At 72.6% G+C, this 57,671-nt stretch carries 47 protein-coding genes, 1 pseudogene and 1 riboswitch (1 of these 49 running past the window's edge); of the genes and pseudogenes, 21 read left to right on the top strand and 27 right to left on the bottom strand.

Annotated features, from left to right (window positions below; translation table 11 throughout):
* Positions 1 to 780 carry the 5' portion of a tRNA 2-thiouridine(34) synthase MnmA gene (mnmA, locus tag ABT122_RS11285; RefSeq protein WP_351548807.1) on the bottom strand. Its footprint begins 360 nt before the window's first position, so only the first 780 of its 1,140 coding nucleotides appear in the window; its start codon is at positions 778 to 780; its stop codon lies off the left edge, out of view.
* A 60-nt stretch (positions 781 to 840) separates the two neighbouring features.
* Here mnmA and ABT122_RS11280 point away from each other — a divergent pair, with 60 nt between their 5' ends.
* A complete protein-coding gene (locus tag ABT122_RS11280; protein ID WP_351548804.1) occupies positions 841 to 1,572 on the top strand; it encodes an N-acetylmuramoyl-L-alanine amidase in 732 nt (243 codons plus the stop codon).
* A gap of 31 nt (positions 1,573 to 1,603) precedes the next feature.
* Here ABT122_RS11280 and ABT122_RS11275 read toward each other — a convergent pair whose 3' ends face one another.
* The 13 genes from ABT122_RS11275 to ABT122_RS11215 all read right to left on the bottom strand — a co-directional run bounded on the left by ABT122_RS11275 (position 1,604) and on the right by ABT122_RS11215 (position 16,745).
* Positions 1,604 to 2,767 (bottom strand): cysteine desulfurase family protein, encoded by a 1,164-nt coding sequence (locus ABT122_RS11275; protein WP_351548801.1) that lies wholly within the window; start codon positions 2,765 to 2,767, stop codon positions 1,604 to 1,606.
* A 416-nt stretch (positions 2,768 to 3,183) separates the two neighbouring features.
* Entirely contained in the window at positions 3,184 to 4,140 is a 957-nt protein-coding gene (locus tag ABT122_RS11270; RefSeq protein WP_351548798.1) for a helix-turn-helix transcriptional regulator, read from the bottom strand.
* Between the two features lie 160 nt (positions 4,141 to 4,300).
* Positions 4,301 to 5,161, bottom strand: coding sequence for an SRPBCC family protein (locus ABT122_RS11265; RefSeq protein ID WP_351548795.1), 861 nt, complete (start codon positions 5,159 to 5,161; stop codon positions 4,301 to 4,303).
* A 186-nt stretch (positions 5,162 to 5,347) separates the two neighbouring features.
* Positions 5,348 to 6,199, bottom strand: coding sequence for a thioesterase family protein (locus ABT122_RS11260; protein ID WP_351548792.1), 852 nt, complete (start codon positions 6,197 to 6,199; stop codon positions 5,348 to 5,350).
* 60 nt (positions 6,200 to 6,259) lie between these two features.
* Complete coding sequence (locus ABT122_RS11255) at positions 6,260 to 6,922, bottom strand: trimeric intracellular cation channel family protein (RefSeq protein ID WP_351548789.1); 663 nt, start codon at positions 6,920 to 6,922, stop codon at positions 6,260 to 6,262.
* A 132-nt stretch (positions 6,923 to 7,054) separates the two neighbouring features.
* On the bottom strand, positions 7,055 to 8,203 hold the full coding sequence (locus ABT122_RS11250; protein WP_351548787.1) for an ABC transporter ATP-binding protein: 1,149 nt from the start codon (positions 8,201 to 8,203) through the stop codon (positions 7,055 to 7,057).
* The gene (locus ABT122_RS11245) at positions 8,200 to 9,405 is read right to left on the bottom strand and encodes an oligopeptide/dipeptide ABC transporter ATP-binding protein (protein WP_351548785.1); all 1,206 of its coding nucleotides are present in this window, start codon (positions 9,403 to 9,405) and stop codon (positions 8,200 to 8,202) included. The genes ABT122_RS11250 and ABT122_RS11245 overlap by 4 nt, the downstream gene beginning before the upstream one ends.
* A complete protein-coding gene (locus tag ABT122_RS11240) occupies positions 9,402 to 10,400 on the bottom strand; it encodes an ABC transporter permease (RefSeq protein WP_351548783.1) in 999 nt (332 codons plus the stop codon). The genes ABT122_RS11245 and ABT122_RS11240 overlap by 4 nt, the downstream gene beginning before the upstream one ends.
* 159 nt (positions 10,401 to 10,559) lie before the next feature.
* Complete coding sequence (locus ABT122_RS11235; RefSeq protein WP_351548781.1) at positions 10,560 to 12,335, bottom strand: ABC transporter substrate-binding protein; 1,776 nt, start codon at positions 12,333 to 12,335, stop codon at positions 10,560 to 10,562.
* Positions 12,336 to 12,508: 173 nt separating this feature from the next.
* The gene (locus ABT122_RS11230) at positions 12,509 to 13,513 is read right to left on the bottom strand and encodes an ABC transporter permease (RefSeq protein ID WP_351548778.1); all 1,005 of its coding nucleotides are present in this window, start codon (positions 13,511 to 13,513) and stop codon (positions 12,509 to 12,511) included.
* Positions 13,514 to 14,150: 637 nt separating this feature from the next.
* Complete coding sequence (locus tag ABT122_RS11225; protein WP_351548933.1) at positions 14,151 to 14,960, bottom strand: enhanced serine sensitivity protein SseB C-terminal domain-containing protein; 810 nt, start codon at positions 14,958 to 14,960, stop codon at positions 14,151 to 14,153.
* A gap of 77 nt (positions 14,961 to 15,037) precedes the next feature.
* Complete coding sequence (locus tag ABT122_RS11220; protein WP_351548775.1) at positions 15,038 to 15,784, bottom strand: enhanced serine sensitivity protein SseB; 747 nt, start codon at positions 15,782 to 15,784, stop codon at positions 15,038 to 15,040.
* Between the two features lie 274 nt (positions 15,785 to 16,058).
* Positions 16,059 to 16,745 carry an AAA family ATPase gene (locus ABT122_RS11215; protein WP_351548772.1) on the bottom strand — a complete coding sequence of 229 codons (687 nt, stop codon included), beginning with the start codon at positions 16,743 to 16,745 and terminating at the stop codon, positions 16,059 to 16,061.
* Between the two features lie 217 nt (positions 16,746 to 16,962).
* Positions 16,963 to 17,059, top strand: a riboswitch (glycine riboswitch).
* A 149-nt stretch (positions 17,060 to 17,208) separates the two neighbouring features.
* Between ABT122_RS11215 and gcvT the strand changes: the two genes are divergently transcribed.
* The 5 genes from gcvT (at position 17,209) to ABT122_RS11190 (ending at position 22,748) form a co-directional block, all read left to right on the top strand.
* Positions 17,209 to 18,324, top strand: a complete 1,116-nt coding sequence (gcvT, locus tag ABT122_RS11210; protein ID WP_351548769.1) for a glycine cleavage system aminomethyltransferase GcvT — start codon at positions 17,209 to 17,211, stop codon at positions 18,322 to 18,324.
* Between the two features lie 153 nt (positions 18,325 to 18,477).
* Positions 18,478 to 18,855, top strand: a complete 378-nt coding sequence (gcvH, locus tag ABT122_RS11205) for a glycine cleavage system protein GcvH (protein ID WP_351548767.1) — start codon at positions 18,478 to 18,480, stop codon at positions 18,853 to 18,855.
* 24 nt (positions 18,856 to 18,879) lie between these two features.
* A complete protein-coding gene (gene glyA, locus ABT122_RS11200; RefSeq protein ID WP_351548764.1) occupies positions 18,880 to 20,139 on the top strand; it encodes a serine hydroxymethyltransferase in 1,260 nt (419 codons plus the stop codon).
* A gap of 177 nt (positions 20,140 to 20,316) precedes the next feature.
* A complete protein-coding gene (locus ABT122_RS11195; protein WP_351548762.1) occupies positions 20,317 to 21,684 on the top strand; it encodes an L-serine ammonia-lyase in 1,368 nt (455 codons plus the stop codon).
* A gap of 437 nt (positions 21,685 to 22,121) precedes the next feature.
* Complete coding sequence (locus ABT122_RS11190) at positions 22,122 to 22,748, top strand: LysE family translocator (protein WP_351548759.1); 627 nt, start codon at positions 22,122 to 22,124, stop codon at positions 22,746 to 22,748.
* Between the two features lie 9 nt (positions 22,749 to 22,757).
* Here ABT122_RS11190 and ABT122_RS11185 read toward each other — a convergent pair whose 3' ends face one another.
* Positions 22,758 to 23,204 (bottom strand): ATP-binding protein, encoded by a 447-nt coding sequence (locus ABT122_RS11185; protein WP_351548756.1) that lies wholly within the window; start codon positions 23,202 to 23,204, stop codon positions 22,758 to 22,760.
* Between the two features lie 345 nt (positions 23,205 to 23,549).
* On the opposite strand from ABT122_RS11185, the gene ABT122_RS11180 reads away from it, so the two are divergent.
* From ABT122_RS11180 to ABT122_RS11170, 3 genes are read left to right on the top strand one after another with little or no spacing between them, the layout of a single operon-like run.
* A complete protein-coding gene (locus ABT122_RS11180; protein ID WP_351548754.1) occupies positions 23,550 to 24,398 on the top strand; it encodes a helix-turn-helix domain-containing protein in 849 nt (282 codons plus the stop codon).
* The gene (locus ABT122_RS11175) at positions 24,398 to 24,586 is read left to right on the top strand and encodes a DUF397 domain-containing protein (RefSeq protein ID WP_351548751.1); all 189 of its coding nucleotides are present in this window, start codon (positions 24,398 to 24,400) and stop codon (positions 24,584 to 24,586) included. Before ABT122_RS11180 ends, ABT122_RS11175 begins: the two co-directional genes overlap by 1 nt.
* Entirely contained in the window at positions 24,583 to 24,822 is a 240-nt protein-coding gene (locus ABT122_RS11170) for a DUF397 domain-containing protein (RefSeq protein WP_351548748.1), read from the top strand. The genes ABT122_RS11175 and ABT122_RS11170 overlap by 4 nt, the downstream gene beginning before the upstream one ends.
* On the opposite strand, the gene ABT122_RS11165 is transcribed toward ABT122_RS11170, so the two are convergent.
* From ABT122_RS11165 to ABT122_RS11155, 3 genes are all read right to left on the bottom strand, one after another.
* Positions 24,791 to 25,534: a TetR/AcrR family transcriptional regulator gene (locus ABT122_RS11165; protein WP_351548745.1), complete on the bottom strand. Its 744-nt coding sequence runs from the start codon at positions 25,532 to 25,534 to the stop codon at positions 24,791 to 24,793. The genes ABT122_RS11170 and ABT122_RS11165 overlap by 32 nt on opposite strands.
* A 41-nt stretch (positions 25,535 to 25,575) precedes the next feature.
* Positions 25,576 to 26,589, bottom strand: a complete 1,014-nt coding sequence (locus ABT122_RS11160) for a CopD family protein (protein ID WP_351548742.1) — start codon at positions 26,587 to 26,589, stop codon at positions 25,576 to 25,578.
* An 82-nt stretch (positions 26,590 to 26,671) separates the two neighbouring features.
* Positions 26,672 to 26,893 carry an EF-hand domain-containing protein gene (locus ABT122_RS11155; protein ID WP_351548739.1) on the bottom strand — a complete coding sequence of 74 codons (222 nt, stop codon included), beginning with the start codon at positions 26,891 to 26,893 and terminating at the stop codon, positions 26,672 to 26,674.
* Positions 26,894 to 26,995: 102 nt separating this feature from the next.
* On the opposite strand from ABT122_RS11155, the gene ABT122_RS11150 reads away from it, so the two are divergent.
* Positions 26,996 to 27,634, top strand: a complete 639-nt coding sequence (locus tag ABT122_RS11150; protein ID WP_351548736.1) for a GNAT family N-acetyltransferase — start codon at positions 26,996 to 26,998, stop codon at positions 27,632 to 27,634.
* Between the two features lie 178 nt (positions 27,635 to 27,812).
* Here ABT122_RS11150 and ABT122_RS11145 read toward each other — a convergent pair whose 3' ends face one another.
* The 6 genes and pseudogenes from ABT122_RS11145 to ABT122_RS11120 all read right to left on the bottom strand — a co-directional run bounded on the left by ABT122_RS11145 (position 27,813) and on the right by ABT122_RS11120 (position 34,843).
* Positions 27,813 to 29,021, bottom strand: a complete 1,209-nt coding sequence (locus ABT122_RS11145; RefSeq protein ID WP_351548733.1) for a YVTN family beta-propeller repeat protein — start codon at positions 29,019 to 29,021, stop codon at positions 27,813 to 27,815.
* Positions 29,021 to 29,845 (bottom strand): polysaccharide deacetylase family protein, encoded by an 825-nt coding sequence (locus tag ABT122_RS11140; RefSeq protein ID WP_351548730.1) that lies wholly within the window; start codon positions 29,843 to 29,845, stop codon positions 29,021 to 29,023. Before ABT122_RS11140 ends, ABT122_RS11145 begins: the two co-directional genes overlap by 1 nt.
* Positions 29,846 to 30,388: 543 nt before the next feature.
* Positions 30,389 to 30,901, bottom strand: a pseudogene (locus tag ABT122_RS11135) (ATP-binding protein); the annotation flags it as partial.
* A gap of 262 nt (positions 30,902 to 31,163) precedes the next feature.
* Positions 31,164 to 31,940, bottom strand: a complete 777-nt coding sequence (locus tag ABT122_RS11130; RefSeq protein ID WP_351548727.1) for an enoyl-CoA hydratase/isomerase family protein — start codon at positions 31,938 to 31,940, stop codon at positions 31,164 to 31,166.
* 136 nt (positions 31,941 to 32,076) lie between these two features.
* Positions 32,077 to 33,321, bottom strand: a complete 1,245-nt coding sequence (locus tag ABT122_RS11125) for a L,D-transpeptidase (protein WP_451067042.1) — start codon at positions 33,319 to 33,321, stop codon at positions 32,077 to 32,079.
* A 310-nt stretch (positions 33,322 to 33,631) separates the two neighbouring features.
* Positions 33,632 to 34,843 (bottom strand): L,D-transpeptidase, encoded by a 1,212-nt coding sequence (locus ABT122_RS11120; RefSeq protein ID WP_351548721.1) that lies wholly within the window; start codon positions 34,841 to 34,843, stop codon positions 33,632 to 33,634.
* Between the two features lie 297 nt (positions 34,844 to 35,140).
* Here ABT122_RS11120 and glgX point away from each other — a divergent pair, with 297 nt between their 5' ends.
* The 5 genes from glgX to ABT122_RS11095 all read left to right on the top strand — a co-directional run bounded on the left by glgX (position 35,141) and on the right by ABT122_RS11095 (position 45,659).
* Entirely contained in the window at positions 35,141 to 37,441 is a 2,301-nt protein-coding gene (gene glgX / locus ABT122_RS11115) for a glycogen debranching protein GlgX (protein ID WP_351548932.1), read from the top strand.
* Between the two features lie 43 nt (positions 37,442 to 37,484).
* Complete coding sequence (locus ABT122_RS11110; RefSeq protein ID WP_351548719.1) at positions 37,485 to 39,386, top strand: ABC transporter ATP-binding protein; 1,902 nt, start codon at positions 37,485 to 37,487, stop codon at positions 39,384 to 39,386.
* On the top strand, positions 39,383 to 41,248 hold the full coding sequence (locus ABT122_RS11105) for an ABC transporter ATP-binding protein (protein WP_351548717.1): 1,866 nt from the start codon (positions 39,383 to 39,385) through the stop codon (positions 41,246 to 41,248). Before ABT122_RS11110 ends, ABT122_RS11105 begins: the two co-directional genes overlap by 4 nt.
* A 421-nt stretch (positions 41,249 to 41,669) precedes the next feature.
* Positions 41,670 to 42,935 (top strand): serine/threonine-protein kinase, encoded by a 1,266-nt coding sequence (locus tag ABT122_RS11100; RefSeq protein WP_351548714.1) that lies wholly within the window; start codon positions 41,670 to 41,672, stop codon positions 42,933 to 42,935.
* A gap of 687 nt (positions 42,936 to 43,622) precedes the next feature.
* Positions 43,623 to 45,659 carry a M4 family metallopeptidase gene (locus tag ABT122_RS11095; RefSeq protein WP_351548710.1) on the top strand — a complete coding sequence of 679 codons (2,037 nt, stop codon included), beginning with the start codon at positions 43,623 to 43,625 and terminating at the stop codon, positions 45,657 to 45,659.
* Between the two features lie 98 nt (positions 45,660 to 45,757).
* Here ABT122_RS11095 and cynR read toward each other — a convergent pair whose 3' ends face one another.
* Entirely contained in the window at positions 45,758 to 46,663 is a 906-nt protein-coding gene (gene cynR, locus ABT122_RS11090; protein WP_351548707.1) for a transcriptional regulator CynR, read from the bottom strand.
* 125 nt (positions 46,664 to 46,788) lie between these two features.
* On the opposite strand from cynR, the gene ABT122_RS11085 reads away from it, so the two are divergent.
* From ABT122_RS11085 to ABT122_RS11065, 5 genes are all read left to right on the top strand, one after another.
* Positions 46,789 to 47,409 (top strand): carbonic anhydrase, encoded by a 621-nt coding sequence (locus tag ABT122_RS11085; RefSeq protein WP_351548704.1) that lies wholly within the window; start codon positions 46,789 to 46,791, stop codon positions 47,407 to 47,409.
* Between the two features lie 88 nt (positions 47,410 to 47,497).
* Positions 47,498 to 47,968 carry a cyanase gene (cynS, locus tag ABT122_RS11080; protein WP_351548701.1) on the top strand — a complete coding sequence of 157 codons (471 nt, stop codon included), beginning with the start codon at positions 47,498 to 47,500 and terminating at the stop codon, positions 47,966 to 47,968.
* A gap of 100 nt (positions 47,969 to 48,068) precedes the next feature.
* Complete coding sequence (locus ABT122_RS11075; RefSeq protein WP_351548698.1) at positions 48,069 to 49,880, top strand: NlpC/P60 family protein; 1,812 nt, start codon at positions 48,069 to 48,071, stop codon at positions 49,878 to 49,880.
* 62 nt (positions 49,881 to 49,942) lie between these two features.
* Entirely contained in the window at positions 49,943 to 50,677 is a 735-nt protein-coding gene (locus ABT122_RS11070) for a response regulator (protein WP_351548695.1), read from the top strand.
* 4 nt (positions 50,678 to 50,681) lie between these two features.
* The gene (locus tag ABT122_RS11065; RefSeq protein ID WP_351548692.1) at positions 50,682 to 52,244 is read left to right on the top strand and encodes a sensor histidine kinase; all 1,563 of its coding nucleotides are present in this window, start codon (positions 50,682 to 50,684) and stop codon (positions 52,242 to 52,244) included.
* 15 nt (positions 52,245 to 52,259) lie between these two features.
* Here ABT122_RS11065 and glgP read toward each other — a convergent pair whose 3' ends face one another.
* Positions 52,260 to 54,908 carry an alpha-glucan family phosphorylase gene (gene glgP / locus ABT122_RS11060; protein ID WP_351548689.1) on the bottom strand — a complete coding sequence of 883 codons (2,649 nt, stop codon included), beginning with the start codon at positions 54,906 to 54,908 and terminating at the stop codon, positions 52,260 to 52,262.
* A 441-nt stretch (positions 54,909 to 55,349) separates the two neighbouring features.
* On the bottom strand, positions 55,350 to 56,354 hold the full coding sequence (locus ABT122_RS11055; RefSeq protein WP_351548686.1) for an AraC family transcriptional regulator: 1,005 nt from the start codon (positions 56,352 to 56,354) through the stop codon (positions 55,350 to 55,352).
* Positions 56,355 to 56,553: 199 nt separating this feature from the next.
* Between ABT122_RS11055 and ABT122_RS11050 the strand changes: the two genes are divergently transcribed.
* Positions 56,554 to 57,483: an SDR family oxidoreductase gene (locus ABT122_RS11050; RefSeq protein ID WP_351548683.1), complete on the top strand. Its 930-nt coding sequence runs from the start codon at positions 56,554 to 56,556 to the stop codon at positions 57,481 to 57,483.
* Positions 57,484 to 57,671 lie beyond the last annotated feature (188 nt).

Genomic DNA, 57,671 nt, shown 5'->3' with positions numbered 1-57,671 from the left:
GGGCCGGCCGATGCGCAGCCCCTTGCGCTGGCCGATGGTGAAGCCGAAGGCGCCCTCGTGGGTGCCGACCTTCGCCCCCGACTCGTCGAGGATGTCGCCCTCGGCCGCGCCGAGGCGGTTGGCGAGGAACCCCTGGGTGTCGCCGTCGGCGATGAAGCAGATGTCGTGGCTGTCCGGCTTCTTGGCGACTGCCAGACCGCGCCGCTCGGCCTCCGCGCGGATCTCGTCCTTGGTGGTGAGGGTGTCGCCGAGGGGGAACATCGCGTGGGCGAGCTGGCGCTCGTCCAGCACACCGAGGACGTACGACTGGTCCTTGGCCATGTCCTCGGCGCGGTGCAGCTCCCGGCCGCCGTCCTCGCGGAGCACGACCGTGGCGTAGTGGCCGGTGCAGACCGCGTCGAAGCCGAGGGCGAGGGCCTTGTCGAGCAGCGCGGCGAACTTGATCTTCTCGTTGCAGCGCAGACAGGGGTTGGGGGTGCGCCCGGCCTCGTACTCCGCGACGAAGTCGTCGACCACGTCCTCGCGGAAGCGTTCGGCGAGGTCCCACACATAGAAGGGGATGCCGATCACGTCGGCGGCCCGGCGGGCGTCGCGCGAGTCCTCGATGGTGCAGCAGCCGCGCGCACCCGTGCGGAAGGACTGCGGGTTCGCGGAGAGCGCGAGGTGCACACCGGTCACATCGTGTCCGGCCTCGGCGGCGCGGGCGGCGGCGACGGCGGAGTCCACTCCGCCCGACATGGCGGCGAGCACGCGCAGGGGGCGCGGGGAAGTCTGAGTCATAGCTCTACCAGGGTAAGGGCCCGGGGAACCAGGAGCTCGCGCGTATGCGTTGAAGACGGCATGGGAAGCGATGCGAGAAGCAGTGCCGCCGGAGGCAGCGGCGGCGGCGGCCGGGCGAAGGGGGGCGGGCGGGGCAAGGGCGGGAGACCGCGGCTGGGCAGACGGGGTGTGCTGATCGGGGGCGCGGCCGTGGTGGCGGGCGCCGGGGCGCTCGCGTGGGATGAGCTGGAGCGGCTGTGGTGGCGGGTGCCGGGGATGGCGAAGCCGCGCAAGGAGGGTGAGCTGGACCACGCGGACGCGGAGTGGACGGCGGCGTCGACGGCGAACTGGCGGCTGGCGGACCGCCCCGACGACTTCACGATCGACCGGGTGATCATCCATGTGGTGCAGGGGAGCTACCCCACGGCGCTGCGGGTCTTCAAGAACCCGGGGCACGGCGCGGCGACCCACTACGTGGTGCGCAAGGACGGGCATGTGGCACAGATGATCCGTGAGCTGGATGTGGCCTTCCACGCGGGGAACCGCTCGTTCAACGAGCGCAGTATCGGGATAGAGCACGAGGGGTTCGTGGACCGGCCGCGGGATTTCACGGCCGCGATGTACGAGGGGTCGGCGCGGCTCACCGCGGGGATATGCGTGCGGTACGGGCTGCCGGTGGACCGGGAGCACATCATCGGGCATGTGGAGGTGCCGGGGACGGACCACACGGACCCCGGGCCGCACTGGGACTGGGACCGCTACATGAAGCTGGTCCGGGCGGCGATGCCGTCGGCGCGGGCCGCCGCCGGGTAGCCCGCCGGGTGGCCGGCCCGGGCGGGGCCGGTCAGCTCAGTCCGGCGGTGCGGGCGCGGGCCACGGCCGGTCCGATCGCCTCGGCGACCGCCGCGACATCCGCCTTGGTGGAGGTGTGGCCGAGGCTGAAGCGGAGGGTGCCGCGCGCGAGGTCCGGGGGGGTGCCGGTGGCGAGGAGTACGTGGCTGGGCTGGGCGACCCCGGCCGTGCAGGCCGAGCCGGTGGAGCACTCGATGCCCTGGGCGTCCAGGAGGAGGAGCAGGGAGTCGCCCTCGCAGCCGGGGAAGGTGAAGTGGGCGTTGGCGGGGAGGCGGTCGTCGGGGTCGCCGCCGAGGATCGCGTCGGGGACGGCCGCGCGGACGGCGCGGATCAGTTCGTCGCGGAGGGAGCCGACGTCGTGGGCGTACCGCGCGCGGCGCTCGGCGGCGAGCCTGCCGGCGACCGCGAAGGCGGCGATGGCGGGGGCGTCGAGGGTGCCGGAGCGCACATGGCGCTCCTGGCCGCCGCCGTGCAGCACCGGTACGGGGGTGTACTCCCGGCCCAGCAGCAGGGCGCCGGTGCCGTAGGGGCCGCCGATCTTGTGGCCGGAGACGGTCATGGCGGCGAGGCCGGAGGCGGCGAAGCCGAGTTCGAGCTGGCCGAAGGCCTGGACGGCGTCGGAGTGCAGGGGGATGTGGAACTCGTGGGCGACGGCGGCGAGTTCGGTGATCGGCATGACCGTGCCGATCTCGTTGTTGGCCCACATCACGGTGGCGAGCGCCACATCGTCCGGGTTGCGCTCGATCGCCTCGCGGAGGGCTTCGGGGTGGACCCGGCCGTAGGGGTCGACCGGCAGGTACTCGACGGTCGCGCCCTCGTGCTCGCCGAGCCACTCGACGGCGTCGAGGACGGCGTGGTGCTCGACGGGGCTGGAGAGGACGCGGGTTCTGGCGGGGTCGGCGTCGCGGCGCTGCCAGTAGAGGCCCTTGACGGCGAGGTTGTCGGCCTCGGTGCCGCCGGAGGTGAAGACCACCTCGCTGGGCCGGGCGCCGAGGGCCTCGGCGAGGGTTTCCCGGGCCTCCTCGACGGTCCGCCGGGCGCGCCGCCCGGCGGCGTGCAGGGCGGAGGCGTTGCCGGTGGTGGTGAGCTGCGCGGTCATTGCCTCGACGGCCTCCGGCAGCATGGGAGTGGTCGCAGCGTGGTCGAGGTAAGCCATGGTGCCCCAATCCTAACGAGCCCCTCGGCCCCGGGGGCCCGTGCGGTGCGGCCGCCGGCCGCGGGGGGTCGTCCTCAATCGCCGGACGGGCTGGAAATGCCCGGGGCGCCCGTCGCACGAGGGTTGTCCTCGCCGGACCGGCCGGAATTGCTCGGGTGACCCGTGGCACAGGGTCCGTCCTCAAACGCCGGACGGGCTGGAAATGCCCGGGGCGCCCGCCACACGAGGCTTGTCCTCGCCCGACCGGCCGGAATTGCTCGGGCCACCCGTGGCACAGGGTCCGTCCTCAAACGCCGGACGGGCTGGAGATGCCCCGGCCGTCCTCGTCCGCCGGACGGAAATGTTCGGGCCGTCCTCGTCCGGCCGGGCGGAAATGTTCGGGCCGTCCTCGTCCGGCCGGGCGGGGGGCGCTTGGGCTACTCGTAGAGAGCCGATATCGCTGCCGCCTCGCGGGCGAGGTCCTCGCGGGCCGCGGGCGGGGTGAGGACCTCGACACTCGCGCCGAAGGCGAGCAGCGAGCGCACCGCCCTCAGCGGTGAGAACCCCAGCTCCACCCGGAACCACTCCCCGCCCTCCTCCACCGGCCCACCCCTCAGCCGCCCGAGATGCAGCCGCAGAAAGAGATCCAGGCGGTCCGCCCTGACCCGGGCGGTCACCGGGGACTCCTCCGGAGGGTCCTCGATCCGGCTGCGCAGGGTCCGCCAGATGTCCGCGAGTTCCAGCCCGGCCCGCCGGCGCGCCGGCTCGTCCACGACATGCGCGGCGTCCACCCGGTCCGCCCGGAAGAGCCGGGGCTCGCCCTCCTTGTCGGCGACCAGGTACCAGACCCCGGCCTTCACCACGAGGCCGTACGGGTCGACCAGATACTCCCGCGGCTCGCCCGCCCCGCCCCTGCGGTACCGCAGCCACAGCCTGCGGTCGGTGAAGACCGCGCTGTTGAGGGCGTCCAGGTCGACGGCCGCCCCGGGCCGCCGGGTGAGCCAGCGCTCGGGGTCGACCAGAATCCGCCGGCTCGTCAGCTCGGCCGCCGGCCGGTGCGGCTCGGGCAGCGCCGCCATGACCTTGCGGAGCGCGGACCCGAGCGCCCGGTCCAGGCCGAGCGCCGAGTGCGCGCCCCGGGACGCGAGGACGAACAGGGCCCGGGACTCGTCCTCGGTGAGCCCGGTGACATCGGTCCGGAACCCGGGCAGCAGGGTGATCCCGCCGTACCGCCCGCGCTCGGCGTAGACCGGGACCCCGGCGGCGGAGAGCGCCTCGACATCGCGGTAGATGGTGCGCACGGAGACCTCCAGGCGCTCCGCGAGTTCGGCGGCGCGCACCAGCCCCCGGGTCTGGAGGAGGAGCAGGATCGACAGGAGCCGGTCGGATTTCACGGGCTCGATCCTCCCGCCCCGAGGTGACGGGCGGTGGCGGGTTTCCCGTGGAGAGTGCGGATCGTCACAGCGCGGACGGCCACCGGGAGACGGACTGGACGAACGCGGCGCCGCCCGCTTCCCGGAGCCGGTGAGGACCGTGTGGCCGGGGCCCGTGCCCTCAGCCCGGCAGCCGTCCCAGCCGGGCCGCCAGCTCCGCGATCCTGGCCCGCCAGGCGTCGAGGGCGGCCTCGGGGGCGGCCGTGGGCGGCCCGGTCTGGGTGAGGATCAGCCGGGCGCCGTGGCCCGTGCCGCCGGTGAGCCGCCAGCGGACCTCGCCCGGCGGGGTTCGGGCGTAGGCGAGCAGCCCGGGCGGGCGCAGTGCGGTGATCCGGCCGGGCGGGCTCGCGGGGGTGGTGAATCCGCGCGGGACGGGCCCGCCGAGCAGCGGGGTCGAGCCCGCCGCCAGCTCGGCCCAGACCGTCCGGGCCGGGCGCACGAGCTGGCGCTCGAAGCGGATGCGCCAGCCGTCGCCGGTGGTCTCGACGGTGCCCTGGTCGAGGCCGAAGCGGGCGATGTACTCCTCGTGCAGGGTGCCGCCGGTGTCCCGCTCGGCGCTGATCTCCGCCCCGTCGAGCAGCTGTCCCAGGGCGGTGACGCAGAGCTGCCACCCGGCGGCGAAGCTCGCCGCGCCGAACCGGTCGCCGAAGGTGTGCGCCAGGGTGAGGAGGGAGCCGTCGCCGTCGGGGGCGATCTCCCAGCGCAGCCGGTCCTCGCCCCAGGTGTACGCGAAGAGGCGCGGCTCCTCGGCGTCGGTGACCGTACCGGTGGTCTCGGGCTCTCCCCCGCCGGGGAAGAGGAAGCCGATCCTGCCGCCGGGGTGCGGCTCCACCCGCACCTCGGCGGGGAACCAGCGGGCGAGCAGCCCGGGCCGGGTGACCGCCTCCCAGACCCGCTGGGGCGGGTGCGCGAGACGGCGCTCCATCCGCAGGGTGGTCCGGCCGTCGACGGTGGTGAGGGTGTCGGGGTGGTGGGTGGTCATGGGGCAGCCGTCCTCCGTCGAGGCCCCCCGGTCGCGGGTCCTCCCGGTCGCGGGTCGCCGGCCGTCGCGGGTCGCCGGCCTGTCACGGGCCCCCGGTCGCAGTCTGCGGCAGTCCCGGGACCCCTGCACCCCGGCCCGGCCCGGCCACCCGGGCCCGCGGGCGGACGGTGACCGGCCCTCGCGGCCTCATTGCCCGCCCGGCACCTTCGCGAGCTGGCGCGACTGCGCCACCAGCCGGTCGCGGCTGTCCCAGACCTCCGCGTCCTCCTCCAGGAAGCCGCCCGCCACGTTCCGGGTGGTGATCGCGACCCGGAGCGGGCCCGGAGCGGGCCGGCAGCGGATGTGGGTGGTCAGCTCGATGGTCGGGGTCCAGCCCTGGATGCCCAGCTCGAAGGCGGTCGGCGGGAGGGCGTCCACGGTGAGCAGCAGGGAGAGCGGATCGGCGTCCCGCCCGTCGGCGAGCCCGAACCAGCCGCGCATCTCCCCCTTGCCGGAGGGCGCGCCGAGGGCCCAGCCGACGGTCGCGGGGTCCAGCCGGAGGCTCAGCCGGTCCAGGATGGCGGTGCTGCCGGGGAGCACCGGCTGCGGCGCGTCGTCGGTGCCGGGGCACTGCTCGTACGGCGGGATGGGCGGCGGGGTCGCCGATGTGCCCACGTCCGGGGTGAGCAGCTCCAGGTCGCCGTAGGTGGCGAGCACCCGGATGCGCTCGACCTCGGTGCCGTCCTCCTCGTACTGGACGAGGGAGGCCTGTCCGGTGGAGAGGGTGCGGCCGGTCCGGACGGTCTCGGTGCGGATCACGGCGGGGCCGGGCCGGGAGGCGCTCAGATAGTGCGCCGAGACGGTGAAGGGGTCGGGGTGCGGGAGGGTGTCGCTCAGCGCCCGGCCGAGGAGGGCGAGCAGATAGCCGCCGTTGACGGCGCGGAGGATCGTCCAGCCCGCCGAGAGCTCGGCGTCGTAGACGCCGGGTGCGCGCCGGGTGACGGCGGTGTCGCGGTCGAACTCGCTGTCCCCGATGGATGCCTGAACTGCCTGTGCCATGGCAGCACCGTACAAGAATGACCCTACTGAGCGGTAGCTTTTTCCGGGAGGATCTCCCCCTCACTGACCGTCGTCCGCCATCGCCGAGCGGCGGTTCCAGGCGCGCGGCGCCCGCCAGTGGTACCGGATCGCGAGCAGCCGCAGGGTGAGCGCGGTCATCACGGCGAGCCCGCTGGTCAGCGCGTTCAGGGCGTCGAAGCGGATACAGAGCGCGGTGATCACCGCGCCGACGATCGCGGGTACGGCGTAGAGGTCGCGGTCCCAGCGCAGCAGCGAGGGGACCTCATTGGCCAGGACATCGCGGAGCACCCCGCCGCCGACCGCCGTCGCGAGCCCCAGCACCGCCGAGAAGGTCAGGCCGAGGCCGTACTCGTACGCCTTGACCGTCCCCGTCACACAGAACAGCCCGAGCCCGGCCGCGTCGAAGACATTGACGCCCGTCTGGATGCGCTCCACATGGGGGTGGAGGAAGAAGACGAGGGCGGTGGCCACCAGGGGCATCAGAAAGTACCCGAGGTCGGTGAAGGCGGCCGGGGGCACGGCCCCGATGATCAGGTCGCGGAAGAGCCCTCCGCCCAGCGCGGTCACCTCGGCGAGCACCGCGATGCCGAAGACATCGAAGTTCTTGCGTACGGCGAGGAGCGCGCCGGAGATCGCGAAGACGAAGATCCCGGCGAGGTCGAGCGCGTGCTGGACGGAGGGGGTGAAGAATTCTTGGAGCACCGCACGATTGTGCCGGGTGCCGGGAGCGCTTCCGGCCCACCCGCTCCCGACCCGCCCGGCAGCCCGCAGGTCCCGGCCCGGTGGCTCCCGGCGACTCCCGGTGACTTCTGGTGACCGCCCGGCCCGGTGGCTCTACTCCGCCGCCGTGCCCGGCTCCCCGGCTCCGCCCTTCACACCCTCCGTGATCTGCGCGCCCTCCGCGCCTTCTGTGTTCTCAGCGGTCGCGGCGTTCGCCGCGTTCGCGGTGCTCTCAGCGTTCTCCGGGTGGTGGCAGGCCACCTGCCGGTCCGGCCCCAGCGCGATCAGCGGCGGCTCCTTCTCCTCGCAGACCGCGGTCGCCTTCCAGCAGCGGGTGTGGAACCGGCACCCGGGCGGCGGCGCGATCGGTGACGGCACATCGCCCTTCAGCAGAATCCGCTCGCTCCGCACCCCGCGCCGCCGGGGGTCGGGCACGGGCACGGCGGAGAGCAGGGCCTTGGTGTAGGGGTGCATCGGCGACTCGTACAGCGAGGCCCGGTCCGCCAGCTCCACGATCTTGCCGAGGTACATCACCGCGATCCGGTCCGAGACATGGCGGATCACCGAGAGGTCATGGGCGATGATCACATAGGTGAGCCCCAGCTCGTCCTGGAGGTCGTCCAGCAGATTGACCACCTGCGCCTGGATGGAGACATCGAGCGCCGAGACCGGCTCGTCCGCCACCACCAGCTTCGGCTTGAGGGCGAGCGCGCGGGCGATGCCGATGCGCTGGCGCTGGCCGCCGGAGAACTCGTGCGGATAGCGGTTGAAGTGCTCGGGGTTGAGACCGACCAGCTCCAGCAGCCGCTGGACCTCCTTCTTGATCCCGCCCTCGGGCCTGATGCCCTGGAGCCGGAACGGCGCCGAGACGATGGTGCCGATGGTGTGCCGGGGGTTCAGCGAGGAGTACGGGTCCTGGAAGATCATCTGGACGTCGCGGCGCAGCGGGCGCATCGCCCCCACCCCGAGATGGGTGATGTCGTGGCCCTGGAACTCGATCTTCCCGGCGGAGGGTTCGAGGAGCCGGGTGATCAGCCGGCCCATGGTCGACTTCCCGCAGCCGGACTCGCCCACCACGCCGAGGGTCTCCCCGGGCCGGACGTCGAAGGTCAGCCCGTCGACCGCCTGGACGGCGCCGGTCTGCCGCCGCAGCATCCCCTTGCGGATGGGGAAGTGCTTGACCAGCCCCTCGACCTTCAGCAGCGCGTCGGGAGCCGCCGCCGGGACGCCGGCCTGTCCGGGAATCTTCACAGTCTCACTCACAGCTTGGGCGCAATCTCTTCGGTCCAGATCCGCGTCCGCGTCTCCGGTGCCATGTGGCAGGCGGAGAAGTGCGCGCCGCCGACCGTCCGGAGGTCCGGGCGGACGGTACGGGTCACATCCTTCTCCGGCACGTCGGCGTACGGGCACCGCGGATTGAAGGCACAGCCGTCGGGGATGTTGATCAGGCTGGGCGGGGAGCCCTTGACCGGGATGAGCCGCTCGGTCTGGTCGCGGTCGATACGGGGCATCGAGCCGAGCAGACCCCAGGTGTAGGGGTGCTGCGGCTCGTAGAAGACCTTCTCGGCCGGGCCGCGCTCCACGCACCGGCCGCCGTACATCACCAGGATGTCGTCGGCGAGTTCGGCGACCACCCCCAGATCGTGGGTGATGACGATGACGGCGGAGCCGAACTCCTTCTGGAGGTCGCGGATCAGATCGAGGATCTGGGCCTGGACGGTGACGTCCAGGGCGGTCGTCGGCTCGTCGGCGATCAGCAGCTCGGGGTTGTTCACCAGCGCCATCGCGATCATCGCGCGCTGGCGCATCCCGCCGGAGAACTCGTGCGGATAGTTGTCCACCCGCTTGTCCGGCTGGGGGATGCCCACCCGGTCGAGCATCTCGACGGCCCGCTTGCGCGCGGTCTTCTTGTCGACGTCGTGGTGGACCCGGTACGCCTCCACGATCTGCCGGCCGATCGTGTAGTACGGATGGAGCGCGGAGAGCGGGTCCTGGAAGATCATCGCCATGTCCCGGCCCCGGAGCCTGCGCACCCGGTCGGGGTCGGCGCCGAGCAGCTCCTGCCCGTCGAGCCAGACCTCACCGGAGATCCGCGCCTTGCGGCGGCCGTACTGCCCGGCGGTGTGCAGGCCCATGATGCCCAGCGAGGTGACGGATTTGCCGGAGCCGGACTCGCCGACGATGCCGAGGGTCCTGCCCTTCTCCAGCTGGAAGCTGAGCCCGTCGACGGACTTCACCAGACCGTCGTCGGTCGGGAAGTGCACCCGCAGATCGCGGACTTCGAGGAAGGCGGTCGGGGCGGCCGAGCCCGCGAGGGCGACCTCGCCGGCGGCCAGTCCGGACGGACCCGGTGCGCCGGCCGGGCCGGACGCGCCGGGGTCGGCGGACGCGCCGGGGTCGGTGGGGTCGGCGGACGCACCGGGCTCGGTGGGGTCGGTGGGGTCGGTGGTGCCGAGGTTGGTCATCCGAGCCTCACTCGCGGGTCGACAACGGCGTACAGCAGGTCCACGAGGAGGTTCGCGACACAGATGAAGAGCGCCGCGAAGAGGGTCACGCCGAGGATCAGCGGAAGGTCCTTGGTGTTGATGGACTCGATCGCGAGCCGTCCGAGGCCGGGAAGGTTGTAGGTGGACTCGGTGAGCACGGCGCCTCCGAGCAGGGCCCCGAGGTCCAGTCCCAGCAGGGTCAGCACCGGCGTCCAGGTGGAGCGCATCGCGTGCCGGCCGATGACGACCCGTTCGGTGAGGCCCTTGGCGCGGGCGGTGCGGATGTAGTCCTCACCCATGATCTCCAGCATGGTGGCGCGGGTGAGCCGCGCGTACATCGCCGCGTACAGGAAGGCGAGGGTGATCCACGGCAGCACCAGCGTCTGGAACCACTGGGCGAAGTCCTCCTCCAGCGGCGCGTACTCACCGCTGACCCAGTCGAGCTGGTAGCTGAAGACCGCCAGCGAGAGCAGGCCGGTGAAGTAGATGGGGAGCGAGACGCCGGCCAGGGCGACGGTCATGGCGGCCCGGTCCCACACCGTGCCCCGGCGGAGCGCCGAGACCACTCCGGCCGCGACTCCGCCGCCCACCCAGAGGAGACAGGCCCCCGCGGCGAGCGACAGGGTGACCGGGATCGCCTCGGTGAGCTGGGGCCACACATCCTGCTCGGTGCGGAAGGAGTAGCCGAAGCAGGGGGCCGGGCACTTGGTGACATCGGCGCCGTTGGCGTACTCCCGGCCGGCGAACAGGCCCTGGACGAAGTTCCAGAACTGCACCAGCACCGGATCGGCGAGGCCGAGCTTCTGCCGGATGCCCTCGATCGCGGCCTCGTCGGTCTGCTTCCCGGCGAAGAGATACGCCGGATCGGTGCCGGCCCACTTGGGCAGCACGAAGAAGATGCAGAAGGTCGTCAGGGTCACGACCAACAACATCATGGCGACGGCGAACAAGCGCCGGATGACATAAGCAAGCACTGTGCGCGGCCCGGCGGTGGCCCGGGGAACCCCTCATCGGGGTTCCCCGGGCCACCGCCCGAGGCCATCACCTGCCCTTCGGGACTGGCGGGGTGGGCGATGGTGGGAGGTGACTCGTCACCAGGGGCGGTCGGCCCGCCGGCTGGCAGCCGGTGACTTCTACTTGACGACGCCGAGCGAGACGTAGTCGTACCGGCCGTTGTACGCCGCCGAGGAGTAGGCGTTCGTCAGCCGCGAGCTGCGCCAGGTGAAGTTCTTCTCGTAGATGAACGGCATCATCACGGCGAGGTCCGCGACGGCGTGGTTCATCTCCTTGTAGATCTCACCGGCCTTGTCCGGGTCGGTCTCCTTGAGCGCGTCGTCGAAGAGCTTGTTGATCTTCGGGTCGTTGGTCTCGGAGATGTTGTAGTTGCCGTTGGGGACGATGAAGCGGCCGTCCACGATCGGCTGCGAGAAGCCCTGGCCGGTCGGGAAGTCGGGACCCCAGCCGATCATGACCAGACCCAGACCGCGCTTCTTGACCACCGCGGGCGAGCCGGTGATGCTGGCGGACTCGGCGCCGTCCAACGTCTCGACCTGGGCGTTGATGCCGACGGCCTTCAGCGACTCCTGGAGCGCCTCGGCGGTCTGGACCTCGCCCGGGTTGTTGGTGCGGGCGGTGATGTTGGTGGAGAAGCCGTCGGGCTTGCCACAGGCCTTCAGCGCGGCCTTCGCCTTGGCGATGTCCGGCTTGCCCTCACGGGCGAGGATGCCGAAGGGGTCGTAGTCGGAGGAGCCCTTGATGGACTTCGGCAGCATATTGGTGGCGATGTCGCCACCCGCGTCCGGGCCGCCGCGCACGGTCTGCATCGACTTGTAGTCGGCCGCGTAGATCACGGCCTTGCGGCACTCGATGTTGTCGAACGGCGCCACCTTGCTGGCGATGTTGACGTACCGGATGAAGCTGGTCTCGATGTTGTCGACGTTGTCCTTGTGCTGCTTGAGCGCCTTGGTGCGACCCGCCTGCGACATTCCGGTGGCGTTGAGGTCGATGTCGTACTCGCCCTTGATCAGCAGCTCGTCGATCGCCTCGATGTTGGAGTTGATCGTGACGGTGACCTTGTCGGGCAGCGCGGCCCGGATGGGGTCGGACGCCTTCTGCCACTTGTCGTTGCGGACGAGGACGGCACCCTTCTTCGGGGTGTACGACTCGAACTTGTACGGGCCCGAGGAGAACGGCTTGAGCTGGTACTTGCCGCCCGTGTCCTTCTCCTTCTTCACCGGGGAGCCGGTCGGCATGGCGAGCATCTGCTCGAAGTCGCCGTTGGCGGTGGCGAGGTTGAAGACGATCGTCTTGTCGTTCGGGGTCTGGATCGCCTTCAGACCGAGCTTGTCGGCGCTCTTGTCCTTGTAGGGGCCCTTGTACTCGCCCTTGGGGTCCAGGACCTGGCGCAGATAGGCGGGGCCGCCGGTGATGACATCGGTGGCCCAGCTGCGCTGGATGCCGTACTTGATGTCCTGGGCGGTGATCGGCGTGCCGTCCTCCCAGGTGATGCCGTCGCGCAGCTCGTAGGTGTAGGTCTTGCCGTCGTTGGAGACGACACCCTTGGCCTTGGCGAGGTCGGGCACCAGCTCGGCGCCCGCCGGGCCCGGCTTGGGGGCGTACGAGATCAGCTGGCGGGCGTAGAAGCGGGAGAAGTCCCAGGACATGCCGTAGTACTGGCGCTGCGGGTCGGTGGAGTCGAAGTCCTGCTTGCCGATGAACTTCAGCGTGCCGCCCTTCTTGGCGGACTGGTTGGCGACGCCCTTCACCGCGGCGTTGTAGCCGGCGCCCTTGCCGTCGCCCCCCTCCTTGCCGCCGCCACCGCCGCCGCACGCCGCGGTGGCCGTGAGGGCGGCCACGACGAGCGCCGCTCCGGCGATGCGCCTGGTCCTCGACGAACGTTGGGGTGTCATTGTTCCTGCAACCTCCGGGGTAGCGCGGTTCCCGTGGAGCCGGGGACCATCGGGTGCCGCCTGGCCTGCTGTGGCAGGGGCGCGTTCAGTTGTGGGTCGGTCGGTGGTGCTCGGGCGCGGATCGGCGGTGCTCGGGCGCGGCCCGGGGGTCCTCGGGCGCGGCCCGGGGGTTCTCACCGGGTGCCCTTGGGGTCGAGCGCGTCGCGCACGCCGTCGCCGAAGAGGTTGAAGGCCAGCACCGTCACGAAGATCGCGAGCCCGGGGACGACCATGAAGGTCGGATTGGACTCATAGGTGTCCACCGCGGTGGAGAGCATCTGGCCCCAGGAGGCGGTGGGCGGCCGGACCCCCGCGCCGAGGAAGCTGAGCGCGGCCTCGGTGAGGATGTTGGTGGGGATCATCAGCGTGGTGTAGACGGTGATCGGGGCGACCAGGTTGGGCAGCAGCTCCTTGAAGAGCACATAGCGCTGGCCGGCGCCGAGGCTGCGGGCGGCCTCGACGTATTCCTTCTCGCGCAGGGAGAGGGTCTGACCCCGGACGATGCGTCCGACGTAGGGCCAGCCGAAGAAGCCGATCACCAGGACCAGGATGGTGATGCGGACATTGCTGCCGGTCATGCCCAGCAGGTCGTTGGGGAGGACCGAGACCAGCGAGATGATGAAGAGAAGCTGCGGGAAGGCCAGCAGCATGTCCATCACCCGGCTGATGGCGGAGTCGACCCAGCCGCCGAAGTAGCCGGCGATGATCCCGAGGACGGTGCCCAGCACCACGGCCACCACGGCCGCGAGGAAGGCGACCAGCAGCGAGATCCGCGCCCCGTAGACGACCCGGCTGAAGACATCGCGCCCGTTGTTGGGTTCGACGCCCAGCAGGTGCTCGGAGCTGATGCCGCCGTAGGAGCCGATGGGGGTGCCGAAGAGCGGGTCGATCTTGTCCTGGTGGAACTGGTTGGGCGGATGGCCCAGCAGGCTGACGATCAGGGGGGCGAAGACCGCGACGACGACGAGGAGGAGCACGACGACACCGCCGGCGAGCGCGAGCTTGTCCCGCTTGAGGCGGGCCCAGGCGATCTGCCGCAGCGACCGTCCCTCGACCGACGTGCCGGCTGCGGTCGCCGCGGCATCGACGGTCGCGGACTTCTCCGCGTCCACGCTGGTGTCGTGCAATGGTGCCGTCATCGTGGTGGGGACCCCTCTCGGCCGGAGGTATCCGGCCCGTACCCGCCGCTGAAGCGGCTTCTCTCACAACATCGGGTGCACCAAGGCCACTTGATACGAGTACGTACCGGTGCGGCGCTCCGTACACGGGGGGAATCTTCCCTTGCTGCGGGAGTCTTCAATGGTCGTGCGACCAGCCGCCAGCCCCCTCGGTGAATGGTTGCTCAAACGTGATGCGCGTAGAGGGATTCCGTTATCCGGACGGCGCCGTTGGCTGAGCGGGACGCCATCTTCCGTCTACTGATGGGTAGTTGACGGAATCGGAGGGAGGGGACCGACGGAACCGCCCTGGGATTCCATGGTGTTGAGCGGGACCGGGTGGTGAATTCACCGGAGGATGGGGGTGGGTACCGTGGAACGAAGGCGGGGTGGGGTGGGTGGCGTCCGCTGAAACGAGCGAGCCCCGAACGCGTTTGCGTTCGGGGCGGGTTGGGTATCCGGCGGCCCCCGGAGTTCCGCGCGGGTGCCGCGATCGCGGGTGCCCCGGCGGCTGCCGGCCCCCGCGGTGATCACGGTGATTCCGGTGATTCCTGAGTGATCACGTGTGATCGAGGGGCCGGGCGGGGCCGGTGGGGCGGTGGGCCGGAGGGGCGGTGGATCAGCGGGGTGGGATCGGCGGAACGGGCGGGGCCGGCGGGTAGCCGTAGCCGGCGGCGGGGCGGTCGGGGGCGCCGTGCGCCTCCCGGTCGTAGAACGGACGGGCGTGGGCCCGCAGCCACATCGTCACCGGGTCGTACTCGTCCGACATCGCGACCGTCGACACCGGCAGCCCCTCGGGGACCGCCGCGATCGACTGCTGCATCATCGCCCGGGCCGCGTCCACCGATGGCCGGCCGGTGTCGTAGAGATCCAGCCCGATGACGAGATACGGGGCACCCAGCGCGGGCTGCACCCAGGCCCGGCGCAGCGATCTGACGGCCGGGGTGCGGTGGGCGTTCTGCGAGAGCAGGGCGTAGAAGTGCGGGATCTCGATGGCCGGCTCGGAGAGCCGCAGCGGACCGGCGGGCATCCGCTCCAGGCCCGTGGCGATCCGGCGCAGATCCGGCCAGGGGATGCCGACTCCACCGCCGGGAGCGTGCGGATTCAGCCAGATCCCCCAGCGCTCGGGGAAGAGGGTGCGGGCGATGTCGGCGCCCGAGACCCTCTCATGGGCCCGGTTCCAGCCGGAGACGGCCAGCTCCTGCGCGGAGGTGACACAGGGGGCGTACCCGGCGCCGTCGATCTCCATATTGCCGTACTGGGCGTCAGGAGAACCGGGCATACCGTGCCAGAGCAGCATCCAGACCTGGCCGGTGGCCGGGTCGGCGAGCGCCTTGAGCAGTGCCTCGTACGCGTCGTAGCGCCCGGGCGACACCTGGCGCAGCATGTGCTCGACCTGCCCGGCCGCAGCGGTGCCTGACGCGCTCACCCTGGTTCCGCCCCTCTCCGACTCCATGGGAACCAGCTTAATCGGCCGCCTTGACGCCGACTTGACGACCTTCGGGACTACGCGTGATCGCGCTGATAGAAGGGGCGCATCCGCGCCAGCATCCAGTCGGCGACGGGGTCCTGGGCCACATCGAGAAGGATGAGATTGACCGGCCAGGGCGTCTGGACCCGGCCGAGCGCCCGGCCGAGGGCGTCGAGCGCGGGGGTGCCGTCCGGGGAGTCGAGCTGGACGCCGACGAAGAGGGAGGGCGGACCGGCCTCCACGGAGGCGAGGGCGCGGCGCGCGGTGCGGACGGTCCCCGCCTCCTGGAACTCGCCGGCCGCCGCCGCCAGGAAGTCGACCGGCTCCTCCTGCCAGTCCGGCTCGAAGAGCCGCACCCGCCCGCCGGCGGGCGGGCCCTCCGGGTGCCGGCACAGCTCGGCGACGGCGGGCGGGGGCAGCGGGGCGCCGACCGCGCCGCCCGGGTTCACGGCGATGCCGAGCTGCGGGGGCAGGCCCCGGGCAAACTCGCGGGCGGGGGCGACGGTGAAGGACATATGGGGGCCGACGCAGCTCATGAACTGCTGCTCGGAGCTGAAGACGGGGACATAGGCGGCGCCGTCGATCTCCAGGGTGGGGAGGTCGAGGTCGCGGCTCTCCGGGGAGCCGCCGTTGGGGAGGGGGACCCAGAGGGGGCTGCGGCCGAGGACCTCCAGGAGGCGGGGGGTGGCGGAGGGGGTGTCGAGGGAGGCGGTGAGGGCCTCCTCCAGCTCGTTGGCCGGCCAGCCGGCGGTGTGCGGCTGTGCCTGATCCGGAATGGTCATGTCGCTGGCCCTCTCCCCCGGCTGCGCCGGTCGTCCCCACGGCTTTCCCCATGACCCTAATGCCGCCGGGCCCTCCCCTCGAACCCGCCGGGGCACGACATCCAGCCCCTCCGGCGGTGGAGAGCGGGAGTTCGGGGGCCGGCCCCCGACGGAGGCCCGCACCGTGCGGCCACCTGTCGCACAGGGTCCGTCCTCAAACTCCCCAGAGCTGCCTCTGGGAGGCACCCCGGACCGGCTGAGTCCGCTCGGGCACTCCGTGGCACAGGGCGGGCCGCTACGGTGAGGGCTCGAAGGTCAAGTGGGTCAGGGCCGTCGTCGCGTCGCGGTCCAGCAGAACCGCCGACGCGCACCCGGCGGGCAGCCTCCCCGCCTCCGCGTCGGCGATCAGACGCCCCACCCCCCTGCGGTGCCGCGCGAACGCGTACCCGGAGACCCCCCGCCCCCGCTCCCGCTGCCCCTGCCGCGCCACCTGCGGCGGCACATCCAGCAGCACCAGATGGAGTGCCGTCCCCCGGCTCCGGGCCCGCCGGGCCAGCCAGCGCCGCACCCACGCCTGCGTACCGCAGTCGTGCACCACCACACTCTCCCCGGAGCGCAGCGCCCGCCGCAGCCCGGCGTAGTGCGCGATACGGACGAGCGGGCGGTAGACCGCGTACGGCAGAAACCCCGGCGCACGCGCGTCCCACCGGTCCCGCGCGTCCTGCGAATCGATCCCCCGGCCCCGCGCGGCACGCCTGATCAGGGTGGATTTTCCGCTCCCCGGCAGCCCGGACACCACCACCACATCCCCGGCGGCGAACATCAGCCGCCGAGGGCTGCGCCCGGCGCGCCCCCGCAGATCCCGCAGGACCGGGACCGGCGCCCCCAGCCCGCCCCGGAGCCGCCGGGCCGCTACCGGCTGTGGCTGCGCGGGCACGCCCGCGGTCGCGGCGCAGGCACCACCGGAGTGCTGCAACGTCATCACACCCTCCCCCTCGTCAGGTCACCCACACACTTGCCCAAGAAGCGTAAAGAAATGGTAATGGGACACAACTGATTTGCTGTTGAGGCGCGTCCGTGAAGTGGCGCGCCTCCCCCTCGCGCCGTTCCCCGCGCCCGGCGCGGAACGAGCCCCGCCCCACCCCCCATCCGACCCCGATGCGTGCAATGATGTGGCCCCAAACTGCATACCGGCCGCTTGAATCCGCGCGGGAGAGTCCCGGTCACCTCGGTGCCGGGCGCCGAAGGAGCAAGTTCCTCCCTTGAATCTCTCAGGCCCCGTACCGCGTGCGATGAGGCAGATCTGAAAAGCGGGCCGCCGCCGTGCGGCTCCACCCAAGGTGCAAGTCACGACCATCCGTACGCGGGGTCGCGACGAACCTCTCAGGTTCCGATGACAGATGGGGAGGATTGTCCTCGTCCGCCATGCCTTGGGAGCTTTATCCATGAGTAATGCCCCCCGCCACACCGCGCTCGACGCCCTCCATCGCTCACTGGGCGCGACCATGACCGACTTCGCGGGCTGGGACATGCCCCTGCGGTACGGCAGTGAGCGCGACGAGCACCTGGCGGTCCGCACGCGGGCCGGTCTCTTCGACCTCTCCCACATGGGCGAGATCACCGTCACCGGCCCGGGCGCGGCCGCGCTGCTGGACTACGCCCTGGTGGGGAACATCGGCTCGGTGGGCGCCGGCCGCGCCCGCTACACCATGATCTGCCGCGAGGACGGCGGCATCCTGGACGACCTGATCGTCTACCGGCTCGGCGAGACCGAGTACATGGTCGTGGCCAACGCCGGCAACGCCCAGACCGTCCTGGACGCGATCACCGAACGCTCGGCCGGCTTCGACGCCGAGGTGCGCGACGACCGGGACGCCTACGCGCTGATCGCGGTGCAGGGCCCCGAGTCCCCCGGCATCCTGAAGTCGGTCACCGACGCCGATCTGGACGGACTGAAGTACTACGCGGGCCTGCCGGGCACCGTCGCCGGGGTTCCCGCGCTGATCGCCCGTACCGGCTACACCGGCGAGGACGGCTTCGAGCTGTTCGTCGAGCCCCGGTACGCGGAGCGGCTCTGGCAGGCGCTGACCGAGGCCGGCGCCCCCGCCGGACTGGTCCCCTGCGGACTCTCCTGCCGCGACACCCTGCGCCTGGAGGCGGGCATGCCGCTGTACGGGCATGAGCTGACCACCGCGCTCACCCCCTTCGACGCGGGTCTCGGCCGGGTCGTGAAGTTCGAGAAGGAAGGCGACTTCATCGGGCGGAAGGCTCTGACGGCCGCCGCCGAGCGCGCCGCGACCAGCCCGCCGCGCAAGCTGGTCGGGCTGATCGCCCAGGGCCGGCGGGTCCCCCGCGCGGGGTACGGAGTGGTGGCCGGCGGATCGGTGATCGGCGAGGTCACCTCCGGCGCGCCCTCCCCGACGCTGGGGAAGCCGATCGCCATCGCCTATGTGGACGCGGAGCACGCCGGGCCCGGCACCGAGGGCGTCGGGGTCGACATCCGCGGCACACACGAGCCGTACGAGGTCGTCGCGCTGCCCTTCTACAAGCGCGCGAAGTAGCGCCTTCCCCGCTCTTCCCCTCTTTCCCGCGCTTCGGCGGTGGCCCCGGCGTCACGCACCGTGACACGAGGCGGCGCCCGACGTGACCAGCGGCACTCCCCATCACCCCCCGTCCGTTCATCCCCCCTTCCCGCGTACAGGAGAATTCAGGTCATGAGCAACCCCCAGCAGCTGCGCTACAGCAAGGAGCACGAGTGGCTGTCGGACGCCGAGGACGGCGTGTCGACGGTCGGGATCACCGAGTTCGCGGCAGGCGCGCTCGGAGATGTCGTCTTCGCCCAGCTCCCCGAGGTGGGCGACACCGTGACCGCGGGCGAGACCTGCGGTGAGCTGGAGTCGACCAAGTCCGTCAGCGATCTGTACTCGCCCGTGTCCGGTGAGATCACCGAGGCGAACCAGAACGTGGTGGACGACCCCTCGCTGGTGAACAGTGCCCCCTTCGAGGGCGGCTGGCTGTTCAAGGTGCGCGTGAGCGAGGAGCCGAAGGATCTGCTCTCCGCCGACGAGTACACCGCCTTCTCCAGCAACTGACCACGACCACGACAGGGACCCGAGATGTCGCTTCTCAACACCCCTCTCCATGAGCTGGACCCCGATGTCGCCGCCGCCGTCGACGCCGAGCTCCACCGTCAGCAGTCCACCCTGGAAATGATCGCCTCGGAGAACTTCGCTCCGGTCGCGGTCATGGAGGCCCAGGGCTCGGTCCTCACCAACAAGTACGCCGAGGGCTACCCCGGGCGCCGCTACTACGGCGGCTGTGAGCACGTCGACGTGGTCGAGCAGATCGCGATCGACCGGGTGAAGGCGCTCTTCGGCGCCGAGCACGCCAATGTGCAGCCCCACTCGGGTGCCCAGGCGAACGCGGCGGCGATGTTCGCCCTGCTCAAGCCCGGCGACACCATCATGGGTCTGAACCTCGCGCACGGCGGGCACCTCACCCATGGCATGAAGATCAACTTCTCGGGCAAGCTCTACGACGTCGTCGCGTACCACGTGGACGAGGCCACCGGCCAGGTCGACATGGCCGAGGTCGAGAAGCTCGCCAAGGAGTCCCGTCCGAAGCTGATCGTGGCCGGCTGGTCCGCCTACCCGCGCCGGCTGGACTTCGCCGCCTTCCGCCGGATCGCGGACGAGGTCGGCGCCTATCTGATGGTCGACATGGCCCACTTCGCGGGCCTGGTCGCGGCGGGTCTGCACCCCAACCCGGTGCCGCACGCCCATGTCGTGACCACGACCACCCACAAGACGCTGGGCGGCCCCCGGGGCGGAGTGATCCTCTCGACCCAGGAGCTGGCCAAGAAGATCAACTCCGCGGTCTTCCCCGGTCAGCAGGGCGGCCCGCTGGAGCATGTCATCGCGGGCAAGGCGGTCTCCTTCAAGATCGCCGCGACCGAGGACTTCAAGGAGCGCCAGCAGCGCACCCTGGACGGCGCCCGTATCCTCGCCGAGCGCCTGGTGCGGGACGATGTCACGGAGCACGGTGTCTCCGTGCTCTCCGGCGGTACGGATGTCCACCTGGTCCTCGTCGACCTGCGCGAGTCCGAGCTGGACGGCCAGCAGGCCGAGGACCGCCTCCACGAGGTGGGCATCACGGTCAACCGCAACGCCGTCCCGAACGACCCGAGGCCCCCGATGGTCACCTCGGGCCTGCGGATCGGCACCCCGGCGCTGGCCACCCGCGGCTTCGGTGAGGACGACTTCCGCGAGGTCGCCGACATCATCGCCGAGGCGCTGAAGCCGTCGTACGACACCGAGGCGCTGAGCGCCCGCGTGTCCGCGCTGGCCGCGAAGCACCCGCTGTACCCGGGGCTGTAGGACCGAGGGGGCCGGCCCGCGACCCGGGCCGGCCCTCCACGGCGATTCCGGGGGCACCACGCACACTGGAAGGTGAGCGCGGTGCCCCCGCCCGTCCCCCCGCCCCACCCCGTCCGTCCCGCTCGATCTGCACCACCCCGGCAGACAACGGCGTCTACCAACCCCTAGGAGTCCCCCGTGGCCATCTCGGTCTTCGACCTGTTCTCGATCGGCATCGGCCCCTCCAGCTCGCACACGGTCGGCCCGATGCGCGCCGCCCGGATGTTCGCCCGCCGGCTGAAGAACGAAGGACTGCTGGAGCGGACCGCCTCCGTCCGGGCCGAGCTGTACGGCTCCCTCGGCGCGACCGGCCACGGCCACGGCACCCCCAAGGCCGTACTCCTCGGTCTGGAGGGCAGCTCGCCCCGGACGGTCGACGTGGAGGGCGCCGACGACCAGGTGGAGAAGATCAAGTCCTCGGGGCGCCTCAGCCTCCTCGGCACCCATGAGATCGACTTCGACTTCGACAGCGATCTGATCCTGCACCGCCGCGAGACACTGCCGTACCACGCCAACGGCATGACCGTCCTCGCGTACGACACCGAGGGCGCCACGGTCCTGGAGAAGACGTACTACTCGGTCGGCGGCGGCTTCGTCGTCGACGAGGACGCGGTGGGCGAGGACCGGATCAAGCTCGACGACACCGTCCTGAAGTATCCTTTCCGCACCGGTGACGAGCTGCTCCGGCTGACCCGTGAGACCGGGCTCTCGATCTCCGCGCTGATGCTGGAGAACGAGCGCGCCTGGCGCACCGAGGACGAGATCCGCACCGGTCTGCTGGAGATCTGGCGGGTCATGCAGGCGTGTGTCTCCCGGGGCATGTCCCGCGAGGGCATCCTCCCCGGCGGCCTCAAGGTCCGCCGCCGCGCCGCCAACTCCGCCCGCCAGCTCCGCGCCGAGGGCGATCCGCTGGCCCGCGCGATGGAGTGGATCACCCTCTACGCCATGGCCGTGAACGAGGAGAACGCGGCGGGCGGCCGGGTCGTGACCGCCCCCACCAACGGCGCCGCGGGCATCATCCCGGCGGTGCTGCACTACTACATGAACTTCGTCCCCGGCGCGGACGACGAGGGCGTGGTCCGCTTCATGCTCTCGGCCGGCGCGATCGGCATGCTCTTCAAGGAGAACGCCTCCATCTCCGGCGCCGAGGTCGGCTGCCAGGGCGAGGTCGGCTCCGCCTGCTCCATGGCGGCCGGCGCCCTCGCCGAGGTCCTGGGCGGCACCCCCGAGCAGGTCGAGAACGCGGCCGAGATCGGCATGGAACACAACCTCGGCCTGACCTGCGACCCGGTCGGCGGCCTGGTCCAGATCCCGTGCATCGAGCGCAACGGAATGGCGGCGGTGAAGGCCGTCACGGCGGCGAAGATGGCGATGCGCGGCGACGGCAGCCACAAGGTCTCCCTCGACAAGGTCATCAAGACCATGAAGGAGACTGGGGCGGACATGTCGGTGAAGTACAAGGAGACGGCGCGGGGCGGGCTCGCGGTGAACATCATCGAGTGCTGAGCGTGTCGTGACGGGTGGGCCCTGACCAGCGCTTTTGTTCTTTCGGCGCGGTCAGGGCCCTTCCCTGCCCGCACGGCGGAATCCCTGAAAAGTCCCTGCCGACGCAGCCACGCACGGCTGCGCGAGGAGTCAGCCGCCCGAGCGGCCTTTGAGGAAGCCGGGGTGCTGTGCGCGCAGGGCCGTGGGGAAGACGATCCGGACTGGCTGTACTGGATCAAGGCGAACGCTGCCCGATCACCGGACCGAATCCGGTCATTCAATGGCGAGTCCACACCGACAAGTGTCCGCAGGGGCAGGCCGGTTCCATGGCTCGACGAAAGAGTTTCCGCCGACTGCGGCGGAGTCCCCTCCCCACGCCCCGGTCCGGCCCAGGGGAGCGCCCATCACCCGCGGCGGCGGGCTGCCCCTTTCCCGCCCCATTGCCTAGGCTCACGCGTGTGCAGTGGCAGCAGTTGCTCGGCTTCGTCGTCGCGGTCGTCCCTCTCACCCTGATCCCGGGCGCCAGCTTCACCCTCGTCACCCAGCGGGTGATCGCCGGCTCCCGGGCCGATGGAGTGCTCGTCACCCTTGGTACGGCGACCGGGCTCCTGGTGCACGCGGCCTTCGCCGCCGTCGGGGTGTCGGCGCTGGTCATGTCGTCGGCTCAGGCACTGACGGTGGTGAAGCTGCTGGGCGCCCTCTATCTCGTCTGGCTGGGCGTGACCACCTGGCGTTCCGCGCGCCGGAGTGAGACGCCGAACACGCGGGGGCGGCCGCGGCTGCCGTGGGGACGGCTCGGGGGATACGGGCAGGGGTTCTGGTCCGATGTGCTCAACCCGAAGGCCGCCTCGGTCTATCTGACGCTGGTGCCGCAGTTCCTGACCTCCAGCCACCCCGTCGCACCGCAGATCGCCGTGCTCGCGGTCGCGCATGTGGGTGTCGTCGTCACCTGGCTCCTCTTCTGGACGTCGGTGGTCTCCGCCGCGCGGACCGTCATCGACACACCCCGGTTCCGGCGTGCGATGGCCCGCGCGGCGGGCGCGGTGCTGGTTGCCCTGGGGGTGCGTACCGCGGTGGTGCGGTGAGCGGAGGGTTCAGTCACGGGGAGCGGGCCGGTGGGCGCACTCCGCCCAGACCGTCTTTCCCGGGCCCACCCGGTCCGCCACACCCCAGCGGGTGGCGAGGGCGTCGACCAGGACCATGCCGCGGCCGTGGGCGTCGTCCGAGCGGGGGGTGACGCGGGCCGGCTGGGCGGGGTGGGCGTCGGAGACCTCGACGCGGACGACGCCGCGTCCGTCGTCGCAGGAGAGGTGGAGCGCGAAGTCCCGTCCGGGTACGTGGCCGTGCAGCACCGCGTTCGAGGCCAGCTCGGCGACCACCAGCGTGACCGCGTCGGAGAACTCCGTCCCGCGCGGGTGGCCCCACTCGATGAGCTGATGGGTGGCGAGCAGCCGCGCCAGACGGGCGCCGCGCCGGGTCGCGGAGAAACGCTGGGTGAAGGTGCGGGCGGGGGTCAGCGCGGAGGTGTGAGGGGAGGTCATGAGAGCAGATTCCGGGAACGTCCCCCCGGTGAACAGGGACGTTCCCGATACAGGCGGCGGTGTCCCGGTGGCGGGTCGGGAGGCCGTACGGAGCCTCCGGAGCGAGGAATTCCGCGCGGTGTGACGTACATCCGTGCGGGAGTGGTCCCCTGAGGGTGACAGCTGGGCGGCGGCGGGCCGGGGGGCCCGAAGAGCCGCAGGTCGGTGGGGGCGCAACCCATACAGATTTCCTTGTACTGGTTGACTCCCTGGACTGGGTGGGTCACTGCCCGTGACCATGGTGGCCGTCGGCGTTGTACCGAGCGGCACAAGTCGGGTACGGGTACGAAAGGCGGGCGGGCTGCTATGGCGGCGGAGAACGGAGCCGGGACAGGGAGCGTCGGCGAAGCCGAACTGTCGGACAGTCTCAGAACCTTCGGCGCGGTGCTGAAGGCCCTGCGGGACGAAGCCCGGCTGACCCAGGAGCAGTTCGCTCCCCGGGTGCGGTACTCGGTGGCGTACATCGCCAAGATCGAGCAGGGCAAACGTTTCCCGCCGAGGGCTCTTCTGGACCGGTCGGAAGCGGTGTTGGGCCCGGTGGCGGCACGGGTGCTGGTGGCGGCGGCACGGAGCCTGACACGGAAGGCGGGGCTGGCGTCCTGGTTTCAGCAGTGGGCGGGGATCGAGGAAGAGGCGATCTCGCTGTACGCGTACGAGTGCAGTGTCATTCCGGGGTTGCTCCAGCCGGAGGCGTACATCCGGGCGGTGTTCGAGCGACGGCTTCCGCACCTGACGGAGGAGCAGTTCGAACAGCAGGTGGCAGGGCGGTTGGCCAGGCAACAGCTGATGACCGAGTTGCCGAACACCGCCTTCAGCTTCATCATCGAGCAAGCCCTGCTGGAACGTGGTCTGGGTGGTGCCGAGATCACCAAGGCTCTTCTGGACAATCTGCTCGCCATGGGCGGTCTCCGCAATGTGGAGATCCAGGTGATGCCCCTGCGCCAGGCGGATCATTCGGGATTCGAGGGGCCGATGCGACTTGCCGAGACGGACGAGCACCGCTGGATCGGCTACGTCGAAGCCCATGACAGCAGCATGCTGATCACCGATCCCAAAGCTGCCAGCGCCATGCTCCAGCGCTATGGCAAGATGCGCTCACAGGCTCTGAGCCGTCAGGCCACCACGAGCCTGCTGGAGCAGATGCGAGGAGCATGATGAGCACCACGGAACTGGTCTGGTTCAAGAGCAGCTACAGCGGCGGCGGGGGCGGCGACTGCGTCGAAATCGCCCTGAGAGCCGATGCCGTCCTGATCCGGGACTCCAAGGACACACGGCGGACACCTCTCGTCGTATCCCCCCACGCCTGGGCCGACTTCACCACACTCGCGGCGGAGGTGCGGTGACACTGATCTGGCGCAAGAGCAGCTACAGCGGCGGAGGCGGCGGCAACTGCGTCGAGGTCGCCGCCTGGTTCAAGAGCAGCCACAGCGATGGCGGCGGCGGCGACTGCGTCGAAATCTCGGTGAGAACCGAAGCCGTTCTGGTCCGGGACTCCAAGGACACCGAGCGCACCCCGCTCACCGTGTCCCCGAGTGCCTGGGCCGACTTCACCACACTGGCGGCCGGCTCTCGGCTCTGAGAGCCGTCGGCGCGGGCGGGTCCGGGATTCCGGGTCCGCCCGTGCGTGGGGCTCCCGCCGGGCGCGGGTCGTCGTCCGTCAGGGACGCCAGGCAGCCGCGTACCAGGCCCCGCATCGTCCAGAGGAACACCGCATCGTCACCCAGCTCCCGGGCGTGGACGTGCTTGATGGGGAAGACCGAGAACTCCGGCGTCATCTGGGCCAGCACCTCCGTCCGCTGGGTGCGGGAGGCCGGGGTGCCGAAGACCGCCGTCGCGGCGATCGCCTGCTGGGCCACCGTGGACGCCATCCACGACGCCTGCCACGGTTCGAGTCCCAGCCGCACCAGACGCAGATGGGTCTGTTCGAAGCGGGCCATGCTCACCCGCGAGCCCGACTGGAGCTGGGAGAGATAGCCCGCGATCCCCGGGTGGTCCGTCACCAGCGCGCGCAGCGACACCGCGAGCGCCAGCAGGAAGTCCTCGACCGATTCGCCGTCGGTGTCCGGGGGGCTCCAGCGTTCCAGGATGCCCTCCGCGACCAGGAGTCGCAGTGATGCCTGGGACGGCACGTGTTTGTAGAGGGCGACCCGGGTGACGCCTAAGCTCTCGGCCACCGCCTGCACGGTGACCTCGTCCAGGGTCAGGGCGATACCGGCCTCGATGACCGCCTTGCGCGTGACCGTCCGTGGGCGCCCCCTCGGCGGTCGCCCGCCGATCGCTTCGGTTGTCATCCGCACAACAGTAGTCGCCGTAACGGGCTCACCAGGGCCGATCAGCGAATGCCCAGTCGTGCGCTCACCCAGTGCGGGTCCGGCACCACCGTCATGACCGCCGAGACGGCGACGATCACGGCCAGTACGGCGAGTTCGGCGCGGGCCGGGTTCCGGGCGTCCGGCCGGCCTCGGAGCATCCGGCGGCGGGCGGCCAGGGCCAGCGCGCAGGCGAGGGCGACCAGCAGCAGCTTGACGATCAGCACCCTGCCGTACGCCGAGGTGAGGACCACATCGGCGGGGAGCTTGCGCAGCGTGGAGGCGGTGCCGGTGAGGGCGAGGGCGGCCAGCAGCCAGGCGGCGGGGCGGGCGTAGCGGGCCAGGGCGGCGAGGGCCGCCGGGCGGTCGGCGCGGTGGAGCCACATCAGGCGCAGGGCGTAGAGGAGTCCGCCCGCCCACAGGGACGCGGCCGGCAGATGGACGGCGGTCAGCGCGGTGCCGATCTCGGGGGTGTACTGCTCCGGGTGGGCGCGCACCGACTCCGCCGCGACGACGGCGGTCAGCGGGAGGAGCGCGAGCCCGGGGCGGCGCAGGGCGGCACAGCCGGCGGCGGCGAGGAAGCCGTTGGCGGTGATGAGGAGGAGCCGGCCGTCCCGGGTGCCGTACGCGGTGGTCATGTCGATGGCGCTGACCTCGGCCAGGACGGCGATCTGGCCGGCCGAACCGGCCGCTCCGGCGAGTGCGGCGTACAGCGACCAGCCGCGCGGCAGGGCGCCGGGGGGTGCCAGCCGGGCACCGGCGAGTTCGCCGAGGTGGACCGCGAGGGCGGCGAGGACGGCCGTGCGCAGGACGGTGGTGGCTCCGGCGGCGGGGACCTTCAGCTCGCCGGTGCCCCGGGCGGCGAGATCGCCGCCGAAGAGGGCGGCGAGAAGGGCGATGAGCCCGCTCGTGAGGACGAGGGCGGCGGTCCGGCGGGCCGACCGGCGCGCGGCTCTGCGGCGGGCGGCCCGGCCGGGGGCCGGGGCCGGGCTCTGCTGGGGGGTGACGGCGGGGCCGTCACCGGGTGTCGCTGCCATGGCGCGGGTGACCGCTCCGGACCACCCCCCGGCGGCCGGGGCGAACGCCCCGGCCGGGTGCCGGGGAGCCGCTCCGGCAGGGTCAGGCCTTGTTCTTGTTGAGCGCGTCCCAGAACTCCTCGAAGGTCAGCCGACCGTCGCCGTTGGCGTCCTTGGTCTTGATGATGGCCTCGGCGACGGTCTCGGTGACATTGAAGTCGCCCAGCTGCGCCATGACGCTCTTGTACTCCGCGGCCGTGATGAGGCCGTCGCCGTCCAGGTCGTACCGCTCGAACGCCTTGCGCGCCGCTTCGATGTCCGCCACTGCTTACGCCCCTCCTAGGTGCACTGCGCACTACTGATGGAGATCAGATTATCGGCCCGCCCCGGTCGCTCCGTGCCAGGGGCCGTGGGCGACGATGGCGGCATGAGCGATGAACTGGCCCGTATCCTGCACGCCGCCGCCCGGGGGGAGTTCCCTCCGCCGGACGGCGGTACGACGGTGATCGGGCAGCCGAACGCCCGGGACGCGGGGGTGCTGGCGCTGACGGCGCACTCGGTGGTCTTCACGGACGAGGACCCGGAGTGGGTACGGGACCGGCTGGCGGCCACCCCGTCGGACTGGCTCGCCGCCTCGGTGCACCCGGTCTTCCTGGCCGCGATGCTGGCGCGGACGGGCCGGGTGATGGACACCGTCGACCTGGTGACGGCCGCCACGAGACTGCCGGGTCTGCCGGAGCCGGAGCTGCGGGAGATCGAGGACCCGGAGCACCCCCGGGTGGCGCGCGCCATGAAGCACCGGGACGGGGTGCGGGTGTGGGCGGCGGACGGCGGGCTGCTGGTACTCGGCCGGGGACTCGCGGGCCGCTGGGAGGCGGCGATCGAGGTGGACGAGGAGGCGCGCGGCCGGGGGCTCGGGCGGAGCCTCGCGGTGGCGGCCCGTCAGCTCGTGCCGGACGAGGTGGTGTGGGCGCAGCAGGCGCCGGGGAACGCCCGCAGTGTGCGGACGTTCCAGGCGGCGGGCTTCCGGCCGGTCGGCTCGGAAGCCCTCTTCTCGGCGCCCTAGGCCGTCTCTTCCGGATCTTGCCGGGCTCGCGAGCCCTGGTGCCGCGCCTCGCCGGTCCGGCCTGATCCGGGAGAAACTCCCCGGAGCCGCACTGGAGGTGGCCCGGAGACGTCTCGGGGAGGCGCCTCGGGGAGGGGCCGGGCGGGCACGAGGAGCCCGGCCCGGCCCGTGGCGGGCGTCAGCGGAAGACCCCCGTGTGGCCGAGCGAGTAGCGGCCCGGCTGCGGATAGACCGCGAGGCCGTGGGGGCCGTCGCCGACCGGGATGCGGGCCAGCTGCTTCCCGGTGCGGGTGTCGATGGCGTACACCTCGGCGTCGTACCGGCCGGAGAGCCAGAGGACCTTCCCGTCCGCCGAGACTCCGCCCATGTCGGGGCTGCCGCCGTCCGGCAGCCACCACTTCTTCGCGAGCTTGTTCTTGGCGAAGTCGAAGACGGAGACGGAGCCCTCACCCCGGTTGGGGATGTACATCTCCCGGGAGTCCCGGGAGATGTAGAGGCCGTGGGCGCCCTCGCCGGTGGGCATCAGCCGGGGGGTGGTGAACTTCTCGCCGTCGAGCACCCACACGCCGTGGGCCATCATGTCGGCGATGTAGAAGGTCTTGCCGTCCGGGGAGATCTTCACATCCTGCGGCATCGCGCCCTCGAACGGCAGCTTCTGCTGGCCGACGACCTCCATTCTCTCGGTGTCGACCTTCAGCAGCTCGCCGGAGAACTCGCAGGAGACGACGAAGTAGCGGCCGTCGGCGGAGAAGTCGGCGTGGTTGACCCCGAAGCAGGTCACCGGGGTGGTCTTCACCCGGTCCATGGTGTGCGGGTCGCGGAAGACCAGTTCGCGGTCGAGGGAGGCCATGACGACGGCGTGCTTGCCGTTGGGGGTGAAGTAGAGGTTGTACGGGTCGTGGACCTCGACCGGTTCGCCCGCCTCGCCGTTGGCGGGGTTGATGGGGGTGAGGGTGTGGCCCCGGTTGTTGTTGACCCAGAGCGTCTTGAGGTCCCAGGACGGGACGACGTGCTGCGGCTGGATGCCGACCGGGATGGTCTCCAGGATCTCGTAGGTCTTGGGGTCGATGACCGTGACGGTGTTGTCGTTGGTGTTGGGGACGTACACCCGGGAGGGGAACTTCCGCACCACCGGGGAGAGCATCCCCGGCCGGTCGGCGGCGTAGATGTCCTTCGGGTCGAGCACCGGCGGCATGCCGGGCAGCCCGGCCGGGGCGGCCGGCTCGGGCCTGGGGGGCGGGGCCGCCGCCTTCGACCTCTCGCGCTCGGTGCCGCCGGGCTGTTGCGGGATCTCCGCGCCACAGCCCGCGAGGAGGGCGATCAGGGCCCCGGCCGCCAGCGCGCCGGCCCGCCGGGTGAGTCTCAGTGGTGTGGTTCCTGGGTGCATCAGCTCAGCAGCTCCGTGGTGGTCACCGCACGCAGTCCGCGGCGGTCGAGATCGTCGAGGAGGGCGGGCAGCGCGGCGACCGTGTCCGCGTAGCCGAAGTGCAGGCTCACCACCGATCCGCGCTGGATCTGCCCGGTGACCGTGCGGGTCACGGCCGCGGCCCCGGGGGAGGTGAAGTCGAGGGAGTCGAGGTCGTACGAGAGGACGTGCGGGTAGCCGGCCCGGTGGGCGAGGCGGGTGATCCTGGGGGTGGCGCGCTGGGTGCGGGAGGGGCGGAACCAGGTGCCGATGGAGCCGGTGAGTCTGCGGAGCCGGTCGGCGCAGCCGGTGATCTCGGCGTAGGCGTCGGCGTCGGACATCTCGGTGATGGTGAGATGGCGCTGGGTGTGGTTGCCGAGGTCGTGGCCGCCGTCGAGGATGCGGCGGGCGAGATCCGGGTGGTCGTCGAGCCAGCCGCCGACGGCGAGGACGGTGACGCGGGCGTCCGCGCGGGCGGCTTCGGCGAGGACGGCCCGGGCGGTGGCCGGGTCGCCGCCGCCGTGGAAGGTGAGTGCCACCCGGTCGCGGTCGCGGGGGCCGTGGACGATCTGCGCGGGCTGTCCGGGGAAGCGGCGGGCGGCGGGGGCCGGCCGGTGCGCGGGCCGGTGGGCCGGGCGCGGCGGGGCGGTGGAGGCGGGGGGCGCGGGCAGGTCCGGGGGCGGGAGGTCGGCGCGGGCCGGCGCCCGGTCGCGGGCGCGGCCCTCACCCGCGCAGCTCGTGGCCAGGCCCGCGGCGGTGGCCAGGGCCGCGGTCCGCAGGGCGCGGCGGCGGTCGATCGGGGTCACGGAGAGGGAGCGTAGGCCCGATTTGCGCAAAAAATGATGATTGCCCGCACGGGTGGCGTCTGCGGGTCGCGCCGGGCGGGGGCGGACCCACGGTCCATCTGATGCGGACAGATCAAGGAAACATTCGCCGCAAGCGAACTTCACGCACTATTTACCAGGCGAGTGGCTCAGCTCACCTGGGATTCACAAAAGATCTATCACCATTCGCCCCTTATGTCGGAGTAGAGGATTTTGATCCGGCGGCCCCCGTCTGCCATAGTCGCTGACACGACCCCCCTTGACCCGGGCCAGGTCGGCATCAGCGGCCGTGGAGACACCCCCCCTGCTCCACGGCGCTCCACAGAGGCCCCCGGCACCGACACCCTCGGTCCACGGGGGCTTCTGTGCGTCCGGGCCCGGCGATCAGACCGCGGTGGCGGTCGCGGCGGCGGTAGCGGTCGCGGGCGCGGCGGCGGTCGCGGGCGCGGTGGCGGTCGCGGGCGCGGTCGCGCTGGTGGTCGCGGTCGTGGTGGTGGTCACCGCGACGGTGACGGGCGCGGTGCCGCGGTCGGCGATCCGCATCTCGAACCAGGTGGTCTTGCCGCGCGGCAGCAGATCCACGCCCCACCGGTCGGAGAGCTTGTCCACCAGGAAGAGCCCCCGGCCGCTGATGTCCATCGGCTGGACCGGCAGCAGACAGGGCAGCCCGCGCGAGGGGTCGCGCACCTCGATCCTGATCCAGCCCCGGCGGCGCAGCATCCGCAGCCCGAAGACCCGGGCCCCGGTGTGCCGTACGGCATTGCCCACCAGCTCCGAGACGAGTAACACCGCGTACTCGGCGGTCTGGGCGGAGAGCGCCCACTGGCGGAGCACCACACAGTGGGTCAGCCGGCGGGCGGTCGCGGCGGATTCCGGGCGGGAGGGCAACCGGACCTCGGCCTCGGTGGGGTTGCCGTACAACTCCAGCGCCCTCAGGGTCTGTTCGTCCTCGATGGCGGTCATCCACCGGGTGGCGACAGCACCGCCACGCTGCCGCGGTTGTTCCACACCTTCGAGGCCCGCCATGTCCCCCATCATCGCCGCACCGGGGGACTTCTGTGGCCGTTCCCGTGGAAGAGGGACGGGTGGGCACCCCCGTCCGGGGGTGCCGGTCCGCATATGACACCGGTGCGGGACTCGCGCCCCCGCCCGAGCCCACCTGCGCTGACTCCTTGTCAACAGGGGGCTCGGGGCCGGGTCGCGGGCCCCTTTCCCACAGCTGGATCGATTCTCTTCCGGGGCGCCCGCCGGGTTGACGGCGCCCGGTCCCGCGACCGCCGGGGCGCCGGACCGCGCCATGTCAGAGGAATTCGGCCTTCCCGGGGCCGTCCTCGACGAAGCTGCGCATCCCGCGCTCGCGGTCCTCGGTGGCGAAGAGCCCGGCGAACCAGTTCCGCTCGATCGCGAGTCCGGTCCCGATGTCGGTCTCCAGACCCGCGTCGACGCTCTCCTTCGCGGCGCGCAGCGCGAGGGCGGGCCCCTGGGCGAGCTTCGCGGCCCAGGCGTGCGCCTGCTCGTAGACCTCGGCGGCCGGCACCACCCGGTCCACCAGGCCGAGGGCGAGCGCCTCCTCGGCGCGCACCTGGCGGCCGGTGAAGATCAGGTCCTTGGCCCTGGACGGACCGATCAGCCGGGCGAGCCGCTGGGTGCCGCCCGCGCCGGGGATCAGCCCGAGGAGGATCTCGGGCTGGCCGAGCCTGGCGTTGTCCGCCGCGATCCGGTAGTCGGCGCAGAGCGCCAGTTCGCAGCCGCCGCCCAGGGCGTAGCCGGTGACGGCCGCGACGACGGGCTTGGGGATGCGGGCGATGGCGGTGAACGACTCCTGGAGCGCGCGGGAGCGGACCACCATCCCGGCGTGGTCCATCTCCCGCATCTCCTTGATGTCCGCACCGGCGGCGAACACCTTCTCACCGCCGTACAGGATCACCGCCCGCACGTCATCGCGGCGGCCCGCCTCGGCGGCCAGTTCCAGCAGCCGGTCCTGGACGGCGATGTCCAGCGCGTTCATCGGAGGGCGGTCCAGCCGGATGGTGCCGACACCGTTCCGGACCTCGAAGTGCACAGTCGCAGTCGTCATGGAGGCAGGTTAACCGCCGCTAACGGGGCTGTGCCGGTGTGGTGGCTCACACCGCGGGGCCGGGGCGGGGGGAGAGGGTCCCGGGGGCGGAGGAGGGTCCCGGCGGGTGCTGGGGGGGCTTCCGGGAGGGGTGGGGCTACTTCTTCCACTCCTCCCAGGACATGTTCCAGCCGTTGAGGCCGTTCCCGGGCGCTATCCGCTTGTCCTTGGAGTTCTTGACGATCACCACATCGCCGAGGAGCGAGCGGTCGTAGAACCAGGCGGCCGGGGACTTCTTGTCGTATCCGCCGCGCACATCGCGCAGCCCCACACAGCCATGGCTGACATTCGACGATCCGAAGGTGCCGGACGAGGCCCAGTAGTTGCCGTGGATAAACGTGCCGGAATCGGAGAGCCGCATCGCGTGCGGCACGTCCTTGATGTCGTACTCCCCGCCGAATCCGACGGTGGCGCCGTTCATCCGGGTCACCTTGTGCTTTTCGCTGATCACCATCTGGCCGTTGTAGGTGGTGGTCGCGGGCGCCCCGGCGGTGATCGGAATGTTCTTGATCTCCTTGCCGTCCCGGACCACCCTCATCCGCTTGCTCTTGGCGTCCACCGTGGATATCTGGCTGCGGCCCACGGTGAACGAGACCGACTTGGCCTGCTTTCCATAGACACCGGGGCGGCCCTGCACCCCGTCCAGATTGAGTGTGAGGGTCACCTCGGTGCCGGGGGCCCAGTACTTCTCCGGGCGGAAGTCCAGCCGGTCGTTGCCGAACCAGTGGCTCTCGATCGGCACGGACGGCTCGGCCGTCACCCTGATGGCCCTCTCGACGGCGGCGGGGTCGGTGATGCCCCGGGTGAAGCGGAGGGAGACCGGCATGCCGACGCCGACCGTGGTCCGGTCCTCGGGGGTGTAGTGCCCGATGAAGGTGTTCTTCGGTACGAGGGTGGTGAAGACGGAGTCCCTGGCGGACTCGCGGCCGTCCTTGTCCCGGGCGACGGCGTGCACCCTGTACCGGGTGGAGCCCGCCAGATGGTGCAGCGGCTCCCACGCCGTGCCGTCCGCCGCGATCCGGCCCTCGACCTGCCGCCCCTTGTCGTCCCGCACGGTGACGGCGGTCAGCCTGCCGCCGGCGGCGGTGACCTTCAGGGCGCCGCTGGTGGCCACCGACTTCGCGCCGTCCCCGGGCAGCACGGTGACCACCGCGCGCGAGGCCTCGGCGACCGCCCGGCCGCCGTCCCCGCCCTTCCCGTCGTCGGCGGCGTCCGTGCCCCCGCCGCCCCCGCAGGCGGTCACCAGCACCAGCAGCGCCGCCGTGGCACCCGCCCGCAGAACGGAACCCCGGGCCCCGCCCGCCACACGGGCCGATTCCCTCGCTGTCGGACGCCCTTCCACCATGGTCTCTCCCCTCGCACGGCCTGGCCCCGGCCCGGCCCGCACACCCCCGCACGCCATCCGTACGCGCTCGAACAGACAACCACACGAGGGGGATTGGGCGCCTTCCGCTGTATGTCACCGTTCAGTCCCAAGTTGTCCGGTGAGGCGAGCCCCAAGCGGGGAAGAGGGGAATGCCCGGCAAAAGGATCGGAAAGAGCCGGGGAAAGGCCGGAAGGGAACGGGCGCGGGCCGAAAAGAGCCGGGGAGGGGAACAGGGAAGGGCACGGGAAGGGAACAGGGAGGGGAAAGGAGACCCCGGGCGCGCGGGTCAGTCCCGGGCGGGCTCCTGCTTCCACCGCTGCCATGTCATGTTCCACCCGCTCAGCCCATTGTCGGGCGGCACCACCTTCTCCGGGGAATTGACCACCTCCACCACATCCCCGATCAGGGTCCGGTCGAAGAACCAGCCCGCCGGGGTGTCCCCGCCGCCGCCCTTCACATCGCGCAGCCCCACACAGCCATGGCTGACATTGGCCCGGCCGAAGGTCTCCGGCGGCGCCCAGTAGTTGCCGTGGAGGAAGGTGCCCGTCCGGGTCAGCCGCATGGCGTGCGGCACGTCCTTGATGTCGTACTCCCCGCCGAAGCCGACCGACCCGCCGTCCATCCGGGTCACGTCGTGCATCTCGCTGACCACCATCTTCCCGTTGTACGTGGTCGACTTCGGCGCCCCGGCCGTGATCGGCAGGGTCGCCAGCAGGGCGCCGTCGCGCCGGACCTCCATCGTCTTGGCCTCGGCGTCGACGAGGGAGGTCTGCGAGCGGCCCACCGTGAAGGTGACGGTCCGGTCCTGGACGCCGTAGGCGCCGGGCGCCGCCTCCACGTCCCGCAGCCGCACATCGACGGTGACCTCGGTGCCCGGCTCCCAGTACTCCTCGGGCCGGAAGTCCAGCCGGTTCCTCCCGAACCAGTGCCCCTCGATCTCCACCGGCGGATCGGCCGTGACCTCGATGGCCCGCCGCACGGCGGCCCGGTCGGCGATGTCCTGGTTGAAGCTGAAGGAGACGATCATCCCGGTGCCGACGGTCGCCCGGTGCTCCGGCTTGAAGTAGCCGATGAAGCGCTGCTCGGGGACCTCGGTGGTGAAGGTGGTGTGGCGCGCCGAGCGGCGGCCGTGGCCGTCCAGGGCGACCACGTCGACGCTGTACTTGGCCGCGATGTCCAGCTTCCCCGGCGGGTCCGGGCGCCAGCGCAGACCGTCCTCGGAGATGGCCCCCGGGACATCGGCCGGCTTCTCGTTCTCGATCCGCCTCACCCTGACCCGCTCCAGCCGGCCGCTGGGCAGCCGCACTTCGAGGCGCCCGTCCGGGTCCACGTCCCGCGCGCCGTCCCCGGGGATCACCCGGATCGCCTCCTCGGGGGCCCGGGGCTTGCTCGCGATGTCGAGCGCGCCGCCGGTGCAGCCGAAGAGGCCGGTCACCAGCCCTGCCGATGCCAGGGCTGCTGCTGAGCCCCGGCCTGCCCGTCTCAGTACATGTCTCACGACCACCCCAACGACGGGGGCCCGGGAGGGAAACGTGGACCGCGTCCAGGAGTGGGAGGAGGGGCCCGGTGGGCACAACAGCGGAAGAGGACCGCGCGCGGGCCCCGGCCTCCCGGGGCCGGCGGCCGGGTCCCGCCGACCCCGGGAGGCCATCAGGTGTCGAGCACGGCGGAGCGGGAGCGGGAGTCGGGGGCGGGGGCGGGGGCGGATTTGGTGCCGGTGCGGGAGCCGGAGCCCGTGCCGGAGCCGGAGTCGGTGCGGGAGCCGGTGCGGGAGCCGGTGTCGGAGTCGGAGCCGGTGTCGGAGTCGGAATCGGTGCGGGAGGCGGTCCCGGTGGCGGAGGTGTGGCCGGGGGTGCCCGCGCCGCTCGGAGCGCGGTGCGGGACCGGGCCCGGCGGGACCCACGGCACCAACTTCGCGCTCTGGGCGGGCGGGGCCGAGGGCGTCGACCTCTGCCTCTTCGACGAGTCGGGCGCCGAGACCCGGCTGCCGCTGGCGGCCCCCACCGAGGGGATCTGGCACGGCTTCGTCCCCGGGGCCCGCCCCGGCCTGCGGTACGGCTACCGGGTGCACGGCCGCTGGGACCCCTGGACCGGGGCCCGCTGGAACCCGGCGAAGCTGCTGCTCGACCCGTACGCCCGCGCGGTGGACGGCGAGTACGCGCTGCCGCCCGAGGTCTACGGACATGTCCGCGACCGGGCCGGGCCATGGGCCGCCGACACCGTGCGCGACGACCGGGACTCGGCCCCGTACGTCCCCAAGGGGGTCGTGGTCCGGGACCACTCCCCCGCGACCGGGCCGCGCCCGGGGACCCCCTGGGCCGAGACGGTCCTCTACGAACTGCACGTCCGGGGCTTCACCCGGCTCCACCCGGACATCCCCGACCGGCTGCGCGGCACCTACGCGGGCCTGGCGCACCCGGCGGCGATCGGCCATCTCACCCGGCTGGGGGTGACCGCCGTGGAGCTGCTCCCCGTCCATCAGTACGCCCACGAGGACCATCTGCTGAAGCGGAACCTCCGCAACTACTGGGGGTACAACTCCATCGGGTACTTCGCCCCGCACGCCGGATACGCGGCCGGCGGGACCCGGGGCGAGCAGGTCGGCGAGTTCCGGTCGATGGTGGCGGCGCTGCACTCCGCCGGGATCGAGGTCATCCTCGACGTGGTCTACAACCACACGGCGGAGGGAGGCCGGCCGGGCCCGACGCTCTCCCTGCGCGGGATCGACAACCCGGGCTACTACCGGCTCCAGCCCGACGCCCGCGCGTACGCCGACCACACCGGGTGCGGCAACACCCTCCGTACCGCGCACCCGCCGGTGCTGCGGCTGATCACCGACTCGCTGCGGTACTGGGTGACCGAGATGGGCGTGGACGGCTTCCGCTTCGATCTGGCGTCCGCGCTGGCCCGTACGGCGGACGGGGTCGACATGGAGTCCCCGTTTCTCGCGGCGCTCGCCCAGGACCCCGTACTGCGGGGGGTGAAACTGATCGCGGAGCCCTGGGACCTGGGTCCCGGCGGCTACCGGCTGGGCGCCTTCCCCGCCGAGTGGAGCGAGTGGAACGACCGCTACCGGGATGCCGTACGGGACTTCTGGCGCGGCGCGCTGCCCGATGTGCGGGAGCTGGGGTACCGGCTCTCGGGGTCCAGCGATCTCTACGCCCCCGGCGGGCGCCGGCCGCGCGCCTCCGTCAACCACGTCACCGCGCACGACGGATTCACCCTGCGGGACCTGGTGAGCCACGAGCGGAAGCACAACGAGGCCAACGGCGAGTCCAACCGCGACGGCGCGGACGACAACCGCTCCTGGAACTGCGGCGCGGAGGGCGAGACCGACGACCCGGGGATCAACGCCCTGCGGCGGCGCCAGGCGCGCAATCTGCTGACCACGCTGCTGCTGTCGACGGGGGTCCCGATGCTGGTCGCGGGGGACGAGATGGGGCGGACCCAGGGCGGCAACAACAACGCGTACTGCCAGGACAACGAGGTGGGGTGGGTGGACTGGTCGCCGGTCACCCGCGCGGGGGCGGGCGGTCTCTCCGGGGAGCGGGAGCGGTCGGGGGCGCTGGAGCGGGAGCGGGAGCGGTCGGGGGCGCGCGGGCTGCTGGATCTCACCACCCGGCTGCTCGCCCTGCGCCGGGACCATCCGGCACTGCGCCGCGCCGACTTCTTCTCCGGGCGGGCCGGGGCGGCGGACGGGCTGCCGGACCTCGCCTGGTTCACCGCGCGCGGCACCGAGATGACCGAGCGGGACTGGTACGCGCCCGCCGCGACGCTCGCTCTGCGGCTCTCCGGCCGGGACATCCCCGGCCGGGACGCGCGGGGGCGGCGGATCACCGGCGACAGCTTTCTGCTGATCCTCCACGCGGGGGACGCCCCGGTGGACTTCACCCTGCCGGGCCCGCCGTGGGCGTCGGCGTACGAGGTGCTGGTGGACACGGAGCCCGAGGACCAGTCGGGCGCGCCGGGGGCGGTGCGCGCGGGAGGGGAGGCGGTGGCGGTCGGGCCGAGGGCGGCGCTGCTGCTGCGGGTGGTGCCGGGGAGCGGGGCGGAGGGCGGGGCGAAGGGCGGGGCGAAGGGCGGGCCCGGTGGATAAATCGGATGAGGGCTGTCAGGGATGAACCGTAGGCTCACTCCTGATGTCCACTTCACACATAGCTCCCGAGGGCCGGTCCGCCGTACGCTCACTGCTGCGGCTCTGGCCCTATGTACGGCCGGTCCGGGCCCGGCTGTTCATCGCGGCCCTCATCGCCATCGTGGCCTCCTGTCTGAGCCTCGTCATCCCGCTGGTGCTGAAGTGGATGGTGGACGGTCCGATCGCCGACCGCGACCCCGGCGGAGTGTGGCTGGGGGCGCTCGCGCTGCTGCTGCTCGGCTTCGCCGAGGCGGTGCTCTTCGGTATCCGCCGCTGGCTGGTGGCCCGCCCGCTGGCGGGGGTGGAGGCGGCCATGCGGGCCGGGCTCTACGCCCATCTCCAGCGGCTGCCGGTGGCCTTCCACGACCGGTGGGCGTCGGGGCAGCTGCTGTCGCGCGGCACCACGGATCTGGCGCTGATCCGGATGTTCCTCGGGTTCCCGCTGACCTTCCTGCTGGTCAACGGCACCACCATCCTGGTGGGCTTTGTGATCCTGTTCGCGCAGGAGTGGCTGCTCGCGCTGGTGCTGCTGGTTCCGGTCGTACCGCTGATGATCCTGATCTCCTGGTTCGAGTCGCGGTACGCGTTCGCCGCGCGCCGCGCCCAGGACCAGGTGGGCGATCTGACGACACTGATCGAGGAGAGCGTCCTCGGCATCCGGGTCGTCAAGGGCTTCGGCCGCCACCGCAGCCAGGCCCGTGCCTTCACGGCGATGTCGCACGAGCTGCGCGGCACGGAGCTGGCCAAGGCCAGGCTGCTGGCCTGGATCTGGTCGGCCGTCACGGTGATCCCGGAGATGGCGATCGGCTCCGCGCTGGTGCTGGGCACGGTCCAGGTCGCGGACGGGGATCTGTCGGCGGGCACGCTGGTGGCGTTTCTGTCGATCGCCCTGGCGCTGCGGTGGCCGGTGGAGTCGCTCGGCTTCCTGCTGGCGATGTGCCAGGAGGCGGCCACGGCGGCGGACCGGTACTTCGAGGTGATGGACGAGAAGCGGGAGCCGGACACCTCGGAGGCGGCTTCGGCTTCGGCTTCGGCTTCGGCTTCGGCTTCGGCTTCGGCTTCGATGTCGGGCTCGGCTCCGGCTCCGGCGGCGGCTCCTGCGGCGGGGCTGCGGTTCGAGGGGGTCCGGTTCCGCTATCCCGACACGGCCGACGACACCCCGCCCCTGCTCGACCGGATCGATCTGCACATCCGGCCCGGCGAGACCATGGCCCTGGTCGGCGCCACCGGCAGCGGGAAGACCACCCTCACCGCGCTCGTACCCCGGCTGCACGAGGCGACCTCCGGCCGGATCACCCTGGACGGCGAGGACATCGCGGCCATGCCCAGGGAGCGGCTGCGCGGGCTGGTGTCGGTGGCGTTCGAGGAGCCGACGCTCTTCTCCGCCACGGTCGGCGAGAACGTCCTCATGGGCGCGGGGGACGGCGACGCGGCGGAGAGGGCCGAGGATCTGGAGCGGGCGCTCCGGGTGGCGCAGGCACAGTTCGTGCACGGCCTCCCGGACGGAGTGCGCACCGAGGTCGGTGAGCAGGGGCTGAGCCTCTCCGGCGGGCAGCGCCAGCGGCTCGCGCTGGCACGGGCGGTGGTCGGCAGACCCCGCTTCCTGGTGCTGGACGATCCGCTGTCGGCGCTCGACGTGCACACGGAGGCGCTGGTGGAGGCGGCCCTGCGGGAGGTCCTGGAGGACACCACGGCGCTGGTGGTGGCCCACCGGCCGTCCACGGTGCTGCTCGCGGACCGTGTGGCGCTGCTCTCCGAGGGGCGGATCGCGGCCGTGGGGACGCATCAGGAACTGCTGCGGACGAGCGCGGAGTACGCCTGGCTGATGTCGGGTGCGGAAAGCACAGAGGGCGCAGAGGCCACTGAGGGCACAGAGGGCGCAGAGGGAGAAGGGGACCCACGATGACCACCACCGCCTCCGGGCCGGAGGCCGCCCAGGCGCCCCCGCCGCCCGCCGCGCCGCCGGCCGAGCAGCCCGCCGATCACTTCGACCGGGACGATCTGCCCACCGTCAAGGGCGCGACCGGCACGCTGCTGCGGTCGCTGCTCCGGCCGCACCGCCCCCGGCTGATCCGGCTCGTCCTGATCCTGCTCGTCCAGCAGGCCACCATCCAGGCGGGCCCGCTGCTGGTCGCCTACGCCATCGACCGGGGCGTACCCGCCTTCCGGGAGCAGAACCACGGGCCGCTGATCGCGGTCGCGACCGGTTACGCCCTCTGCTCGCTGGGCGCGGGGCTGTTCCAGTATCTGTTCATCCGGGTCTCCGGGGTGCTCAACCAGGATGTGCTGCTGGATCTGCGCGGCCGGATCTTCCGCCACTCGCAGGCCCTGAGCCTGGACTTCCACGAGCGCTACACCTCCGGCCGGCTGATCTCGCGCTCCACCTCGGACGTGGAGTCCCTGCGCGAGCTGCTGGAGGAGGGGCTCCAGGAACTGATCGACGTGGTGCTGGCCTTCGTCTACATCTCGGTGATGCTGCTCTGGCTGGACCTGGGGCTCGGCGGGGTCGCGATCGCGTCCTTCGTACCGCTGTTCCTGCTGGTGCGGATCTACCGGCGGCGCGCGGGGGTCATCTACAGCACCCGGTCGACCGCCATAGCCGGGGTGATCGTGAAGTTCACCGAGACGCTGAACGGCATCCGGCCGGTGCGGGCGTTCCGCCGGGAGCGGGCCAACGATGAGGCGTTCCGGGTCCTCAACGACCACCACGGCCGCAGCAACGGGGACACGCTGATCGAGATGGCGCGGTATGTCGTCGGCTCGCGGCTGGTGGCCAACACGGCGGTCGCCGGGATCGTGCTGTGGGGCGCCTACCGGGTCGCCGACGGGACGCTGGCGCTGGGGGTGCTGGCGGCGTGTGTGCTCTATCTGCGGCGGCTGTACGACCCGATCGACCGGCTCGGGATGTTCCTCAACTCCTACGAGAGCGCCGTCGCGTCGCTGACGAAGATCGCGGGACTGCTGGCCCAGACGCCGAGCGTGCCCGAGCCCGAGCGCCCCGGGGAGCTGCCGCCGAGGCGCGGCGGGGAGCCGGGCAGGGCGGTCGTCTTCGACCGGGTGCGGTTCGCCTACCGTACGGGCGGTGAGGTGCTGCCCACCTTCGGTCTGACCGTCCCGGCGGGCCAGACGATCGCGGTCGTCGGCTCCACGGGCGCGGGGAAGTCGACGCTGGCGAAGCTGCTGGCCCGGTTCTACGACCCGACGGAGGGGCGGGTGCTGCTGGACGGGGTGGATCTCCGGGAGCTGGCGCTGCCGGAGCTGCGGCGCGGGGTGGTGATGGTGACGCAGGAGGCGTTTCTGTTCTCCGGGACGGTCGCCGAGAACATCGCCATCGGGCGTCCGGACGCGAGCCGCGCGGAGATCGAGGCGGCGGCGAAGGCGATCGGCGCGCACGATTTCATCAGCGCGCTGCCGGAGGGGTACGACACGGACGTACGGAAACGCGGTGGCCGGATCTCGGCCGGCCAGCGGCAACTGGTGGCGTTCGCCCGAGCGCTGCTGGCCGACCCGGCGGTGCTGATCCTGGACGAGGCGACCAGCTCGCTGGATGTTCCGGGGGAGCGGGCGGTGCAGCGGGCGATGGACACGGTGCTGAGGGGGCGGACGGCGGTGGTGATCGCGCACCGGCTGTCGACGGTGGAGGTGGCGGACCGGGTGCTGGTGATGGAAGGGGGGAGGGTGGTGGAGGACGGTTCGCCGGGGGAGCTGATCGCCGCGAAGGGGCACTTCGCCAACCTCCACCAGGCTTGGCGGACGAGCCTGGCCTGAGGCTGTGGTGGGGGCTCCCCGCGGTGCGGGGTCTGTGGCACAGGGGGCGTCCTCAATCTCCCCCGGAGCTGCCCCCAGACGGGCTGGGATTGCCCGGGCCACCCGTCGCGCGAGGGCCGGCCACCGGCGCCGGACGCACACCAACCCAGCTGGTACCCGCGCCGAGCGCTCACGGTGCATCCCGCTCGGGGCGCGGTCAGCTCGGTCCTCGCGGAGCAGCCCGCCGCCACCGCGGCCGGGGCCCGCACCATCGGGGGATCTCGGCGGCCCGGGAGGCGGTCGGCGACTGCCGGGGGCGGGGCGTACGCCGCGCTGTGGCGGTCCTGGCATGGAGGGAGCGGCCCGGAACCGGTCCGTGACCGACGCTCGTCTGAGACGATGCCCCCCGGTCCGGGGGTTGGGTCGCGCGGGAGGAGTACCGGTGGAAGCTCTGCGACCGGGTGATCCGGAGCGGGTGGGTGGCTACCGGCTGGTGGGCCGGCTGGGCTCCGGCGGGATGGGGGACGTCTTTCTGGGGCGTTCGGCGGGTGGCAGGCCCGTGGCGGTGAAGGTGGTCCGCGCGGAGTACGGGGCCGATGCGGGGTTCCGGCGGAGCTTCGCGCGGGAGGTGGCGGCGGCCCGGAGGGTCGGCGGGTTCTTCACGGCGCAGGTGGTGGACTCCGATCCGTACGCGGAACGGCCCTGGCTGGTCAGCGCCTATGTGCCCGGGCCCTCCCTGCGGGAGGCGGTGGACGGGCACGGCGCGCTGCCGGCCGGCGCGGTCCGGGTGCTGGTGGCCGGGCTGGCGGAGGGGCTGGACGCGATCCACGACCGCGGGCTGGTGCACCGCGATCTGAAGCCCGGGAATGTGATCCTCGCGGGGGACGGGCCGCGTGTCATCGACTTCGGGATCGCCCGCGCCCTGGAGGCGACCTCGCAGACGACGACCGGGGTGATCCGGGGGACCCCGGCGTACATGTCCCCGGAGCAGGCGCGCGGTGACCGGGAGGTGGGGCCCGCGAGCGATGTCTTCTCGCTGGGGTCCGTGCTGGCCTTCGCGTCGGGGGGCGCGGCGCCGTTCGGGGAGGGCCATCCGGCGGCGGTGCTGTACCGGATCGTCCACGAGGAGCCGGATCTGTCGCGCGTCGATGGCGCCTTCCGTTCGCTGGTGGCGTCCTGTCTGGCCAGGAATCCGGCGGACCGTCCGTCGATGGCGGAGATCGTGGACACCTGCGGCGGCGGGGAGCCGGTGAGCGGGGAGTGGCTGCCGCCGGCCGTCTCCGCGTCGGTGGGGGGCGTACCGGCGGGCGGGGTGGGGGACGGCGGGCTCTCCGGGCCCGGGGAGCCCGAGGGTGTGGAGTCCGGGTGGAGCGGGGTGGCCTGGGGGGCGACGGTCGCGGAGTTCCGTGAGCGGTTTCCGGGGACCGCGCGGCGGAACGGTGACTGGTGGGTGACGGGGCTGGACCCCGAGCCGTTCTGCGGGATCGCGATGTCCACGCAGTACGCCTTCAACGGGCGCGGCCGGCTGTATCTGGTGGCGTTCTACCCGTCGGTGGAGGACCGCGAGCGGCTCGCGGGGGCGGTGCTGGCGGAGCTGGGGGCGCCCGATGACGAGACCACGCGGTGGACGCGGGGGGAGGTCGTGGTGGAGGTGAAGGTGGCGGGGGTGGTGGCCAGCATCACCCACCGGGGGTTCGCCACGGCCTGACCCCGGCCCCGCGGCCCGGGTGGCCGAATCCCCCACCCATGACCGGTGGCTCCGTGTCGCGGGGCGCGGGCCCTGCGACACGGGGTCCGTTCACATGCCGGACAGGCTGAGCGTGCGCCCGCCTCCCGTGGCGCGGGTCGGTTCCGGAACTCCCCCGGAGCCGCCTCGGGGAGTTGATCCCGGACGGGCTGGACTGCCCCCGTCACCGACAGATCAGAGCCCCCAGCCCCCCAGCCCCTCCGGCGATTGATTGAGGAGCGCGGGGGTTCGGCTCCACCGGCGATCGAGACACACGCAGCCGGCCTCCCCGGCCCTTCAGGAGCACGACCTCAGCCCCTCCGCGATCGAGCAGCACCACCCCGGCCCCACCGGCAGCCCAAGCACCCCAACCCCACCGGCGGCCCGAGCCCCCCCCCCAGCCCCTCCGGCGATTGAGGAGCGGGGGTTCGGGGGCAGGCCCCCGACCCGGGCCCGCGCCGGGCGGGGGGCAGGCAACATGGGCGCAACGTTCGGTTAACGAACACCCCCCCTCGCTCAACGGACGAATTCCGGCCAATTCTTGACGCGCCCCTGACAGAAACTGGTTACTCCTGCCACTCTTCCCCCGTTCCTCGAACACTCGCTCGGCATGCTCTGCCCGGACGGCCCGCCCTGCCGTCCGGTACCGCCTTCGCAGAAGGAGTACGCGTGAGATCCACCTCCCGCCGTCGCACCACCGCGACCGGAGCCCTCATCGCCACCGCCGCGCTCGTGGCCGTCGGCTTCCAGGCCGGCCCCTCCTCCGCCGCCGGCGCGGCGGCCTCCCCCGCCGCCGCCAAGGCGGGGAAGGCCGACCCGGGCGCCCTGCCCGTCGCGCTGACCCCCGCCCAGCGGGCGGAGCTGATACGCGAGCAGAGCGCCGGCACCGCCGCCACCGCCCGGGAACTCGGGCTCGGCGCCCAGGAGAAGCTGGTCGTCCGGGATGTGGCCCGGGACCGCGACGGCACCGTCCACACCCGCTACGAGCGCACCTTCGGCGGCCTCCCGGTGCTCGGCGGCGACCTTGTCGTCGCCGAGACCGGGGCCGGTGTCACCGAGTCCGTCACCAGGGCCTCGCGCACCGCCCTCAAGGGCGTCGCCACCAAGGCGCTGATCGCCCCGGCGGCGGCCGAGAAGCAGGCCCTGGCCCGCGCGAAGGCGGAGGGCTCCACCCGCACCGACGCGGACCGCGCGCCGCGCAAGGTGGTCTGGCTGGCGCAGGGCGGCAAACCGGTGCTGGCGTACGAGACGGTCGTCGGCGGCCTCCAGCACGACGGCACCCCCAACGAGCTGCACGTCGTCACCGACGCCGCCACCGGCGAGAAGCTCTACGAGTGGCAGGCGGTGCACAACGGCACCGGCAACACCCAGTACAGCGGGCAGGTGACGCTCGGCTCCACCCAGTCGGGGTCCACGTACAACCTCACCGACCCCGGGCGCGGCAACCACCGCACCACCAATCTGAACCGGGGCACCTCCGGCGCCGGCACCCTCTTCTCCGGGCCGGACGACATCTGGGGCAACGGCCTGCCCGCCAACACCGAGACCGCCGGCGCGGACGCCGCCTACGGCGCCGGGGTGACCTGGGACTACTTCAAGAACGTGCACGGCCGCAGCGGGATCAGGGGCGACGGGGTCGGCGCCTCCTCCCGGGTCCACTACGGCAACAACTACTCCAACGCCTTCTGGACCGATAGCTGCTTCTGCATGACCTACGGCGACGGCGCGGGCAACGCCAAGCCGCTGACCTCCATCGATGTCGCCGCGCACGAGATGACGCACGGCATCACCTCGTCGACGGCCAACCTCGTCTACAGCGGGGAGTCCGGCGGGCTGAACGAGGCGACCTCCGACATCTTCGCGGCGGCGGTGGAGTTCCACGCCAACAACCCGCAGGACCTCGGCGACTACCTCGTCGGCGAGAAGATCGACATCCGGGGCAACGGCACCCCGCTGCGGTACATGGACCGGCCGAGCCGGGACGGCTCGTCCAAGGACTACTGGTACTCGGGCATCGGCGGAGTCGACGTCCACTACTCCTCGGGCCCGGCGAACCACTGGTTCTACCTCGCCTCCGAGGGCAGCGGCGCCAAGACGCTCAACGGCGTGAGCTACGACTCGCCGACCTCCGACGGGCTGCCGGTCACGGCCATCGGCCGCGAGAAGGCCGCGCTGATCTGGTACAAGGCGCTCACCACCAAGTTCACCTCGACCACCAACTACGCCGCCGCGCGCACCGGCACGATCGCGGTGGCGACGGAGCTGTACGGGGCGAACAGCGCCGAGGTCGCCGGTGTGACCAACGCCTGGGCCGCCATCAACGTCGGCGCCCGCCCCGGCGGCGGCAACCCCGACCCGGGCACCAGCTTCGAGAACACCGCGGATGTCTCCATCCCGGACAACGGTGCCGCCGTGACGTCCGCGGTGACCGTCTCCGGCGTGGCGGGCAACGCCCCGGCGACGCTGAAGGCCGCGGTGGACATCGTCCACACCTGGCGCGGCGACCTGGTGGTGGACCTGGTCGCCCCCGACGGGTCGGTGTACTCGCTGAAGCCGTACAGCTCCTCCGACTCGGCGGACAACGTCCAGGAGACCTACACGGTCAACGCGTCCTCCGAGGTCGCGAACGGCGTCTGGAGGCTGCGGGTGCAGGACCGCGCCGCGCAGGACACCGGGTACATCAACAACTTCAAGCTCACCTTCTGACCCGGGACCGCACGGACCGGCGATGACCCGTTCGCCCGGGGGAGGAGCCACGGCTCCCTCCCGGGCGACACCCGTTTCCGGCCCGTTCCCGTTCCCGTTCAGGCGGGGAGGTATCCACGCGCGGCCACCAGTTCCCCGGTGAGACGGGTGAACGCGCGCGCGGCGGCGCTGCGGTAGCCGCTCTCCCGGCGGAGCAGCGACACCGTGCGGGCCGGCAGGGCCGGTTCGAGGGGGATGGGGCTCAGATGGGGGTGGTCGTGGGCGATGGCGTCGGGCAGCACCGTGGCGAGGGGGGTGCGGCGGACGATCTCCGTCAGGGCCTGGATGGAGTTGGCCTCCACGACGATCCGGGGGCTGACGCGGTGCCGGGCGAAGTAGGCATCGGTGTGGCCCCGGGTGGCGAAGTTCCCGCTGAGGAGCGCGAGCCGGTGACCGGCCAGCTCCGCCACGGGGAGCGGACGCCCGCGTCCCGCCTCCGGCCGGTGCGCCCCCACGACCAGGCTGAGGGTCTCGGTGAACAGCGGGGTGGCGGCGATCCCGGGCAGATGGGGCCCGGCGAAGGCGATCCCGATGTCGAGTTCGTCGGCGAGCAGCCCGGCCTCGATGCGGTCCTGGGTCATCTCCTCCACGTCGAGCGTGATGCCGGGGTGGCGGGAGTGCACCTCGGCGACGAGCGGGCCGATGAGATACGCGGTGAAGGTCGGGGTCACCGCGAGCCGCAGGCTGCCCCGGGAGAGGTCGGCCACGTCGAGCACCGCCCGCTCGGCGGCGGCCAGGTCCCGCAGCGCGCGCCGGGCGTAGTGCACATAGGTCTCCCCCGCGTCGGTGAGACGCACGGTGCGGCCCGTGCGGTCGAGGAGCTGTACGCCCACGGCGCGCTCCAGCTGCTTGATCTGCTGGGAGAGGGTGGGCTGGGAGATCCGCAGGTCCTCGGCCGCGCGGGTGAAGTTGCCGTGCTCGGCGACGGCGAGCAGATAGCGCAGATGACGCAGTTCCATGGCCATGAGACCAATCATAGATCAGATCAATAGCAATCATGCCTACTACGTCTTGGACACTATAGATACAGGTCATGCAGGGTGGATTCCGTCAGCCCGATCGGGCCGACGCCCACCGAAGGGAGTGACCCGTGCACGATCTCGTCCAGGGCCTCACGCGTTTCCAGCGGGAGGTCTTCCCCGGCAAGGCGGAGCTGTTCGGCAGGCTCGCCGGCACCCACCGGCCGGGAACCCTGTTCATCGGCTGCTCCGACGCCCGGGTGGTGCCGGAGCTGATCACCCAGAGCGAGCCGGGTGAGCTGTTCGTCATCCGTACCGCCGGAAATCTCGTCCCGGCCCACACCCCGGGCGGCGACGGCATCGCGGCCAGCGTCGAGTACGCCGTGGCGGTGCTCGGCGTCCGTGACGTCGTGGTGTGCGGGCACTCCGCCTGTGGCGCGATGACCGCGCTGGCCGAGGGCCACGACCTCAGCGGAGCGCCGGCCGTCGCCGGCTGGCTGCGGCACGCGGACGCCTCCCCGGCCCGCACCGCGACCGGCGGCACCGCGGCGGAGTCGGTCGCCGCCCTCGTACGCCGGAATGTGCTGGCGCAGCTCACGAATCTGGCCACCCATCCCCCGGTGGCCCGTGCGCTGGCGCGGGGAACGGTCACACTGCACGGCTGGGTCTTCGACATCGCCACCGGCGCCGTCGAGGAACTCGACCCGGGCGCCCACCCGAACGGCCACCGCCCGGCGGCCCTCGCGGCCTGACCCCCGCGCGTCCGCCACACCCTCCCGCGACCCGCCGTCCCCGCCACCCCGGCGGCGTACGGCCCCACCCCGAAAGGACACCCCTCCCATGGCGCACTCCCAGTTCGACCCCACCGCCCGCCAGGCCCTCGCCAACGCCGCCGTCGACGCCAAGACGCGCAAGGACCTGACCTGGCAGCAGATCGCCGATGTCACCGACTTCTCGGTGGCCTTCGTGACCGCCGCCGTGCTCGGCCAGCACCCGCTGCCGGAGGCCGCGGCGCAGGCCGTCGCCGAACTGCTGGGCCTGGACGACGACGCGGCGCTGCTGCTCCAGACCATCCCCACCCGGGGCTCGATCCCCGGCTCCGTCCCCACCGACCCGACGATCTACCGCTTCCACGAGATGATCCAGGTCTACGGCACCACCCTCAAGGCGCTGGTGCACGAGCAGTTCGGTGACGGCATCATCAGCGCGATCAACTTCAGGCTCGATGTGAAGAAGGTCGCCGACCCCGACGGCGGCGAGCGCGCCGTGATCACCCTGGACGGCAAGTACCTGCCGACCAAGCCCTTCTGAACCGGATCGGCCGAGGGCCCGTGCGGGGCCGGACCGCACCGGAGCGGTGATATCACCGCCGGTGTGGGCCGGCCCCGCATCCGTCAGCGATCATGAATTCATGTCAAAACCCACTAGACGCACCTTTCTGACCGCTGTGGCCGCGGCGACCGCCACCCCCCTGATCGCCCCGGCCGCCACCGCGCAGGCCGCGCAGGCCGCGCAGGCCGCGCAGGCCGCGCCCGCGCGCACCGCCGCCGGCCTCGCGGCGGCCGGCCCGCCCCGGTCCACCACCGGACCGGGCGGCGGCTCCGTCCTCCTCGCCGCCAACGACGCGATGCTTCACGGCTCCGTCGGCGGCGGGCTCGGCCCGGTCACCGCCGAAGCCGTCGGCGGAGCGCTCCCCGGCACCCGGATCACCCGGGAGAACCCCGACCACCCCGGGGACGCGTCGCAGCGCGTCGAGGTCGCCGTGCTCACCAGGAACGCGCGCACGGTCCGGATGCGCGGCCCGGAGCGGACCTTCGGCGAGTCCAAGCTGACCTTCTCCGACCGCTTCGACCGCAGCAGCACGGAGGGGTGGGGCGCCGGGCCCTCGCGGAACTTCTGGGTGCACAACAACGGCCCGGACAGCGACTTCACCGTGACCCCCGGCACCGGGACGGCCTCCGGCACCGGGGCGATCGCGATCACCGCCACCAACCCCACCCTCGCCCGCCACTCGACGCTCTCCGACGACATGATCACCGATGTCGACGCGCGCTCCACGGCGAGCTTCGACAGCGCGCCCGCCGGGGTCACCCTCTCCCACTCCCTCTCCTTCGGGTTCCAGAGCTTCGACGACCACTACCGCGCCCGGCTCTCCTTCCTCCCCGGCGGCGCCGTCGAACTCCGGCTGGAGAAGGAGCAGCAGAACACCGTCACCGTCCTGGACGGGCCCGTCACCCTGGACAGCGGCGGCTCCGCGCTCGACCCGTGGACGATCCGGGTCAGCCGCCAGGGCGGCTCCCTCAGGGCCCGGGCCTGGCGCGCCGACCGGGCGGAGAACCCCCAGTGGGGCGTCGAGAAGGCGTCGGACACCACCTTCGGCGCGGGCCGGGTCGGCGTCCGGGCGGCGGCGGGCGCCGTCGCCACGAGCGCCCTGCCGATCCGGCTCAAGGTCTCCGAGTTCACCGTCACCAGCGCCTCCTGGGCCGAGAACCCCTCCGTCACCCACCGGGAGTGGATACGGGTCCTGAAGGACCCCTACAACGGCACCTGGACGCCCGCGCTGGAGCAGCAGATCCGGGACTGGTACGGATCGACGGAGCCCGACGCGCTCGCCCTCGCCGCCATGTTCCTGCCGGGCGCCCCCGGGGTGGTGTCGGCCGAGGCCGGGAAGCAGCAGTTCGGCAAGCGCGTCCTCGGCGAGTCCCGGTACGGCCCGCCGGCGAACGGCGGCCCGCGGGAGGGCGCCGACTTCCACGAGTACATGGAGACGGACTGGAACTTCCCCGACGGCCACCGCCACTCGGCGGACGCGGCCAACGCCCGCTGCCTGGACTGCTCGGGCTATGTCCGGATGGTCTTCGGGCACCATCTGGGGATCGGGCTCGGCGACTTCAGCTCGGGGAACAGCGGCGGCTTCCTGCCGCGCACCTCGGAGTGGATGGCCCAGTGGGCCGGCTCGGCGCAGGTGGCCCACTCGGCCGCGACGCCGCCTTCCCTGACCGGGCTCCGGGTCGGCGATCTGGTCTTCTTCGACGCCACACAGGGCACCGAGTTCATCGACCACGTCGGGATCTACCTGGGCCTCGACCAGAACGGGAAGCGGCGCTTCCTCTCCAGCCGCAAGACGCCCAACGGCCCGACCCTGGCCGATGTCGGCGGCCCCTCGCTCCTGGACGGCACCAAGAAGTACGCCACCCGCCTGCGCACGGTCCGCCGGCTCTGACGGCCGCCGGCGGGCGCGGGGTGCGGCGGGAGCGGCCGTGCCCCGCGCCGTAATCTGACCGTATGACGACCTCCGCCGGCCCCGGTCCCGACACCGCCGTACGCGTTCTGCTCGCCGACGACGAGGCCATGATCCGCGCCGGGGTGCGGGCCATCCTCGGCGCCGAACCCGGGATCGAGGTCGTCGCGGAGGCCGGGGACGGGCACGAGGCGGTCGATCTGGCGCTGCGGCACCGGCCCGATGTGGCGCTGCTCGACATCCGGATGCCCCGGCTGGACGGGCTGCGCGCCGCCGAGGAGCTGCGGCGGGTGGCGCCGGGGACGGCGGTCGTGATGCTGACGACCTTCTCGGAGGACGAGTACATCGCCCGCGCGCTGGACTCCGGGGTGAGCGGCTTTCTGCTGAAGTCGGGGGACCCCCGGGATCTGATCTCCGGGGTGCGGGCGATCGCCGGCGGCGCGGCCTTCCTCTCCCCCGAGGTGGCGCACCGGGTGATCGCCCAGCTCGGCGGCGGCCGGCTCTCCCGGGCCGCCGACGCCCGCTCCCGTCTCGAACCGCTCACCGCGCGCGAGGGCGAGGTCGTCGCCCTGGTGGGGGCCGGTCTCTCCAACGGCGAGATCGCCGGTCGCCTCCATGTGGTGGAGAGCACGGTGAAGGCCCATGTGAGCGCCGTCCTGGCGCGCCTGGGGCTGCGGAACCGGGTCCAGCTCGCGATCCTCGCCCACGAGGCCGGTGTGGTGGAGCGCGGACCGGGACTTTCGTCGGGGGACCCGGGCCGGGCGCGTCCGGCAGAGTAGCCGCATGCGCAGCCAACGGACCCGGCACCTCCTCGTCGATCTCGCGCTCTGGGCGCTCCTCAGCGGCCCGGTGCTGCTGCTGGGCGATCCGGACGACGGCGGGTCCTGGGGCGGGGCCGCCGCCGGGGTGGGGCTGCTCGGGGTCGCGGCGCTGGTGTGGCGGCGGGTGCCGCTGCTCTCCCTGGGGATCGCCCTCGCGCTGACCGCCGCGCGGAACACGGAGCTGTTCGCCTCCGAGTACGTGCTGTCCATGGCCGCGTTCGGCTACCTCGCCGGCCGGCGCTCCCCCCGCGCCCGGCCCGCGCTCGTCTTCTTCGGGAGCGTCGCGGCGGCGGGTCTGGTGGCGCTGCTCCTCCTCGACCGCGACCCCTGGGCCTGGCCCGCGCAGCTCGGCTCGCTGCTCTTCACCGTCGTCGTCCCCTGGCTGGTGGGACGGTATGTCCTCCAGTACGCGGAGCTGATCCGCACCGGCTGGCAGCTGGCGGAGCGGATGGAGCGCGAGCAGCGGGCCGTCGCCGACCGGGAGCGGATGCGGGAGCGGTCCCGGATCGCCGGGGACATGCACGACTCGCTCGGCCACGATCTGTCGCTGATCGCGGTGCGGGCCGCCGCCCTGGAGGTGGACCCGGCGCTGAGCGAGAGCCGGCGGGCCGCCGCCGGGGAGCTGCGGCGGGCGGCGGCCGACGCCACCGCCCGGCTGCGGGACATCGTGGGGGTGCTGCGCGCCGACGACGAGCGGGCGCCGACCGCGCCGGCGGACGAGAGCGTGCGGGAGCTGGTGGAGCGGGCCCGGGAGTCCGGGATCGCGGTGCGGCTGCGGGAGGACGGCGTACCGCGGGCGCTGCCGGGGATGACGGACCGGGCGGTGCACCGCGTCGTCCAGGAGTCCCTGACCAACGCGGCGAAGCACGCGCCCGGCGCGGCCGTGGTGGTGGGGGTGGAGCGGGCGGCCGGTTGGGTGCTGGTCGTGGTGGAGAGCGGGCGGGCCGAGGGGCCGCCGTCGGGGCAGGCGAGCGGCGGCAGCGGGCTGGTCGGGCTGGACGAACGGGTCCGGCTCGCGGGCGGCACCCTGGACCACGGGCCGCGCCCGGACGGTGGGTTCACCGTCACCGCCCGCCTCCCGGTGACGGCCGGCGCGACGCCCCCGCCGCCGGAGCCGAGGGTCCCGTCGACCGCCTCCGGCCGGGCCCTGCGCCAGGCGCGCGGACGGGTGCGGCGCGGTCTGGCGCAGGCGATCGTGATCCCGGTGGCGGGGGTGGGGGTTCTGGCGGTGCTGCTCTTCGCGGCCGACCAGTACACCCGCGCCCGGTCCGTGCCGGACCGGGCGCAGTACGAGCGGATCGGCGTCGGCGACACCCGTGCCGAGGTGTCGGCGCGACTGCCGGAGCACGCCCTGGACGGCCGCCCCGCCGGGGTCGACCCGGAGCCGGCGGGCGCCGGCTCCTGCGTCTACTACCGGGTCGGCCGGTTCAGCGACGCGCCCGCCTACCGGCTCTGTTTCCGGGACGGCCGGCTGGCGTCCAAGGCGGTGGTGACCGATGTGGCCAACGAGGAGGACCGGCCCTGACGCCGGCCGTGTCCCTCATCGGCGCGGCACCCCCGCCCTCTCCCCCGCCGCCCCGGCGGGCAGGGTCACCAGGCCCGGGTCCGTGCCGGTCGCCAGGAGCGGATGGGCGGGCAGCACCCGGACGGTGTAGCCGAAGGGGCCCGTGCGGTCGAGGGCGAGGGTGCCCTCGAAGGTCCAGCGGCCGTCCAGGTCGGGGCCGCCGACGGGCTTGAGGGCGAAGGCGCGGGCGCCGGAGAGGGTGTCGTCCGCGTCGACCGGGCCGGCCACCGCCTGGACCTCGATGTCCTCGGGGGTCAGCTCGCCGAGCGCCACCCGGGCCCGCAGGGCGAGGTTCGCGCCCAGCTCGGCCGTACCGCGCGGCGCGAACTGTTCCGCCGTCTCGACATGGTCGACGGCCACCCGGGGCCAGACGGCGCGCACCCGCGCCTTCCAGGAGGCGAGTTCCCGGGCGGTGGCGGGGTCCAGCGCCCGGTGGGCGCCGGCGGCGGGGGCGTACAGCCGCTCCACGTACTCCCGGACCATCCGGCCCGCGAGCACCTTGGGCCCCAGCGACGCCAGGGTGCGGCGGACCATCTCGATCCAGCGCTGGGGCAGTTCCTGGGCGTCCCGCTCGTAGAAGCGGGGGGCGACCCGGTTCTCGATCAGCTCGTACAGGGCCGCCGCCTCCAGGTCGTCGCGGCGCTCCTCGTCGGTGGCGGAGCCGTCGGCGGTGGGGATCGCCCAGCCGAAGTCGGGCTCGTACCACTCGTCCCACCAGCCGTCGAGCACGGAGAGGTTGAGTCCGCCGTTGAGCGCGGCCTTCATGCCGCTGGTGCCGCAGGCCTCCAGGGGGCGCAGGGGGTTGTTGAGCCAGACGTCGCAGCCGGGGTAGAGCTTCTGCGCCATGCCCATGCCGTAGTCGGGGAGGAAGACGATCCGGTGGCGCACCCGGGGGTCGTCGGTGAACCGGACCAGCTCCTGGACCAGGCGCTTGCCGCCGTCGTCGGCGGGGTGGGCCTTGCCGGCGACGACGATCTGCACCGGGCGGGTGGGGTGGAGCAGCAGTTCGGTGAGGCGGTCGCGGTCGCGGAGCATGAGGGTGAGGCGTTTGTACGAGGGGACCCGGCGGGCGAAGCCGATGGTGAGGACGGAGGGGTCGAGGACGCCGTCGACCCAGCCCAGTTCGGCGGCGCCCGCGCCGCGCTGCCGCCAGGAGGCGCGCAGCCGCCGTCTGACCTCGTCCACGAGCTGTTCGCGCAGCTCGCGGCGGAGCTGCCAGAGGTCGGCGTCCGGGATGTCCACGACCGCGTTCCACAGTGCGGAGCCGCCGACGGTGAGGGCCTCCTCGGCGCGGCCCGCGCCGATCCGGCGGGCGCCCAGGCGCAGCACCTCGGGGGCGATCCAGGTGGGGGCGTGGACGCCATTGGTGATGGAGGTGATCGGCACCTCCTCGGCGTCGAAGCCGGGCCACAGACCGGAGAACATGCCCCGGCTGACCGCCCCGTGGAGGGTGGAGACGCCGTTGGCGCGCTGGGCGAGCCGCAGGCCCATCACGGCCATGTTGAAGAGGTGGGGCTCGCCGCCGGGGTAGGTCTCGGCGCCGAGCCGCAGGATCTTCTCGACGGGGAGGGAGGGGAGTTCGGCGCGCTCGCCGAAGTGGCGGCCGACGAGTTCGCGGTCGAAGCGGTCGATACCGGCGGGGACGGGGGTGTGGGTGGTGAAGACCGTCCCGGCGCGGACCGCTTCGAGCGCGGCGTCGAAGTCCAGGCCGGGGCCGTCGGCGCGCTCGCCCAGTTCGCGGATGCGCTCCAGGCCGAGGAAGCCGGCGTGGCCCTCGTTGGTGTGGAAGACCTCGGGCGCGGGGTGGCCGGTGAGCCGGCAGTACGTCCGTACCGCGCGCACTCCGCCGATGCCGAGCAGCATCTCCTGGAGCAGCCGGTGCTCGCTGCCGCCGCCGTAGAGCCGGTCGGTGACCTCGCGTTCGCCCGGTCCGTTCTCCTCGACGTCGGAGTCGAGCATCAGCAGGGGTACGCGGCCGACGCGGGCGATCCAGATCCGGGCGTGCAGGGTACGGCCGGCGGGCAGCGCCAGGGTGACCTGGGCGGGGGTGTCGTCCGCCTCCCTGAGGAGGGTGACGGGGAGTTCGTTGGGGTCGAGCACCGGATAGTGCTCCAGCTGCCAGCCCTCGGGGGAGAGGGACTGGCGGAAGTAGCCGTGGCGGTAGAGCAGGCCCACGCCGATGAGGGGGACGCCGAGGTCGCTGGCGGCCTTGAGGTGGTCCCCGGCGAGGATGCCGAGGCCGCCGGAGTACTGCGGGAGGGCGGCGGTGACGCCGAACTCGGGGGAGAAGTAGGCGATGGCGTCGGGGAAGGGCGGGTCGCCGGGCCGGCGGCTCTGGTACCAGCGGTCGCCGTGGAGGTAGTCGTGCAGGTCGGCGGCGGCGGCGGTCAGCCGGCGGAGGAAGTGCCGGTCCTCGGCGAGTTCCGCGAGCCGGGCGGCGGGGACGGAGCCGAGCAGCCGGACCGGGTCGGCGCCCGCGGCCCGCCATCCCCCGGGGTCGACGGCCTGGAAGAGGTCACGGGTCTCGGTGTGCCAGGACCAGCGGAGGTTGCGGGCGAGGGGGGTGAGGGGGTGGAGGGGTTCGGGGAGGACGGGGCGGACGGTGAATCGACGAATGGCCTTCACGGGTTCCACCTTCGCAGGGGAGGGAGGCATTCGAGGGGACGCACGGCGGTGTGTGCGTCTCCCCGTCACTGGAGGACGTTAGTGGGAGGGGGTGGGGTGCGGCCACGGCGCGCGCCGGTGCGGCGTGTGCTCCCACCGCCTCGCATGCGGGCGCGCCGCCCGTGCCCACCTGCGCTTTCCCGAGCGCCCCCCTCCGGCGCGGAGCCCCTCCGCTCCCTCCCCCGACCGCCTCCCTCACCCTCCCCGAGGCACGGCGTCCACGTCCCGGAGGGGTCTCCCTGCCGGGGGGCTCGGGCGCGGCTGGAGGCGCCGTACGGGGCCCTGCGGCACAGGGTCCGTCCTCAAACGCCGGACGGGCTGGGTTTGCTCGGGCTCGGGCGCCCCGGTGCGGGGGCCGTACTCAGGTGCCGGACGGGCGGAAACGCACAGGCTCGGGGGGCTTCAGGGGGCGGGAGCGGAGGGGATCGAGGTGGAGCGGTACTCCCCGGGGGTCATCCCATACCACTTGCGGAACGCCAGATGAAACCCCACCGTGCTCTGATACCCCACCCTCCCCGGCACCGCCGACTGCGGCAACGACGTCTCCCCCAGCAACCGCGCCGCCTCCTGCATCCGGCGCCCCGTCAGATGCCGCGCGGGCGCCTCCCCGACCAGCTCCCGGAAAGCCGCCGTGAACGCCGACCGCGACATCCCCACCTCGCGGGCGAGCGACTCGATCGTCCACGACTCGGCGAACCGCGTCGCGATGATCACCATCGCCCGGCGCACCCCGGGGTGCCGCAGCACCGGCAGCGACGACGGGTCGGCCACCAGGTCCCGCAGCAGATTGCGCATGGCGAGCACCAGCGCCATCTCGAAGGCCCGCAGCGTCACCAGCCGGTCCCCCGGCCCGGCCGGCCGGTCCTCGGCGGTGGCGAGCAGCCGCAGGGTGTCCCGGAGCAGCGGCTCCTGGTCGACCTGGGCGCGGTCGAGCACCAGGGCCCAGGGCAGCGCCTGGTAGAGGCCGGTCGCCGCGGACTCGTCGTAGTGCAGCCCGGCACAGAGCAGCCCGCTCTCCACCCCGCCGTCGCCGCCGACCACCGCCCCGCCGGGATTCCCCTGGCCGGCACGCGGCCGTACGGCCCCGAGGACGACGCCCCCGCGCCGCTCGGGGTGGTCCGCGAGCCGGTGGGCCGCCCCGGTGGGTAAGACGGCGAGGTCCCCGGCGCGCAGCCGGATCGGGGTGCGGCCCTCGGCCGTGAGCCAGCCCCCGCCCCGGGTGACGAAGTGCAGCACCGCGCACCGCTGATCCGCGCCGCCCTCGATCGCCCAGGGCGCCCGGACATGCCAGCGGCTGTCGAAGACACCGGTCAGCCGCAGCGGCTTGAGCAGCTCGCTGAGCAGGTCGTCGGCGCCGGGCACGGGTGTGCGCGGCGTCACCACCGGGGCGGGTGCGGCAGTGGTCACAGCGGCATCAGTGGTCATAGCGGTCACAGCGGTCACAGCGGTCACAGCGGTCACAGGGATGCCAACGGGGGTGATGGTTCATGGACGATCCTTCAACCTCCGACCCGGTTTGTTAATTGATCGGCCGAAGCCGTCGGGGCAAGCCTTGAAGAGCCGTATCCGGCAGCCAGCACACCCTATCGAAGGGCTCTTCAGACATATGTCCGATCACATTCCGATGCGCGTGGCGGTCGTGGGGGCGACCGGCTTCCAGGGAGGTGCCACGGCCCGTCTGCTGGTCGAACGCGGCCACCGCGTCCGCTCCCTGAGCCGCAGACCCGCCGCGGACCGCCCGGAGCTGCCCGGCGTCTCGTTCGGGACCGGGGATCTGGGCCGGTACGGCGATGTGCGGCGGCTCTTCGACGGGATGACGCACGCCGCGGTCGCGCTGCCGCTGGTGTACCGGGCGGAGCGGGTGCTGCGGTACGCCCAGCATCTGACGAAGGCGGCGGCCGAGACGGGGCTGCGCCGGGTCGTTCTCAACACGGGCACCCGGATTCCCGTGGAGACCACCGGTGTCGCGGCCTTCGAGACCCGCCGGCTGGCCGAGACGGTCTTCCGCGAGGGGCTCGCGCACAGCGGCGTGGAGCTGGTGGTGGTGCGTCCGCCGGTCTATCTGGACAGCCTGTTCACCGCCTGGACCGCGCCCGGCCTGGTCGACGAGGGGGTGCTCGCCCACCCGCTGCCCGAGGGGACCGGGGCCGCCTGGATATCGCACCGGGATCTCGCCGAGGCCGTCCACGCGGCGCTCACCACGCCCGGTGCCGCCGGCCGCCGCTTCGACATCGGCGGCGCCCGGACGCTGACCGGACCGGCGCTGGCCGCCGCCGTCGGCCGGGGGCTCGGCTGCCCGGTGCGGTACGCACCGCTGGGGACCGGGGTGTTCGAACGGGAGCTGGCGCGGACCCTGGGACCGGAGTCCGCCGCCGGGCTGACCGGGATCTTCCAGTACCTGGCCACCGGCTCCGGCGCCGGGCTGCTGGCCGGCGACGGCGGCGTATCGGCCTCGGCGCTGTCGCTGACGCCCGCGCCGGTGGAGGAGTGGGTGGCGCGACAGCCGTGGCAGCTGTGGTCGGGGGCGCTGGCATGAGCGCGGCCCGAGGCACATCCGGGAACCGGTCCGAGGACGAGCCGAGCTGGGGCGCGTAGGGGGCGCGAACCGCGGCGAGCGGGAGCACAGGAGTCATCGAGGGCGTGGGCCCCGGCGCGCGGCGCGCCGGGGCCCCCCCCCCCCCCGGCGGGGGCCCGGCGGACAACCCGGCCGACCGCAACGCCAAC

It is taken from the genome of Streptomyces sp. NPDC001985 (genome assembly GCF_040296845.1).
Classification (GTDB): Bacteria; Actinomycetota; Actinomycetes; order Streptomycetales; family Streptomycetaceae; genus Streptomyces.
The sequence above is the reverse complement of the archived record's forward strand: the minus strand, read 5'-3'. Positions and strand labels throughout refer to the sequence as shown.

What these genes read in the sequence shown, in the direction of transcription:
- ABT122_RS11230 (WP_351548778.1), bottom strand. Translation starts at nt 13,513, where the DNA reads ATGACGGCACCATTGCACGACACCAGCGTGGACGCGGAGAAGTCCGCG.
- ABT122_RS11065 (WP_351548692.1), top strand. Translation starts at nt 50,682, where the DNA reads ATGCGCAGCCAACGGACCCGGCACCTCCTCGTCGATCTCGCGCTCTGG.
- ABT122_RS11070 (WP_351548695.1), top strand. Translation starts at nt 49,943, where the DNA reads ATGACGACCTCCGCCGGCCCCGGTCCCGACACCGCCGTACGCGTTCTG.
- ABT122_RS11175 (WP_351548751.1), top strand. Translation starts at nt 24,398, where the DNA reads ATGAGCACCACGGAACTGGTCTGGTTCAAGAGCAGCTACAGCGGCGGC.
- ABT122_RS11150 (WP_351548736.1), top strand. Translation starts at nt 26,996, where the DNA reads ATGAGCGATGAACTGGCCCGTATCCTGCACGCCGCCGCCCGGGGGGAG.
- gcvH (WP_351548767.1), top strand. Translation starts at nt 18,478, where the DNA reads ATGAGCAACCCCCAGCAGCTGCGCTACAGCAAGGAGCACGAGTGGCTG.
- glyA (WP_351548764.1), top strand. Translation starts at nt 18,880, where the DNA reads ATGTCGCTTCTCAACACCCCTCTCCATGAGCTGGACCCCGATGTCGCC.
- cynR (WP_351548707.1), bottom strand. Translation starts at nt 46,663, where the DNA reads ATGGCCATGGAACTGCGTCATCTGCGCTATCTGCTCGCCGTCGCCGAG.
- ABT122_RS11105 (WP_351548717.1), top strand. Translation starts at nt 39,383, where the DNA reads ATGACCACCACCGCCTCCGGGCCGGAGGCCGCCCAGGCGCCCCCGCCG.
- ABT122_RS11260 (WP_351548792.1), bottom strand. Translation starts at nt 6,199, where the DNA reads ATGGCACAGGCAGTTCAGGCATCCATCGGGGACAGCGAGTTCGACCGC.
- ABT122_RS11245 (WP_351548785.1), bottom strand. Translation starts at nt 9,405, where the DNA reads ATGACCAACCTCGGCACCACCGACCCCACCGACCCCACCGAGCCCGGT.
- ABT122_RS11050 (WP_351548683.1), top strand. Translation starts at nt 56,554, where the DNA reads ATGTCCGATCACATTCCGATGCGCGTGGCGGTCGTGGGGGCGACCGGC.
- ABT122_RS11145 (WP_351548733.1), bottom strand. Translation starts at nt 29,021, where the DNA reads ATGCACCCAGGAACCACACCACTGAGACTCACCCGGCGGGCCGGCGCG.
- cynS (WP_351548701.1), top strand. Translation starts at nt 47,498, where the DNA reads ATGGCGCACTCCCAGTTCGACCCCACCGCCCGCCAGGCCCTCGCCAAC.
- ABT122_RS11220 (WP_351548775.1), bottom strand. Translation starts at nt 15,784, where the DNA reads ATGACCATTCCGGATCAGGCACAGCCGCACACCGCCGGCTGGCCGGCC.
- ABT122_RS11110 (WP_351548719.1), top strand. Translation starts at nt 37,485, where the DNA reads ATGTCCACTTCACACATAGCTCCCGAGGGCCGGTCCGCCGTACGCTCA.
- gcvT (WP_351548769.1), top strand. Translation starts at nt 17,209, where the DNA reads ATGAGTAATGCCCCCCGCCACACCGCGCTCGACGCCCTCCATCGCTCA.
- ABT122_RS11130 (WP_351548727.1), bottom strand. Translation starts at nt 31,940, where the DNA reads ATGACGACTGCGACTGTGCACTTCGAGGTCCGGAACGGTGTCGGCACC.
- ABT122_RS11280 (WP_351548804.1), top strand. Translation starts at nt 841, where the DNA reads ATGGGAAGCGATGCGAGAAGCAGTGCCGCCGGAGGCAGCGGCGGCGGC.
- ABT122_RS11235 (WP_351548781.1), bottom strand. Translation starts at nt 12,335, where the DNA reads ATGACACCCCAACGTTCGTCGAGGACCAGGCGCATCGCCGGAGCGGCG.
- ABT122_RS11075 (WP_351548698.1), top strand. Translation starts at nt 48,069, where the DNA reads ATGTCAAAACCCACTAGACGCACCTTTCTGACCGCTGTGGCCGCGGCG.
- ABT122_RS11265 (WP_351548795.1), bottom strand. Translation starts at nt 5,161, where the DNA reads ATGACCACCCACCACCCCGACACCCTCACCACCGTCGACGGCCGGACC.
- ABT122_RS11180 (WP_351548754.1), top strand. Translation starts at nt 23,550, where the DNA reads ATGGCGGCGGAGAACGGAGCCGGGACAGGGAGCGTCGGCGAAGCCGAA.
- ABT122_RS11275 (WP_351548801.1), bottom strand. Translation starts at nt 2,767, where the DNA reads ATGGCTTACCTCGACCACGCTGCGACCACTCCCATGCTGCCGGAGGCC.
- ABT122_RS11185 (WP_351548756.1), bottom strand. Translation starts at nt 23,204, where the DNA reads ATGACCTCCCCTCACACCTCCGCGCTGACCCCCGCCCGCACCTTCACC.
- ABT122_RS11160 (WP_351548742.1), bottom strand. Translation starts at nt 26,589, where the DNA reads ATGGCAGCGACACCCGGTGACGGCCCCGCCGTCACCCCCCAGCAGAGC.
- ABT122_RS11165 (WP_351548745.1), bottom strand. Translation starts at nt 25,534, where the DNA reads ATGACAACCGAAGCGATCGGCGGGCGACCGCCGAGGGGGCGCCCACGG.
- ABT122_RS11215 (WP_351548772.1), bottom strand. Translation starts at nt 16,745, where the DNA reads ATGACGTTGCAGCACTCCGGTGGTGCCTGCGCCGCGACCGCGGGCGTG.